Annotated in this window: 53 protein-coding genes and 1 pseudogene; 23 read left to right on the top strand and 31 right to left on the bottom strand. The window is 67.7% G+C overall.

Annotated elements, in window-relative coordinates; all coding sequences use genetic code 11:
- The 3 genes from QQK83_RS02190 to QQK83_RS19355 form a co-directional block, all read left to right on the top strand.
- The coding region (locus tag QQK83_RS02190) for an AsmA family protein (protein ID WP_284261260.1) at positions 1-1204 on the top strand (1204 nt) is incomplete at its 5' end.
- 188 nt (positions 1205-1392) lie between these two features.
- On the top strand, positions 1393-1668 hold the full coding sequence (locus tag QQK83_RS02195; RefSeq protein WP_284261261.1) for a hypothetical protein: 276 nt from the start codon (positions 1393-1395) through the stop codon (positions 1666-1668).
- Positions 1669-1981: 313 nt separating this feature from the next.
- Complete coding sequence (locus QQK83_RS19355; protein ID WP_349816211.1) at positions 1982-2215, top strand: BrnT family toxin; 234 nt, start codon at positions 1982-1984, stop codon at positions 2213-2215.
- Here QQK83_RS19355 and QQK83_RS02200 read toward each other — a convergent pair.
- The 4 genes from QQK83_RS02200 to QQK83_RS02215 all read right to left on the bottom strand — a co-directional run bounded on the left by QQK83_RS02200 (position 2124) and on the right by QQK83_RS02215 (position 4124).
- Entirely contained in the window at positions 2124-2495 is a 372-nt protein-coding gene (locus QQK83_RS02200; protein WP_284261263.1) for a Hint domain-containing protein, read from the bottom strand. The genes QQK83_RS19355 and QQK83_RS02200 overlap by 92 nt on opposite strands.
- 81 nt (positions 2496-2576) lie before the next feature.
- Positions 2577-3104: a hypothetical protein gene (locus QQK83_RS02205; protein ID WP_284261265.1), complete on the bottom strand. Its 528-nt coding sequence runs from the start codon at positions 3102-3104 to the stop codon at positions 2577-2579.
- A gap of 52 nt (positions 3105-3156) precedes the next feature.
- Positions 3157-3609 carry a hypothetical protein gene (locus QQK83_RS02210; protein WP_284261267.1) on the bottom strand — a complete coding sequence of 151 codons (453 nt, stop codon included), beginning with the start codon at positions 3607-3609 and terminating at the stop codon, positions 3157-3159.
- A 188-nt stretch (positions 3610-3797) separates the two neighbouring features.
- Positions 3798-4124, bottom strand: a complete 327-nt coding sequence (locus QQK83_RS02215; protein ID WP_284261269.1) for a hypothetical protein — start codon at positions 4122-4124, stop codon at positions 3798-3800.
- A gap of 559 nt (positions 4125-4683) precedes the next feature.
- Here QQK83_RS02215 and QQK83_RS02220 point away from each other — a divergent pair.
- A pseudogene (locus tag QQK83_RS02220) lies at positions 4684-4779 on the top strand (IS5/IS1182 family transposase); the annotation flags it as partial.
- Positions 4780-4969: 190 nt separating this feature from the next.
- Here the strand turns inward: QQK83_RS02220 and cysG are convergent.
- The 15 genes from cysG to QQK83_RS02295 form a co-directional block, all read right to left on the bottom strand.
- Positions 4970-6388: a siroheme synthase CysG gene (gene cysG / locus QQK83_RS02225; RefSeq protein ID WP_284261271.1), complete on the bottom strand. Its 1419-nt coding sequence runs from the start codon at positions 6386-6388 to the stop codon at positions 4970-4972.
- On the bottom strand, positions 6385-7344 hold the full coding sequence (locus QQK83_RS02230) for a glycosyl transferase family protein (RefSeq protein ID WP_284261272.1): 960 nt from the start codon (positions 7342-7344) through the stop codon (positions 6385-6387). The genes cysG and QQK83_RS02230 overlap by 4 nt, the downstream gene beginning before the upstream one ends.
- Complete coding sequence (locus QQK83_RS02235; RefSeq protein WP_284261274.1) at positions 7341-9968, bottom strand: nitrate reductase; 2628 nt, start codon at positions 9966-9968, stop codon at positions 7341-7343. The genes QQK83_RS02230 and QQK83_RS02235 overlap by 4 nt, the downstream gene beginning before the upstream one ends.
- Positions 9968-10297 carry a nitrite reductase small subunit NirD gene (nirD, locus tag QQK83_RS02240; protein ID WP_284261276.1) on the bottom strand — a complete coding sequence of 110 codons (330 nt, stop codon included), beginning with the start codon at positions 10295-10297 and terminating at the stop codon, positions 9968-9970. The genes QQK83_RS02235 and nirD overlap by 1 nt, the downstream gene beginning before the upstream one ends.
- A 96-nt stretch (positions 10298-10393) precedes the next feature.
- Positions 10394-12835: a nitrite reductase large subunit NirB gene (nirB, locus tag QQK83_RS02245; RefSeq protein ID WP_284261278.1), complete on the bottom strand. Its 2442-nt coding sequence runs from the start codon at positions 12833-12835 to the stop codon at positions 10394-10396.
- Positions 12836-12840: 5 nt separating this feature from the next.
- The gene (locus tag QQK83_RS02250) at positions 12841-14547 is read right to left on the bottom strand and encodes an ABC transporter ATP-binding protein (protein WP_284261280.1); all 1707 of its coding nucleotides are present in this window, start codon (positions 14545-14547) and stop codon (positions 12841-12843) included.
- An 11-nt stretch (positions 14548-14558) separates the two neighbouring features.
- A complete protein-coding gene (locus QQK83_RS02255; protein WP_284261282.1) occupies positions 14559-15629 on the bottom strand; it encodes an ABC transporter permease in 1071 nt (356 codons plus the stop codon).
- Between the two features lie 163 nt (positions 15630-15792).
- Positions 15793-17148: a CmpA/NrtA family ABC transporter substrate-binding protein gene (locus QQK83_RS02260; RefSeq protein ID WP_284261283.1), complete on the bottom strand. Its 1356-nt coding sequence runs from the start codon at positions 17146-17148 to the stop codon at positions 15793-15795.
- A 276-nt stretch (positions 17149-17424) separates the two neighbouring features.
- Positions 17425-18597: an ABC transporter substrate-binding protein gene (locus tag QQK83_RS02265; RefSeq protein WP_284261284.1), complete on the bottom strand. Its 1173-nt coding sequence runs from the start codon at positions 18595-18597 to the stop codon at positions 17425-17427.
- Positions 18594-19178: an ANTAR domain-containing response regulator gene (locus QQK83_RS02270; RefSeq protein ID WP_284261285.1), complete on the bottom strand. Its 585-nt coding sequence runs from the start codon at positions 19176-19178 to the stop codon at positions 18594-18596. Before QQK83_RS02270 ends, QQK83_RS02265 begins: the two co-directional genes overlap by 4 nt.
- 612 nt (positions 19179-19790) lie before the next feature.
- Complete coding sequence (locus tag QQK83_RS02275; protein ID WP_284261287.1) at positions 19791-21299, bottom strand: sugar ABC transporter ATP-binding protein; 1509 nt, start codon at positions 21297-21299, stop codon at positions 19791-19793.
- Positions 21296-22297, bottom strand: coding sequence for an ABC transporter permease (locus QQK83_RS02280; RefSeq protein WP_284261289.1), 1002 nt, complete (start codon positions 22295-22297; stop codon positions 21296-21298). Before QQK83_RS02280 ends, QQK83_RS02275 begins: the two co-directional genes overlap by 4 nt.
- A 12-nt stretch (positions 22298-22309) precedes the next feature.
- On the bottom strand, positions 22310-23290 hold the full coding sequence (locus QQK83_RS02285) for an ABC transporter permease (RefSeq protein WP_284261291.1): 981 nt from the start codon (positions 23288-23290) through the stop codon (positions 22310-22312).
- A gap of 75 nt (positions 23291-23365) precedes the next feature.
- Positions 23366-24172, bottom strand: coding sequence for an SDR family oxidoreductase (locus tag QQK83_RS02290; protein WP_284261293.1), 807 nt, complete (start codon positions 24170-24172; stop codon positions 23366-23368).
- Between the two features lie 83 nt (positions 24173-24255).
- Complete coding sequence (locus QQK83_RS02295; RefSeq protein WP_284261296.1) at positions 24256-25224, bottom strand: sugar ABC transporter substrate-binding protein; 969 nt, start codon at positions 25222-25224, stop codon at positions 24256-24258.
- Positions 25225-25488: 264 nt separating this feature from the next.
- On the opposite strand from QQK83_RS02295, the gene QQK83_RS02300 reads away from it, so the two are divergent.
- The 8 genes from QQK83_RS02300 (at position 25489) to QQK83_RS02335 (ending at position 35118) form a co-directional block, all read left to right on the top strand.
- Complete coding sequence (locus tag QQK83_RS02300) at positions 25489-27258, top strand: ABC transporter substrate-binding protein (protein ID WP_284261298.1); 1770 nt, start codon at positions 25489-25491, stop codon at positions 27256-27258.
- 10 nt (positions 27259-27268) lie between these two features.
- Positions 27269-28075 (top strand): SDR family NAD(P)-dependent oxidoreductase, encoded by an 807-nt coding sequence (locus QQK83_RS02305; RefSeq protein ID WP_284261301.1) that lies wholly within the window; start codon positions 27269-27271, stop codon positions 28073-28075.
- Positions 28076-28173: 98 nt separating this feature from the next.
- Positions 28174-29472, top strand: coding sequence for a M24 family metallopeptidase (locus tag QQK83_RS02310; RefSeq protein WP_284261304.1), 1299 nt, complete (start codon positions 28174-28176; stop codon positions 29470-29472).
- 51 nt (positions 29473-29523) lie between these two features.
- Positions 29524-30501 carry a thiamine pyrophosphate-dependent dehydrogenase E1 component subunit alpha gene (locus QQK83_RS02315; RefSeq protein WP_284261307.1) on the top strand — a complete coding sequence of 326 codons (978 nt, stop codon included), beginning with the start codon at positions 29524-29526 and terminating at the stop codon, positions 30499-30501.
- A gap of 12 nt (positions 30502-30513) precedes the next feature.
- The gene (locus tag QQK83_RS02320; protein WP_284261310.1) at positions 30514-31509 is read left to right on the top strand and encodes an alpha-ketoacid dehydrogenase subunit beta; all 996 of its coding nucleotides are present in this window, start codon (positions 30514-30516) and stop codon (positions 31507-31509) included.
- Positions 31499-32791, top strand: coding sequence for a biotin/lipoyl-containing protein (locus tag QQK83_RS02325; protein WP_284261313.1), 1293 nt, complete (start codon positions 31499-31501; stop codon positions 32789-32791). Before QQK83_RS02320 ends, QQK83_RS02325 begins: the two co-directional genes overlap by 11 nt.
- A gap of 16 nt (positions 32792-32807) precedes the next feature.
- Positions 32808-34232, top strand: coding sequence for an NAD-dependent succinate-semialdehyde dehydrogenase (locus tag QQK83_RS02330; RefSeq protein WP_284261314.1), 1425 nt, complete (start codon positions 32808-32810; stop codon positions 34230-34232).
- Positions 34233-34242: 10 nt separating this feature from the next.
- Positions 34243-35118, top strand: coding sequence for a 2-oxo acid dehydrogenase subunit E2 (locus tag QQK83_RS02335; protein ID WP_284261316.1), 876 nt, complete (start codon positions 34243-34245; stop codon positions 35116-35118).
- On the opposite strand, the gene QQK83_RS02340 is transcribed toward QQK83_RS02335, so the two are convergent.
- Positions 35066-35734, bottom strand: coding sequence for a TetR/AcrR family transcriptional regulator (locus QQK83_RS02340; RefSeq protein WP_284261318.1), 669 nt, complete (start codon positions 35732-35734; stop codon positions 35066-35068). The two genes, QQK83_RS02335 and QQK83_RS02340, sit on opposite strands and share 53 nt — an antisense overlap.
- Positions 35735-35837: 103 nt before the next feature.
- Here QQK83_RS02340 and QQK83_RS02345 point away from each other — a divergent pair, with 103 nt between their 5' ends.
- Both QQK83_RS02345 and QQK83_RS02350 read left to right on the top strand, forming a co-directional pair.
- Positions 35838-36311 carry an abscisic acid-deficient protein Aba4 family protein gene (locus QQK83_RS02345; protein ID WP_284261320.1) on the top strand — a complete coding sequence of 158 codons (474 nt, stop codon included), beginning with the start codon at positions 35838-35840 and terminating at the stop codon, positions 36309-36311.
- Positions 36298-37113, top strand: a complete 816-nt coding sequence (locus tag QQK83_RS02350; protein WP_284261322.1) for a hypothetical protein — start codon at positions 36298-36300, stop codon at positions 37111-37113. The genes QQK83_RS02345 and QQK83_RS02350 overlap by 14 nt, the downstream gene beginning before the upstream one ends.
- A gap of 68 nt (positions 37114-37181) precedes the next feature.
- Here the strand turns inward: QQK83_RS02350 and QQK83_RS02355 are convergent, their stop codons facing one another.
- Positions 37182-37784 carry a GcrA family cell cycle regulator gene (locus tag QQK83_RS02355; protein ID WP_284261324.1) on the bottom strand — a complete coding sequence of 201 codons (603 nt, stop codon included), beginning with the start codon at positions 37782-37784 and terminating at the stop codon, positions 37182-37184.
- 163 nt (positions 37785-37947) lie between these two features.
- Between QQK83_RS02355 and QQK83_RS02360 the strand changes: the two genes are divergently transcribed.
- Positions 37948-38109, top strand: coding sequence for a hypothetical protein (locus QQK83_RS02360; RefSeq protein ID WP_284261326.1), 162 nt, complete (start codon positions 37948-37950; stop codon positions 38107-38109).
- Here the strand turns inward: QQK83_RS02360 and QQK83_RS02365 are convergent.
- The 5 genes from QQK83_RS02365 to metF all read right to left on the bottom strand — a co-directional run bounded on the left by QQK83_RS02365 (position 38090) and on the right by metF (position 43154).
- Positions 38090-38932: a DMT family transporter gene (locus QQK83_RS02365; protein ID WP_284261461.1), complete on the bottom strand. Its 843-nt coding sequence runs from the start codon at positions 38930-38932 to the stop codon at positions 38090-38092. The two genes, QQK83_RS02360 and QQK83_RS02365, sit on opposite strands and share 20 nt — an antisense overlap.
- An 86-nt stretch (positions 38933-39018) precedes the next feature.
- Complete coding sequence (locus QQK83_RS02370; RefSeq protein ID WP_284261328.1) at positions 39019-39981, bottom strand: alpha/beta hydrolase; 963 nt, start codon at positions 39979-39981, stop codon at positions 39019-39021.
- Between the two features lie 10 nt (positions 39982-39991).
- A complete protein-coding gene (argF, locus tag QQK83_RS02375; protein ID WP_284261330.1) occupies positions 39992-40918 on the bottom strand; it encodes an ornithine carbamoyltransferase in 927 nt (308 codons plus the stop codon).
- An 82-nt stretch (positions 40919-41000) separates the two neighbouring features.
- Positions 41001-42191 carry an aspartate aminotransferase family protein gene (locus QQK83_RS02380; RefSeq protein WP_284261332.1) on the bottom strand — a complete coding sequence of 397 codons (1191 nt, stop codon included), beginning with the start codon at positions 42189-42191 and terminating at the stop codon, positions 41001-41003.
- Between the two features lie 96 nt (positions 42192-42287).
- Complete coding sequence (metF, locus tag QQK83_RS02385) at positions 42288-43154, bottom strand: methylenetetrahydrofolate reductase [NAD(P)H] (protein ID WP_284261334.1); 867 nt, start codon at positions 43152-43154, stop codon at positions 42288-42290.
- Between the two features lie 93 nt (positions 43155-43247).
- On the opposite strand from metF, the gene QQK83_RS02390 reads away from it, so the two are divergent.
- The 3 genes from QQK83_RS02390 (at position 43248) to QQK83_RS02400 (ending at position 45787) form a co-directional block, all read left to right on the top strand.
- Positions 43248-44153, top strand: a complete 906-nt coding sequence (locus tag QQK83_RS02390; protein WP_284261336.1) for a LysR family transcriptional regulator — start codon at positions 43248-43250, stop codon at positions 44151-44153.
- The gene (locus tag QQK83_RS02395; protein WP_284261338.1) at positions 44150-44917 is read left to right on the top strand and encodes a glycerophosphodiester phosphodiesterase family protein; all 768 of its coding nucleotides are present in this window, start codon (positions 44150-44152) and stop codon (positions 44915-44917) included. The genes QQK83_RS02390 and QQK83_RS02395 overlap by 4 nt, the downstream gene beginning before the upstream one ends.
- A 75-nt stretch (positions 44918-44992) precedes the next feature.
- Positions 44993-45787, top strand: a complete 795-nt coding sequence (locus tag QQK83_RS02400; RefSeq protein WP_284261341.1) for an inositol monophosphatase family protein — start codon at positions 44993-44995, stop codon at positions 45785-45787.
- An 85-nt stretch (positions 45788-45872) separates the two neighbouring features.
- Here the strand turns inward: QQK83_RS02400 and QQK83_RS02405 are convergent, their stop codons facing one another.
- From QQK83_RS02405 to fsa, 4 genes are read right to left on the bottom strand one after another with little or no spacing between them, the layout of a single operon-like run.
- Positions 45873-46559: a CDP-alcohol phosphatidyltransferase family protein gene (locus QQK83_RS02405; protein WP_284261343.1), complete on the bottom strand. Its 687-nt coding sequence runs from the start codon at positions 46557-46559 to the stop codon at positions 45873-45875.
- Positions 46560-46618: 59 nt separating this feature from the next.
- The gene (locus QQK83_RS02410) at positions 46619-47542 is read right to left on the bottom strand and encodes a tyrosine recombinase XerC (protein ID WP_284261345.1); all 924 of its coding nucleotides are present in this window, start codon (positions 47540-47542) and stop codon (positions 46619-46621) included.
- A gap of 4 nt (positions 47543-47546) precedes the next feature.
- Positions 47547-48284, bottom strand: coding sequence for a DUF484 family protein (locus tag QQK83_RS02415; protein ID WP_284261347.1), 738 nt, complete (start codon positions 48282-48284; stop codon positions 47547-47549).
- Between the two features lie 54 nt (positions 48285-48338).
- Positions 48339-48992, bottom strand: a complete 654-nt coding sequence (fsa, locus tag QQK83_RS02420) for a fructose-6-phosphate aldolase (protein ID WP_284261349.1) — start codon at positions 48990-48992, stop codon at positions 48339-48341.
- A gap of 90 nt (positions 48993-49082) precedes the next feature.
- Here fsa and QQK83_RS02425 point away from each other — a divergent pair, with 90 nt between their 5' ends.
- From QQK83_RS02425 to QQK83_RS02440, 4 genes are all read left to right on the top strand, one after another.
- On the top strand, positions 49083-51272 hold the full coding sequence (locus QQK83_RS02425; protein ID WP_284261350.1) for a primosomal protein N': 2190 nt from the start codon (positions 49083-49085) through the stop codon (positions 51270-51272).
- Positions 51273-51341: 69 nt separating this feature from the next.
- Entirely contained in the window at positions 51342-52427 is a 1086-nt protein-coding gene (hisC, locus tag QQK83_RS02430; RefSeq protein WP_284261352.1) for a histidinol-phosphate transaminase, read from the top strand.
- A complete protein-coding gene (locus QQK83_RS02435; RefSeq protein WP_284261354.1) occupies positions 52424-53359 on the top strand; it encodes a prephenate/arogenate dehydrogenase family protein in 936 nt (311 codons plus the stop codon). Before hisC ends, QQK83_RS02435 begins: the two co-directional genes overlap by 4 nt.
- Entirely contained in the window at positions 53356-54360 is a 1005-nt protein-coding gene (locus QQK83_RS02440) for an extensin-like domain-containing protein (RefSeq protein ID WP_284261356.1), read from the top strand. Before QQK83_RS02435 ends, QQK83_RS02440 begins: the two co-directional genes overlap by 4 nt.
- Here the strand turns inward: QQK83_RS02440 and QQK83_RS02445 are convergent.
- On the bottom strand, positions 54357-55358 hold the full coding sequence (locus QQK83_RS02445) for a DUF2125 domain-containing protein (protein ID WP_284261359.1): 1002 nt from the start codon (positions 55356-55358) through the stop codon (positions 54357-54359). The genes QQK83_RS02440 and QQK83_RS02445 overlap by 4 nt on opposite strands.
- An 82-nt stretch (positions 55359-55440) precedes the next feature.
- Here QQK83_RS02445 and QQK83_RS02450 point away from each other — a divergent pair, with 82 nt between their 5' ends.
- A complete protein-coding gene (locus tag QQK83_RS02450) occupies positions 55441-55977 on the top strand; it encodes a gamma-glutamylcyclotransferase (protein ID WP_284261361.1) in 537 nt (178 codons plus the stop codon).
- The last annotated feature ends 56 nt before the right edge of the window (positions 55978-56033 follow it).

Genomic DNA, 56033 nt, shown 5'->3' on the forward strand with positions numbered 1-56033 from the left:
CGCGGCGATGCCCGACCTGCCGCAGGGCTTCGGCCGCGACCGGCTGGCGCTGTCGGGCCGCGTGACCCTGACCGAGGAGGGCAGCGCGCATCTGCGCGAGGGGCGCGTGGCGCTCGATGACACCGCGCTTGCGGTGGCGCTCGACATCACGCCTGGGGCGGATCGCCCGATGATCCGCGGCACCGTCTCGGGGGCGCGGCTGGTGCTGCCCGAAGCGCAGGGCGGGGCCGCCGGGACCGATACGACCGCGGGCTGGTCGCGGGAAGGCATCGACGTGTCCGGCCTGTTCGCCGCCGATGCCGAGATTGCCCTTGCCGTCGAACGGTTGGAGGGCGCGGGCCTGTCCGTGGGGCCGGTCGACCTGCGCGCGACCCTCACGCGGGGGCGGCTGGTCCTCGATATCCGCGAGGTCGCAAGCTATGGCGGCAGCCTGACGGGGCAGTTCGTGGTCAACGGGCGCGGCGGTCTGTCGGTGGGCGGCGACCTGCTGCTTGCGGGGGTGCAGTTGCAGTCGGTGCTGCGGGATCTGGCCGGCTATGACCGCCTGCAGGGCACGGGTAGTGCGAGCCTGCAATTCCTGGGCGTGGGCAATGACATGGCCACGATCATGGCCGGACTGGAGGGCGAGGGCGACCTGTCCTTCGGGGCGGGCGCGATCGAGGGGCTGGACCTCGCGGGGATGATCCGCACGCTCGATCCCGGCTTCCGCGGCGAGGGCGCGCGGACGGTCTATGACCAGGTCTCGGGCAACTTCACCATCGCGGATGGCGTGCTGTCGAACGACGACCTGCGCCTCGATGCGCCCTGGGGAGAGGTGACCGGCGCGGGCCGTGTGAACCTCGGGGCGCAGACGCTGGATTATCGCCTGACCCCCGGTTTCATGGAGGGCGAGGCGGGCGCGCGCATCCGGGTTCCGATCCTTGTCTCCGGCCCTTGGGCCGGTCCCTCGATTCGCCCCGACCTCGAGTATCTCGCCCAGCAGGAGCTGGCCGCCGAGCGCGAGCGGCTCGAGGCCGAGGCCCGCGCCCGGCTGGAAGCGGAACGCGACCAGCTGGAGGCCGAGGCCATCGGCCGCGTGAACGAGGCGCTGGGCACACAATTCGACGGCGCAACGACCGAAGCCGAGGCCCGCGAGGCGATCGAGCAACGCCTGCGCGACGAGGCGGAGCAACAATTGCGGCGGCTTCTCGGGCAAGGGAACTGACCGCGGGGCAGGGCGTGGCGGCGGGGGATGGTGGAAATCCATCGTTGACCCAAGGGCATTGGTGCGAGACAGTTATTGTACTTGTCTGCAATTGGGGAAGAAAAATGTCTGCTACCAAGAAAATCATTAGCGCAGCGGTCATCGCCGCTGGTTTTGCATTCGGCACCCAGGCCGGCGCGCATGAGGTCGTGAGCGGCACGACGCCCGTGCCCGCGCTTGCGCCCGGAGCCTCGCAGGAGTTCGTGATCAATTGCCCCGGTCACCAGTTCGTTCTGTCCGGCGGCGTTGAAAACAATGACCAACTTCGCGGTGCGCTGGGTCCGCTGGTGGTGACGGCGAGCTATCCCAAGTCCACGCGCAGCTGGGCGGTTGAGGTCACCAACGACAGCGGTCGGCCGCTCTCGACGGTCGAGGCGCGGCTGACGCTCTACGCGCTCTGCGGCTATCACCACCACAGCCACTGAGGCCGCGCGGGGCCGATCCTTGCGCCCTCGTGAGACCGGGGCCGTCCCTTGGGGCGGCCCCTTTTTCGTGCCTGCGGGGCCGGGCGGAGCGCGGTCCGGGCGGGGATGTCGGGGGTCACAGGGCGTGCACAGGGCGTACACACCGCGTGCATACGGCGGGGGGGATCGCCTTCGGCGCTGAAGGTTCCGGTGGCAATGCAAGACGATCTGTATTGCGTTGATGAGTTACGGGTGGACTGCGGTTCGAGTGGGACGAGAGGAAATCGAACGACAACCGGACGCGACGCGACGCGGCTTCGCCTTCGATGACGTGATGCCGATCTTCCTCGACCCGGACAGGGTGACCCTGGCGGATACGCGCCGGGACTATGGCGAAGACCGGTGGGTCACATTCGGCGAGATCGAGGGCCGCCTGTTTGCCGTCCCCTTCACCGTGCGCGGCGAGGTCATCCGCATCATCGGCCAGGAAGGCCAACACGCGCGAAGGGAGGCGCTACGATGGGAACCGTTCGACGCACACTGGAGCCGGGCACGCCGCGGAAACTGAGCGCGGAGGCGAAGGCCTGACCCTGCGCGAGCATCTGCTCGATCGTGGGGAAGTTGCCGAACCGGTCCAGGAAATGGTGACCCGGCGTCGTCACCAACTCCTTCTCCTCACCCTCCTCGCGCCAGCTCAGCCTGATCCATTCCTCCGTCGTGTTCCGATACAGCCGCGTGACCTTGCGCGGCACCAACGCTCCCCGGCCAAGATCAGCGCTCGGGTCAAACGCAAGAACCGTGTCGCCGACCCGGATGTCGGAAATAGGGCAGGTGTCCGTCAGGGACATCGTAATGGGGGGGGCGGGGAAGCATTGAGGACCTATATTACCTTGAATTCTTGGATGATATCCGTAGCGTTCAGGGTGCTCTCATCCTGGCGCTGGCAAGCCAAAATTGTCATCGACGATGGGTGCAGTTTGACCATATCCATAAGCATTTGCACGCGCTACAACTTGATCATGCACAAGACGGGCGAATGCATTGCTATTGTGAATAAAGGGGTCATTTCGACCCGAAATATCATTGTAGTATTCTTGGTAAAACTCAGGGGGAAAAGGAACCCCTGAGCCCAGTGCTATTCCCATAGAAATACTTCTAGGATTGATGGCAACACTTGGCGGAAGTTCGTATTCTCCTCCTCTAGTCCAATCCTCGACAGCAGCGGAAAATGCTTCGTTTAAGAGTTGCTCTGCCTGCTCACGATCCAAACCACTAACAAAATACTGCGGATCCCCATTTACCACGCGGTCTGCTGCTGACTGAAATGTAACACTGAAGGAGCCATCAAGGGATATTCCATCAGTAACAAGCTCGACTGACGCGACACGTGCGCCACTAGGTTCATAGATGTCAATGGAAGTGTGGGTGAAACCTGGGCGAATACCCCCTACTTCCACTTCATCTTATTTCACTCGAATGGTCCATCCAGTCATCTGAAAGCCCTATCCATTATCTCATAAACGACCAATATCCGTTATTTCGGGAAACGCTCGCCAGTTCATGCTCGTGAAATATCCAGAGATATCGATAGGTATGATGGAATCTAAAAAACCCCAAGATATAAACATCTTCAATCCTTTTCGAGCTAATGACTGAGCAATCCACTTCATTGCAGACGGCAAGCTGCTCAGAGGGTGCGTTCGGAAACGTTAGAAGGGGTAAAATAGCGGGTTCGCCAGAGATAAAAATAAAACGGTCATTACTATATTCAAAAATCGTATTTTCGAAGCCTAAATTTTCAAGATCTGCCACTATGCGATCCTCAGATTCTCCAAAATCAAATTGATAATCCAGCGTCGACAAGAAGTCGTTAGGCCTGCTTCCACTCCACGAAATGAAGAATGCGCCGAATAAAAATACAGAAATCAAAAAAAATACTACGCCCCTGGGGAAATTCGCCATTACCCAGTGATCCCACTATTGGCATTCGCCAGCCTTGCTCCACTCATCAATTCATAAGATATCTTCATCCAGCATCGCCCTTTCCTCCCCTCCCCAAAGTATTCCTGACTCAAGGCAAGAGTGTTTCACATCAAGGTGCGCAGGGGGGTGACCCGTCAACTAGCCACGCATATGGTTTGAGGTCTTGCTTACCCGACACTCCCCAACAGGCGTGCCGTCTGCCCACCAAGGAACTCGCCGTAGCTCGTGTCATTCGCGTCCAGCACGCCGTCGCCGTTGGTGTCGAAGAGAAGGTTGCCATCCTCATCCGTCGCCTCCGCGAGCGCCTGCAGGTCCGTCGATCCCTCCGGGCCCCAGTCGCTCAGCACCAGCTCCGACCGCTGGTCGATCTGACCGTCGCCCGCGCCCCGCGTTCCGTCCGCGTTGAGGTCCAGCACAAGAAACCCGTCATCGGCCGCCGCCCAGGCCGTCCGCTCCCGGAACCCGTCGCAACCAAAGCTCGCAAGGGATAGCATACTCGTCACAACCCCATTCCACCTATACACACCGCCCTCACACCCAGCCCACGATGGCTTTCAACGTCAGCGAACTGTGAGCGATCGCGCTTCTTGCCTTCTTATCGTTCCTTGGCGATCCAGAGATTTCAAACGGTTTCTTGCCCATCAACCCTTCCAAATGCTGAAATCGGCAGCCTTGCGTTTGGATACGCGAAGGGGTGTGGCGTTCTGGCCATAGACATGTTGGCAAATCCCTCGAAGACAGCCGTCGGTGCCCGATTCCGATCAGAGCTGTCTACGATCACTTGCCCGCTTTCGCGGCATCCGTCCTGCCGCGGCCATGAGATCGGCAAGGTCAGCATTTGTCGCAGCCATTTCTGATCCGACCTTGGCGGAGGCCCCACTGGTGCGCCGAAACCGCTCCATGAGCGTCACATGCGTCCAGGCCGCCCGTCCAACAAAGCGGCACTGATCTACCAATGTAATTATTGAATTCACCCATTATGTTGGTTGAGGTGAGAGGATCATCATCTCCATTAATCCTCTCGTCGAGTGTCCCGGCTCGAGCATGTTGTGGGAATCTGACCGCCAGCTCGCCGAGCTTCGGATTCGTGTCGCCGTCCTGAACGGCTTCACCGCACTCGGCATACCCGTGACCGAGGCTGTAGGTTAAGTGTGTCCAGGGAAAGGGGCAGCTTGGCCATCAGCGGCTTTGTGCAACAGAGCCGGTTTTCGAGGATAGCTACAGCCTGTGGCGACTTCAGAAGCGCTCCGTGTGAGGTGTCCCTAGATTTGTAGAGGCTTGACCGCCTGACTGTGAGACGAGGAGGCCGATATGGGGACAAGCACTTGCAACGCGTGGGTTACGCGAGCAGGACGCGATCAAGACCTGCGACGGCCGTAACGTGGTCGGCCCGGTCCGCAACGGCCTCCATCGGCCAGGAGAAGAGCAGGATCGCGCAGCCTCGGATCTCGTCGGCCGCAAGTCGCGTCGGCAACTCCGACAGCGTCGTCGACATGAGCCGCTGCGAGGGTTTCGAGACATCGACACAGACCTCCACCGGCGATGTTCCCGGCAACCCCCGCGCACCGAGAGCCGTGCAGATCCGGTCGGCCTGACGCGCGCCCATGTAGATGGCCGTGGTCGTGCCCGGACCGGCAAAGCGCGTGCAATCGGGCAGCGGGTCCTCGGGCCTGCCTGTCCCCGTCGACAGGACCAGCGTGTCCGACACGCCGCGTTCGGTCAGGCTGTGGCCCAGCGCCGCCCCGGCCGCTGAGGCCGCGGTCACGCCCGGCACGATCTCCACGGGGATGTCTGCCGCGCGCGCCGCGTCGATTTCCTCGCCCGCGCGCCCGAAGATGCCCGGATCGCCAGACTTCAGGCGCACCACGCGGCGACCCTTGCGGGCCTCGGCCACGATCACCGCGTTGATCCGCGCCTGGGGCCAGGCATGTGCCCCCACATGCTTGCCGACGAACACCCGCTCGGCATCGCGCCGCGCCAGCTCCAGCACCTCCTCGTCGACCAGCCGGTCATAGAAGATCACGTCTGCCTCCTGCAGGCGCGCGACCGCGCGCAGCGTCAGCAGATCGCGCGCCCCCGGTCCCGCACCGACCAGCGCGATGGACCCGCCCGGGCGTGCATCCGGCGCGCCGCCCGCCGCGATCGCGTCCTTGATCGCCTGTGCCGCCTCGCGCTCTGCGCCCCGCACCCACATCTCGCGCGGCGCCTCCTTGAAGACCCAGGCCCAGAAGGCGCGTCGCCCTGCGCGCGGCACGCCCGCCGCCACGCTGGCCCGCAGCCGCCCAGCCAGTGCCGCCAACCCGCCAAGGTTCGACGGCAACAGCATTTCGATCCGGGTCTTGATCTCGCGGCCCAGCACCGGGGCCGTACCTTCCGTTCCGATCGCCACCACGACCGGGTCGCGGTCGACGATCGAGGGCGTGGTGATGTCGCACAGATCCGGGCGGTCGACCACATTCACCGGGCAGCGCGCTGCCTGCACAAGCGCATGCAGGCTTGCGTCCCAGCCGGGGCATCCCGTTGCGACAAAGGCCAGGGCGGCCCCCTCGAACAGCGCCGCGGTCACCACGCCTGCATGGTGCTCCGCCCGTCCCGCGGCGACCAGCGCCGCCAGCTCGTCGTCCAGCACCGGGGCCGCCAGCACGATCCGCGCATCGGTCTTGAGGATCAGCCGCGCCTTCTGCGCGGCCTGTTCGCCCCCGCCCGCGATGACCACGCGCCGCCCCGTCGTGCGGATGAACATCGGAAAGCTCTTCATGCCGCAACCCCCCGCCCGGTGCCGCGCGCCGCCCAGAGCGCCCGCGCCCTCCCGTCGGGTGCCGGCACGCCCAAGGTGTCGAGTGCGAGCGCCGCCGTCCCGATCACCACCGCCTCGGCGAAGGGATCGGGCGTCGTGCCATCCCACAACCCGCCGAGGGTCGTGCCCGCCGAGGGGCCTTCCGACAGGCGCACCACCTCGGCCAGGGCTGCGGGAAAGGCGCGCTCGAACCCCCGACCGTCGCGCAGGCCGAAGCCCGCGACCGCCTTGCCGGGGTGGCGCTCGAACTCGCCGCCGCCGCCCTTGATCACGGTCAGCGCTCCCCATCCCAGCAGCCCCGCCGCATCGGCCTGCACCAGCCGGTAGGAGGGGTGAAACACGCCTTGCACGCTGGCCGTCGCGCCTGCGGGGTTCAGCATCCGGCAGACGGTGTTGATGCAGGACCTCAGCCCCAGCACCGACCTGAGCGACAGAAGCGAAAACAGCGCCGGGTGCAGCTGTTCCAGCGGCAGGTAGACGATGCCGCCCCGCGCAAGCGCGACCTGCACACCCGCGGGATCGGCCACTGGAATGCCCGCCGCCGCCAGATGCGCGCGCACCGCCGCTTCCGATCCGTTCCAGCCGTGCAGGATCACCGGATACCCGGCTTCCGCCACCAGCCGAGCCGACAGCAGGAACCACGGCAGGCCGCGCGTGCGCCCGGCGGCATAACTTGGCCAGTCCAGCGCGGCAAAGGGCAGGACGGGGCATGCGGCCTGCGCCGCCTCGGCAAGCCCTGCGATCTCGTCGGCCGTCTCGCCCTTCATCCTGAGCAGCATCAGAAGCGCGCCGATGGCCTCGGGCGCGGCCTCGCCCGACAGCATCGCGGCCATGGCGTCCGCCGCCTCCGCGCGCGACAGCGACCGCGACCTGCCCGGCCCGCGCCCCAGAGTGGCGACATGCGGCGCAAGGCTCATTCCGCCGCCTCCCGCTGCGTCGCGCGCGCCAGCAATGCCGCGATCTCGGGCCGGCAGGAGCCACAATTCGTGCCCGCGTCCAGCGCCGCGCCCACGGCCTCGACGCTCATCAGGCCGCGCGTCTCGATCCCCGTGACGATGGTGTTGATCCCGATCCCGAAACAGGCGCAAAGAACCGGCCCGGGGTCGGGCATATCCGCCGGCGGGCGGCCCGTCAGCGCGCCCTGCGCCGCCGTTCCGGGCAGGGTGGCAAGGTAGTCGCGCATCACCGCCACGGGTCGGGGGGCCACGAAAAGCGCTGCCATCAGCCGTCCGCCCTGCATCATGGCGATCCGCGCCGTGCCGCGCGCCGCGTCCTCCAGCATGGTCACATCCGCCTGCGGCAGGTCGAACAGGCGCCGCGCCTCGGCCTCCCAGTCTTGGGGCACCGCGTATCCGGCCAATTCGGCGCGGAACCCTCCTCGGGTGGTGGCCAGTGCCCAATAGGCGCTGGCGGCCCGGATCGGCCCGGCCGAGACCGCAAAGCCGTACCACGCGGCCTGCATCCGGCGCACCGCCACGACGGACGCCTTGCTTTCCGGCTGCCCCGACACCGGATCCGTTGCCGCCGCGACCAGCGCATCGATGCGGCCCGACGGCGCGGTTTCGCCTGTCCAGTGGATCGGTGCGAAGAGCTGCCCCCTTTGCACCGCATCGGTGACCCTGACCCGCAGGATCGCCCGGCCATGGGCGCTCTCCACCTCGGCCAGATCCGCCGCCGCCAGCCCCAGCCGCGCCGCGTCGGTGGGGTGGATGTCGAGAAACGGCTCGGCCAGATGCGCCGACAGCTTCGCACTCAGCCCCGTGCGCGTCATCGTGTGCCACTGGTCGCGCACCCGGCCCGTGTTCAGCCGGAAGGGATAGGTGGCCGAGGGCGCTGCCGCCGGCGCGCGCGTGGCGACCGGCATCAGCCGCGCCTTGCCGTCGCCATGAAAGAACGCCCCGTCACCGAAGAACCGCCCGCCCTCGCGGGTCGCCGTGACCGGCCAGCGCGTGGGCGACAGCGCGTCGTATTCCGCATCATCCAGCCCCGAGAGGCCCGAAATGTCGAAATCCCGCCCGAACCGCCCCGCGATCCCCGACAGCGCCGCATATTCACGAAAGATCTCGGCCGGGCCCGCATAGTCGAAGGCCGCAGGCCACCCCATCCGGCGACCCACCTCGGCCAGCATCGCCCAATCGGGCCGCGCAACGCCCGGCGCGGGCAACACCGCCCGCTGTCGGCTGATCGTCCGGTCCGAGTTCGTGACCGTCCCGTCCTTCTCGGCCCAGGCCGTGGCGGGCAACAGCACATGCGCCAGCCGCGCGGTATCCGTCGCGCCCGTCACGTCGCTGACCACCACGAAATCGCACCCGGCGATGGCCGCGCGCACGGTATCGGCCTCGGGCATCGAGACGGCGGGGTTGGTGTGGATGACCCACAGCGCCTTGATGCGGCCATCGCCCACCGCGCGGAACATGTCGACCGCCTTCAGCCCCGGCGCATCCGGCATCGCGGGCGCCTGCCAGAACCCGCGCACGGCGGCCCGGTGATCGGCGTTCTCGAGGTCGAGGTGACAGGCCAGCATGTTCGCCAGCCCCCCAACCTCGCGCCCGCCCATCGCGTTGGGCTGCCCCGTGACCGAGAAGGGCCCCATTCCCGGCCGCCCGATCCGCCCGGTCGCCAGATGGCAGTTCAGGATCGCATTCACCTTGTCGGTGCCGCTCGTCGACTGGTTCACCCCCTGGCTGTAGATCGTGACGACCCGCTCCGTCCCGATCCAGAGCCGGCAAAAGGCCGCGATCTCGGCCTCGCTCAGGCCCGTCTCTCCCCCATCGTTCATCGCCGCGCGCAGCGCATCTTCAAAGCCGGTGGTGTTGTGCAAGAAACGCTTGTCGACGGCGCCGCCCTCGTGGATCGCCCCCAAAAGCCTGTTGAACAGCGCCACGTCGCCGCCCGGCGCAATGGCCAGATGCATCTCGGCCCCGTCGCAGCTGGCGGTGCGCCGCGGGTCGATCACCACGACCTTCGTGCCGCGCGCCACCTTCGTCGCCATCACCCGCTGGTGCAGCACCGGGTGGCACCACGCCAGGTTCGATCCCACCAGCACCACGAGATCCGCTTCGTCGAGATCCTCGTAGGTGCCCGGAACCGTGTCCGTGCCGAAGGCCCGCCTGTGCCCCGCCACGCTTGACGCCATGCAAAGCCGGGAATTCGTGTCGATATTCGCCGATCCGATGAACCCCTTCATCAGCTTGTTGGCGACATAGTAATCCTCGGTCAGCAACTGGCCCGAGACGTAGAAGGCCACGCTGTCCGGCCCATGTTCCGCGATACTTGCCGCGAACCTGTCCGCCACCAGCTGCAGCGCCGCGTCCCAGCCGGTCTCGACCCCGCCCACCATCGGCGCGCGCAACCTGTGGCCCAGTCCCACGGTCTCGCCCAGAGCAGAGCCTTTGGAACAGAGCCGCCCGAAATTCGCCGGATGCTCCGGGTCGCCCCGCACGATCACGCCGCCCGCCCCGTCGGGCCGCAGCAGCACCCCGCAGCCCACTCCGCAATAGGGGCAGGTGGATCGTGCCTCGGGCAGGGCGGTCCTGTCCATCAGGCGGCACTCCTCTGACTCAGGGCGGTCCCGTCGATCAGGATGCGGCCCGCTTCGAGCCGCACGGGGTAGGTGGCGATGCGCGCATCCTCGCCCACCGCCGCCCCGGTCTCGAGGTCGAAGACCCAGTTGTGCAGCGGGCAGGTCACGCGCGTACCATGCACGATCCCCTCGGACAGCGGCCCGCCCTTGTGCGGGCAGGTGTTCGAGGCGGCAAAGACCTCCGCCTCGGCGGTGCGGAACACCGCGATGCAGCCCGCCCGCGTCCTGACCAGCCGCGCCCCTCGCAGGGGCACATCCTCGAGCGCGCCGATATCAAGCCAGGCCATCGCCCATCCCCTTCTTCGTTTCAAAAATATCCCGGCGGAGCGCGCGGGGGCCGGCCCCCTCGCACGGGTCGGCGCCGAAAGCGGCGAAACCCCCGCTCATTCGGCGGCCTCCAGCGTCAGATCTGCCAGCGGCGCATAGCCTGCAGCCTTCGTGGCCGCATGCTCGGCCCAGGGGTCCTTGCGGTAGATGCCTTGGCTCACCTCGAAGGCCGCGATCAGCCGCGCGCGTTCCTCCAGATCGTCGACCACTCGCGCCTTGACCCAGTCGAGGCCCACCTTGGCGACCCATTTGTAGGGCCGGTCGAGGTACTTGGCGTTCTCCCGATAGAGCTGGATGAAGGCCACCGTCAGGTCGATCGCCTCCTGTTCGGTCGGCACATCGGCCAGCCGCTCGGTCTCCTTCACATCCATGCCCGCGGCCCCCGCGACGCCCACCTGGTAGCCGCTGTCGACGCAGACGATGCCCACATCCTTGCAGGTCGCCTCGGCGCAGTTGCGCGGGCAGCCCGAGACCGCCAGTTTCACCTTGTGCGGCGTCCACGACCCCCAGAGCAGCTTTTCCAGCTTGATGCCGAGGCCGGTGGAATCCTGCGTTCCGAACCGGCAATGGTCGGTACCGACGCAAGTCTTCACCGTCCTCAGCCCCTTGGAATAGGCATGGCCGGAAACAAGCCCCGCGCGGTTCAGATCGGCCCAGATCGCGGGCAGGTCCTCGCCCCGAACACCCAGCAGGTCGATGCGCTGGCCGCCCGTGACCTTGACCGTCGGCACCTTGTACTTGTCGGCGGCATCCGCGATGGCGCGCAGCTCGTCGGGCGTCGTGATCCCGCCCCACATGCGCGGCACGACCGAGAATGTTCCGTCTTTCTGGATGTTTGCGTGGCGACGTTCATTCACGAACCGGCTTTGCGGGTCGTCCTGGTAGTCCAGCGGCCAATCGGCCAGCAGGTAGAAATTGATGGCCGGGCGGCAGACATGGCAGCCGTTGCGCGTTGCCCAGCCCAGTTCCTGCCACACCGCCTCCTGGCTCTTCAGGGGCATGGTCTTGATCAGCCGCCTGACATCCTCGTGCGTGTGATCGGTGCAGCCGCAGATGGGCTGCGCCGCGGGCTTCCGGAACGCATCGCCGAGCGTCACCTGCAGCAATTGCTCCACCAGCCCCGTGCAGGTGCCGCAGGACGCGCTGGCCTTGGTCGTGGCGCGCACTGCACCCAGATCGACCGCCCCGCCCTCGATGGCGGCCACGATCCTGCCCTTGCAAATGCCGTTGCAGCCGCAAATCTCCGCCTCAGGCGGCAAGGCTGCAACGGCCGACAGAGGGTCCGCCGGGTTGCCCCCCTGGTAGGCGGGCCCGAAGATCAGCGTCTCGCGCATCTCCTCGATGTCGGTTCCGTCCTTGATCAGCCCGAAGAACCAGTTGCCGTCAGCGGTGTCGCCATACATCACCGCACCGACCAGCCGGTCTTCCTCGATAACCAGCCGCTTGTAGATGCCGCGGGCGGGATCGCGGAAGACGATATCCTCGCGCCCCGGTCCGTCCCGGAAATCGCCCGCGCTGAACAGGTCGCATCCGGTGACCTTGAGCTTGGTCGCCACATCTCTGACAACGAACGCATTTTCGCGCTCGATCAGACCGTCTGCCACGACCTTCGCCTGGTCATAGAGCGGTGCCACCAGCCCGAAGAGATGCCCGTCGAATTCCACGCACTCCCCAACCGCGTAGATATCGGGGTCGCTCACGCTCTGCATCTGGGCGTTCACCACGATGCCTCGCCCGACACTCAGCCCCGCATCATTGGCAAGCCGCGTCTCGGGCCGGATGCCGACCGCCATGACCACCAGATCGGCGGGCAGGGTCGTGCCGTCCTCCAGCAGCACCGCCTCGGCCCGATCCTCGCCCAGGATCGCCTTGGTCGAGGCGCGGGTCAGCACCTTGATGCCCTTGGCCTCCAGATCCTTCTTCAGCAGGTAGCCGGCCGCCTCGTCCAGCTGGCGTTCCATCAGGTGACCCATCAGGTGAACGACGCTCACCCGCATCCCCCTCAGCGCCAGCCCCGCGGCGGCTTCCAGCCCCAGCAGGCCGCCGCCGATGACAACGGCCGTGCCGCCGCGCTCGGCTGCCGCCACCATCGCGTTTGTGTCGTCAAGATCGCGGTAGGTGATGACACCCGGCAGGTCGCGGCCCGGCACGGGGATGATGAAGGGCGCCGATCCCGTCGCGATCAGGAGCTTGTCATAGGCCACCGTGCCCTGTTGCCCGGTGACCGTCTTGGTCGCCCGGTCGATGGCGACGACATGTTCGCCGAACCGGCAGGTGATGCCGCGCTCGGCATACCAGGCGTCGTCATGGGTGACGATCTCGGCATAGCTCTTCTCGCCCGACAGCACGGGCGACAGCATGATCCGGTTGTAATTTCCCCGCGGCTCCGCGTTGAAGAGCGTGATGTCCCACGCGTCGGGCGCTCCGTCGGTCAGGTGTTCCAGCACCCGGCCACTGGCCATGCCCGCGCCGATGACGACGAGTTTCCGCTTGCCCATCCCGATCACTCCGCCGCGATGGCCTTGGGGTCTTTCGCCCCCTCGGCCGCCTCACCGTTTCCCGCCGCCGCCTTGGGCTTCGGGGTCGCGCCATGTTCGTATTCCTCAAGGAAATCGAGCACCTCCTGCCGGTAGGCGTAGTAGTCGGGGTGCTCCAGCAGCGCCTTGCGCGTGCGCGGCCGAGGCAGGTCGACCTGCGTGATCTTGCCGATCGTGGCGCGCGGACCGTTCGTCATCATCACCACCCTGTCGGCAAGCAGGATCGCCTCGTCCACGTCATGCGTCACGCAGATCGCCGTCACCTTGGTGCGGCTCCATACCTCCATCAGCACTTCCTGCAATTCCCAGCGCGTCAGGCTGTCCAGCATCCCGAAGGGCTCATCCAGAAGCAGCAACTTTGGGCTGAGCGCAAAGGCCCGCGCGATCCCCACCCGCTGCTTCATCCCGTTCGACAGATCGCTGGCGAGCTTGTCCATCGCATCGGCCAGACCCACCCGTTCCAGGTAGTATTCGACCACGTCCTGCCGCTCGGCCCGCGAGGCGCCGGGATAGACCTTGTCGACACCGACCGCGACATTCTCCTTGGCGGTCAGCCACGGGAACAGCGAAGGCGACTGGAACACCACCGCGCGTTCGGGGTCGGCACCCCTGACCTCCATCCCGTCGAGCTTGATTGCCCCTTTCGACACCTCGTTCAGACCCGCCACCATGGTCAGCGCGGTGGATTTCCCGCAGCCCGAATGCCCGATCAGGCTGATGAACTCGCCCTTCCTGAGCTTCAGGTCGAACTCCTCGACCACCGTCAGCGGCCCCTTGGGGGTGGGGTAGATCTTGTGAACGCGCGAGAATTCCAGGTATTTCTCGTCCAGTGCCGATTGCGCCGCCGTGGCGACCGCCCGCGGCACGCCATGGATCGGTGTCACATCGGGCAAGTGCCGCGTGCCTTCCACCTTCGCCTCGATCCCCACATCCATCAGATAGGTCGTCACCTGCGCCCTGAGCCGCTTGAAGGTCGCGTCGTGGTTCATCGCGATCCTGTCGCGGGGGCGGGGGATCTCCACCTTGATCGGCTCGGCCAGCGTCCCGTCGGGGTTCAGCGGAATGATCCGGTCGGCCAGCAGGATCGCCTCGTCCACGTCATTGGTGATCAGGACACAGGTCTTCTTGTCGGCCTCCCAGATCTTCTCGATCTCTTCGGCAAGGTTCCCGCGCGTCAGCGCATCGAGCGCGCTCAGCGGCTCGTCCAGCAGCAGCATCTCGGGGTCCATCGCCAGCGCGCGCGCCACGTTCACCCGCTGACGCATCCCGCCCGACAGCTCGGCCGGGCGCCGTCCGGCCGCATGGCTCAATCCCACCATGCCCACGTAATGCGCGACCTTCGCCGCCCGCTCGGCCTTGGACAGCCCGGGGAACATCGTGTCGACCGCAAGGCCCACATTCCCGGTCACCGTCAGCCAGGGCATCAGCGAGTAGTTCTGAAAGATCACGCCGCGTTCGGGCCCCGGTTCGGTCACAGGCTTTCCCTTGAACAGGACCTCGCCCTTGGTGGGCATCTCGAGGCCCGCCATCAGGTTGATCAGCGTCGTCTTGCCGGTGCCCGAAAAGCCGAGCAGCACCAGGAACTCGCCTTCCTCGACGGCAAGGTCGATGTCCTTCAGCACCGGCGTCTCGCCGTAGCTCTTGAACACGGATTTCAGGTTTAGAAATGCCATGGTCCCGGCCCTCAACGGTTGTTGGTGAAGGTGAAGAGCGACTGGATCGTGTACATCAGCCGGTCCAGCAGGAAGCCGATGATGCCGATGGTGAAGACCGCCACCATGATCCGGCCCAGGCTGTCGGAAGACCCGTTCTGGAATTCGTCCCAGACGAATTTGCCAAGGCCGGGGTTCTGCGCCAGCATCTCGGCGGCGATCAGCACCATCCAGCCCACGCCCAGCGACAGGCGCAGACCCGTGAAGATCAACGGCAGGGCCGAGGGCAGGACCAGCTTCCGGATCTTGGTCCAGGTGCCCATCTTCAGCACCTTCGACACGTTCACCAGGTCCTTGTCGATGCTCGCCACACCCAGTGCCGTGTTGATCAGCGTGGGCCAGAGCGAACAGAGCGTCACGGTGATCGCCGAAACGAGAAAGCTTTTCTCGAACCAGCCGTCATCGGTGACATAGACAGCCGAGACCACGATCGAAACGATGGGCAGCCAGGCCAGCGGGCTGACCGGCTTGAACACCTGGACCAGCGGGTTCAGCGCGGCATTGGCCGTCTGGCTGAGGCCCGCCATGATGCCCAGTGGCACCGCCACGATGGTGGCCAGCAGGAACCCGAAGAAAACCGTCCCGATCGAGGTCCAGATCTGCTGGTAAAAGGTCGGCGCGCCGGTGAACTCGCGGTAGCGCGGCTCTTCCCCCGCGGCGATGCGCTCGGCATTGCGCTCATCCTGTCGGGCGTAGAAATCGGCGGCGCGCTCGCGGTTTCGGATCGCGTCCTCGTTGAGGCCCACAGCCTGTTCCCAGACCTGCGCCGGCCCGGGAATGGCACCGAGCGAGGTCTGCACCTGAGGGGCAAGCGTGCCCCACAGCACCAGAAAGCCCAGGATCGCCAGTACGGGCACACCCAGCAGGCGCCAGATCTCGCCCATCTGGGCCTTGGGATTGTCGCCCGCCCCGATCCGCAAGACGGGCGTGATCCAGGCAAGGCCCAGAACCCGGAACCAGGTGTCGGCCTTGGTGATGACGGCAAAGCGGCGCTCACGGCGCGCTTCGCGCTCGGCATCGAAATTCGGGTCTACGGTGGTCATTTCTCGCGTCCTTTTCTGCGGCGCAGCATGGGTGGCGCAAAGGGGCGGGGCAGACGCGTGTATGTACAGGGTGTGTACGGCTTGTGTACGCAGTGTGCTCCGCCCATTTTTTGGGCAGATCTGCGGGCACGTGTCGTCGCACCCGCAGCATGTTCGGTAGCGGTCAGCCTTGCACCTCGCCGTCGATCACCAGCTGTTCGCCGGATAGGCCGATCGGGAAGCTGTCGATGTACGCGTTGGGCGTGCGACCGTCATAGGGGATGCCGTCGATCAGATCGGTCGCCACCGCGCGGAACCCGTCGCTGTTCCATGGGAAGTCTTCTTCGCTGGCCAGCCCGTCCTCGACCAGGCTGCGCGCGGCCTCCAGGTAGATGTCGGGGCGATAGACCGAGCGCGCGACCTCGTGATACCACTCGTCGCTCTGCGGTTCCGAGATCTGGCCCCAGCGGCGCATCTGGGTCAGGTACCAGACCGCGTCCGAGTAGTAGGGATAGGTCGCGTAGTAGCGGAAAAAGACGTTGAAATCGGGAACGTCACGGACATCGCCAGGCTCGTATTCGAACGTGCCGGTCATCGAGGCAGCGATGGTTTCCACATCCGCGCCCACATATTCGGGGTAGGACAGGATCTCGACCGCTTCCATCCGGTTGGCGTTGTCGTCTGCATCCAGCCACATGGCAGCCCGGATCAGGGCGCGCACGATGGCCTGCGTTGTGTTGGGATTTTCTTCGACGAATTCAGCGGTCAGGCCAAAGACCTTTTCGGGGTTGTTCGGCCAGATCTCGTAATCCGTGATAACCGCCACGCCGATGCCGCGCTGCACGGCGGCCTGGTTCCACGGTTCGCCCACGCAATAGCCGAAGATCGTGCCCGCTTCGAGCGTTGCGGGCATCTGCGGCGGCGGCGTGACGCTCAGGAACACGTCCGCATCGATCTGTCCGCTGATGTCGTCTGGGCTATAAAAGCCGGGGTGCAGACCGCCTGCGGCCAGCCAGTAGCGCAGCTCGTAATTGTGGGTCGAGACCGGGAAGACCATGCCCATGTCGAAGCGGATGCCGTCGTCGCGGAACTGCTCGACCACGGGCGCCAAGGCTTCGGCGCTGATCGGGTGTTGCGGGCGGCCGTCGGGCATCGACGGGATGTGCGGGCGCATCAGCTCCCACACCTCGTTCGACACGGTGATGCCGTTGCCGTTCAGGTCCATCGAAAAAGGGGTGACGATATGCGCCTCGGTGCCGTAGCCGATGGTCGCCGCGATAGGCTGCCCGGCCAACATGTGCGCTCCGTCGAGCGTGCCGTCGATGACGCCATCGAGCAGGACGCGCCAGTTGGCCTGCGCCTCGAGCGTGACGAAAAGGCCTTCGTCCTCGAAATAGCCGCGTTCGTAGGCGATGGCGAGCGGCGCCATGTCGGTCAGCTTGATGAAGCCGAACGTCAGTTCATCGACCTCGAGATCCTGCGCCGCAAGCGGTCCGGCGAGGGCCGTCGTGGCGACGAGCGTTACGATGAGGTGTTTCATTGTCGCATGTCTCCTGTTTGGTGTCCGGCGGGGAGAAGGGGGGAGTGCCGGACCAATGACAAAAAGCCGCTGACCATGCCGCCTGCTGGCAACACGATCGAGCGGCTTTGCTCGGCATCCCGTACGTTGAGAGAATTCCGTGCGAAGACGCCATTGCCTTCGCGCCCCTATTGCGTGCCAGCCTCGGGCGTGTCGTTCAAGCGCGCACTGCGCCCTCGGCCCGATCGCATGCTGCAGTGCCGCATTTGCCGCCCGCATCTGCCGCAAAATTGTGCATCATCCCTGCGTCGGATCAAAAATCCGCCCATCAAAAAACCCATCCCCCTCCAGAATCACCCGCCCCGCCCCCGACGCGACGGGGGTCGGATGGGGGAGGGAGCCTTCGAGTTTCTCGGACGCGCCGGGCAGGTCGGCGCCGGTGCCGCGCATGGCGGCGCGGTAGAGATCGCTGCGGAACACGCGGGCTGCGCGGTCCATCGCCTCAACCGGGTCCTGTCCGGTTCGGCGGGCGACCTGACAAGCGATCCATTTCGCCTGACTGCGCCACGGAAAGTTCGCGGCGCCGAGATGGAATTCGAGGAAGCCCGGCGTCTCGCGGGTTTCGCCCGACGGGGAAATCGTCAGTTGGCCGGACAGGGCACGGTCGATGACCTCGGAAGGCACGTCGAGCCACTTGCCCCGCGACAGAAGTTCGGCGGCGGCGGTCCGGCTGTCTGGCTGCGACAGCCAGCGCCCGGCTCGCCACACCGCCCGCATGAGACGACCCAGCAGATGCGGCTCGGTTTCGGCCCAGTCGGTTCGCGTGGCCAGCACCTTTTCCGGGGCGAAGCGCCAGATCGCGTGCCCCGGCAGCAACAGCGCACCCGATCCGCCCTCGACCGAGACCGAGCCCCAGGGCTCGCCCACGCAGAACGCGTCGATATCCCCGGCGGCAAGCGCCTGTGCCATCAGCGGCGGCGGCACGGTGCGGATCTCGATATCGACCGCCGACAAGGGAGTGGCCGAGAACCAGACATGCAGCAACTCGACATGCATCGAGAAGGGAAAGGGCACGCCGACAGTCAGCCGACCCCCCGCCACGGCAGCCAGAGCCGCCCCTGCGGCTGCGGCATCGGCGAAGTCGAATGGGTGGCCGATCCGGCGCAGCTGTGCCTCGAGCGCACGACTGACGCCGATGACGTTGCCGTTGACCGAAAGGACCGACACCGCCGACATGGCCGTGGTCACCCCACCCAGACCCAGCGCCATGGTGACTGGAATCGGCGAGAGCAGATGCGCCGCATCGACACGACCAAAGGCCAGCATGTCGCGCACCGATGACCAGGACGGCGCCGCGACCAAATCAAGCGACAGCCCCTCCGCCTCGGCAAAGCCCATTTCCTGCGCCGCGATCAGCGGGGCCGCATCCACCAGCGGCATGTAGGCGATGGGCAAGGAAACGGTCTTCATCGCAGCAACCCCGCGACCGTCACCAGTGCCTCGGCGACCTCGGCGACCTTGCGGCCCTGATCCATCGCCGCCTTGCGCAGGATGGCATAGGCTTCGTCCTCGCCGATCCCCTTGGCTTTCATCAACAGGCCCTTGGCGCGGTCGATGACCTTGCGCTCCTCGAGCGCGCGGCGCGTCTCGTCCAATTCGGTTCGCATCTGGCGCATGATCTGGAACCGGGCGATTGCTGCGTCCATCACGGGTTTCAACCGCTCGGGTTGCAGGCCGTCCACGACATAGGCCGACACGCCCGCCTCGACGGCCGCGCGCGCAAGCCCGCCTGCCGCGCCGGACACGAACATCGCGACCGGGCGGTCCAGCGGGCCCGAGGCGAGGGTCAGTTCCTCCACCATGTCGCGGGTCGGGTTGTCGATGTCGATCAGCACCACATCCGGCAGGAAGGCCGCGATCTTGCGGGCCAGGCCCGAGACATTCCCGATCACATGGACATCGTAGTCGCCTGAATCCTTCAGCGCATCCACGATCGCGATGGCGCGGTCGCGATCTTCCTCGACGACGACGATGGACAGCGGGGCGGTCATGACTTGCGAATGAGCCTTGGCGGCCTGCGTGGCAAGGGGCGTGTCGTCCCTGCGCAACGCGGATCCAAAATGTGCCCAGAATTCGAGCGGGCTGCATCAATCGTGACCATTCCTTGCCGCAGTTGGATATCCGATCCGCGCTGGTTGTCGAAGGCAACGTTAACGCGAGGCTCCTCTGCCGCTTTGTGTCGCCCTGACCAACACAACGCCTGCTCTCTGCCTTTGCTCGGGGCAGGGTAGCGGCAAATCGGTCTTGTCCATATGGCGTGAGGTGAGTGTCCGTCCAAAGCGCTGGCGGCTGCAAAGGAGACCGCTGAGCGCCCTTGAACGCAGCAATCGACGCGGCGTGGGCATCTCCTGCGCCTCTGGAGGATGGGAGCAAGCCAGCCGCGGTGTCATCGGACTAGCGGCAATGAGTATGCAAACCATGTGCAGCCGGAATTGGACGCCACGCATGGTGTTGGCCAGGACCGTCGGTACGGCGATCTACCACCGTGACGAGCCTGCCACCATCGTCAGCAATACGCATGACATAAGTCCGCTTCCCCTCGGGCGTCGGGTTTCCATGCTGCGGTGCCCACAGTCCGCTCCCCGTCCCAAGCGCCCCCCCCCTCACGCCGCACTCCCCTCGATCCCCGAGATCGCCTGGATCAGGCTGTCTTCCGTTACCTCCTCGGCGGTGAACTCGCGCATCACGCGGCCATGATACATGGCGACGATGCGGTCGGAGACGTGCAGCACCTCGGGCATCTCGGATGAGATGACGATCACCGCGTAGCCCTGTTTGGCCAGCTCGCGCAGGAGGTTGTGGATCTCGGACTTGGAGCCGACGTCGATCCCCCGCGTGGGCTCGTCCACGATCAGCACCTCGGGGCGCATCGAGAGCCACTTGCCGATCACGATCTTCTGCTGGTTGCCGCCCGAGAGGTTGCCGACCGTCGTGCGCCAGCTGGGGGACTTGATCTGCAGCCGGTCGCGGTACTGGTCGTAGATCGAGATCTCGGCCCCGTCCGAGACGAAGGGACCGGCGGTCAGGTCGCCGACCTGGGGCAGGGTCATGTTGTCCCGGCAGTTCATGCCGAGCACCAGCCCCTGTTCCTTGCGGCTTTCGGGGACGAGCGAGATGCCCTTTTGAATGGCGTCGATGGGGGAGGTGATGGTCACCTCCTCGCCCTTGAGGAAGATGCGGCCCGCGGTGGGTTTGCGCAGGCCGAAGAGGGTTTCGGCGATCTCGGTCCGGCCCGCGCCGACGAGGCCGTAGAAGCCCAGCACCTCGCCCTCGCGCACCTCGAAGCTGGCGTCCTGGAAGAGGTCGCCGCAGCTGAGGCCCTCGACGCGCAGGGCGACGGGGCCGAGGTCGACGGGCGCGTGGGTGCGGGTGAGGTCGAGGGAGCGGCCGATCATCATGCGGGTGATCTCGTCCTCGTCGGTCTTGGCCGTCTCGAGCGTGCCGCGGTAGGCGCCGTCGCGCAGGACCGAGATGCGGTCGGTGATCTTGAAGATCTCCTCCATCCGGTGAGAGATGTAGATGATGCCGACGCCCTGCGCCCGCAGGTCGGCGATGACGTCGAAGAGGACGGATTTCTCGGCGTCGGTGAGGGAGGCGGTGGGTTCGTCGAAGATGACGGCCTTGGCGTCGACGGTCAGGGCGCGGGCGATCTCGACCATCTGCTGATTGGCGATGGAGAGGTCGCCGACGCGGGTGCGGGCGTTGAAGGAGACCTTGAGCTTTTGCAGGATGGCGTCGGTGCGGGCGTAGAGCGTGGCCCAGTCGACGCGGCCGAAGGATTTGCGGGGCAGCTCGCCGAGGTAGATGTTCTCGGCCACCGAGATTTCCTCGGCGAGGGACAGCTCCTGGTGGATGAACATGACGCCGTTGGCCTTGGCCTCGAGCGGGCCGCGCATGACGGTTTCGCGTTCGTCGATGAAGATGCGGCCTTCCTCGGGCTGGTAGATGCCGCCCAAGACCTTCATCAGGGTGGATTTGCCGGCGCCGTTCTCGCCCATGAGGGCGTGGACCTCGCCGGGCTGGACCGCGAAGCTGACGCCGTCGAGCGCGCGGACGCCGGGGAAGGTCTTGACGATGCCTTCGAGGCGGAGGGCGGGTTTTTGGTCGGTCATACCTTCAACTCCTCTGCGCCCTTGCGGTTCAGCTGCCGGTCGAGGAACAGGACCGCGATCAGGATGATGCCGATGACGAGGTTCACGGTTTCGGTCTGCGCGCCGATGTGGTTGAGGCCGCGGCGCAAAAGCTGGATGGCGATGACGCCGCCGAGCGTGCCGATGATCGAGCCGCGCCCGCCCGCGAGCTTGGTGCCGCCGAGGACCACGGCGGTGATCGCCCAGAGCTCGAAGAGCATGCCGTCATTGGGGTTCACCGAGCCGCTGCCGGAGTAGAAGGCGACGGCGGAGAGCGCGGCGAGAAAGCCGATCAGGACGAAGTTCCAGACCATGTGGGGGCCGACGCGGATGCCGGCGTTGACGGCGGCCTCGCGGTTGTCGCCGATGGCATAGGCGTTGCGGCCGTGGACGGTGCGGGTCATCACCAGCCAGACGATCAGGACGACGGCGAGGAAGACGATGGCGGGGGTCTGAAGGCCGAGGATGTCGGCCTCGGCGAAGTCGACCATGGTCCAGTTGAGGTGATAGGTCGGGTTCTCGCCGTTGTACATGAAGACGAGGCCGCGGTAGCCGAGCATCGCGCCCAGCGTCACGATGAAAGCGTCGACGCCGGTTTTCCAGACGATCATCCCGTTTATCAGGCCCAGAAGGCAGCCGGTGAAGAGGGCGAAGAGCCAGGCGAGCGGGATCGCGCTGTCGCCCATCGCCTCCATGAAGGGCCAGTTCATCGAGTCGAGCATGACGATGCCCGCCAGCGCGTAGGTCGCGCCGACCGAGAGGTCGATGTTGCCGTTGATCATGACGACGGTCATGCCGATGGCGATGATGCCGATGGGGGCCGACTGCTTGAGCAGCAGGAGCATGCTGTCGAGGTCCATGAAGGCGCTGTCCGACAGCGACCACCAGCGGCCGGCCACCTCGAAGAAGACGAGCTGGAACAGGATGAAGGCCCAGATCGCGCCGTTGTTGACCAGTTTCTTGAGCGTGTCGTTCTGCATGGGTCCCACTCCTCAGGCGATCGGCGACCAGAGCTTTCCGCGCTTGGTGGCGATGTCGAGCCAGACGGCGAGGATGATGATGATCCAGGTCACGACGAACTGGACGTAGAATTCGAGACCGGCCAGAAGCAGGCCGTTCTGGATGAAGCCGAGGATCAGCACGCCGATCACGGTCTTGAAGATCGTGCCCGATCCGCCCAGCAGCGAGGCACCGCCGAGGATGACGGCGGCGAGAACCTCCAGCTCGAGGCCCTGACCGACGGTGTTCTGCGCGCCCATGGTGCGGCTGGCCTGGATCAGCCCCGCGGTGGCGACGCAGAAGGCCGAGATGAGGTAGGTGATGAACACCACCCGCGCCCGCGGGATGCCCGAGAAGGTGGCCGCGGTGCCGTTTCCGCCGACGGCATAGACCTTGCGCCCGAAGGGCGTCTTGGCCAGCAGGATGCCGAGCAGGGCGGCGAGGCCGATGAAGATCAGCACCGGGATCGGGATGCCGAGCGCCGAGCCTCGGCCGAAGACGCCGAACCATGTCTCGGACTGGTTGGCGATATCCATGTTCTGACCGCCGGACCATGTCAGCGTCAGGCCGTGGATGGCCGAGAGCATGCCAAGGGTCACGATCAGGGAATTGAGCCTGAGATAGCCGATCAGGAAGCCGTTGATCGCGCCGAGACAGAGGGTGAGGGCGAACATGGCGGGAATGGCGAGCGCCGGGCCGAAGGCCGGGTTCTCGTGCAGGTCCAGCACCACGATGGCCGAGAAGGAGAGCATCGAGCCGACCGAGAGGTCGAGGTTGCCGCCGATCACGACAAAGGTGACACCCAGCGCCATGACGCCGAGGATCGCCGAAGAGCGGATCACCCCGAAGATGTTGTCGGGGTCGATGAAGCGCGGGTTCCAGAGGGCGAAGCCCACCATGAACAGGATGAAGGCGACAAGGATGCCTTGCCGCGCAAGAATGCCGCCGATGGATTTCATGGCAGTATCGGCCATGCCGGTTCCCTCCCCCTCTTGGCGCAGGTCTTGCGCCCCTCCTGTCTTCTCGCGCCGCCTCCTCCGGGGCGCGTGTCAGACCAATGTCATGCCGCCGTCGATCATCACGATCTGCCCCGTCATGTAGTCGCTGGCGCGCGAGGCGAGGAAGGTCGTCGTGCCGGTGATGTCCTCGGGGCGCGCGACGCGGCCCTTGAGGATCTCGGACGAGAATTCCTCCATCGCCTGACCGGGCCGCTCGGCGGCGCCGATGTCCATGAGGTCGCGGTCGACCTGTTCCCACATCTCGGTGGCCACGACCCCCGGCGCGAAGCCGGTGACGGTGATGTCATGCTTGGCGAGATCCCTCGCCCCGGACTGGGTCAGGCTGACCACGGCCCATTTCGAAGCGCAATAGGGCGCGACATTGTCGAAACCCTGCCGCGAGGCGATGGAGGCGGTGTTGACGATCTTGCCGCCGCCGCCCTGCGCGATCATCTGGCGGGCGGCCTCCTGCATGCCGATGAGGCAGCCGAGGCCGTTGATATCCATGATGAAGGACCAGTTTTCCTCGGTCACGTCCATGAAATTCATCGGCTTGTTGACGCCCGCGTTGTTGAACATCACGTCAAGCCTGCCGAAGGCGGCGACGGTCTGTTCGATCATCGCGCGGGTCTGGGCGCGGTCGCGGACATCGACGCCCGCGGAGATCACGTTGTCGGGGTTCACACCGGGGCGGGTGCGGTTCGCCGCGGCGACCTGTTCCGCCTGGTCGGCGTTCAGGTCGGCGATGCAGACCCTTGCGCCTTCGTCGAGCAGCGCCTCGGCGATGGCGCGTCCAATTCCGCGTGCGGCACCGGTGACGATGCAGACGCGCCCCTCAACTCCACGAGGTTCGGCCACGGTATCCCCCTGTCCGTCTTCTTGTTGTGCTGGATGGAACGGGGGCCGACCGCCAAGGGCCGGCCCCCATCCGGGGAGGGAGATCAGAACACCGGGCGGGTGAACTCGCCCATGTTCTCCTGCGTGATCTTCGGCGTGTCGAAGTAGTTCAGGAAGGGAACCTCTTCGCCTGCGAGCACGTCGAGGGCGGTCTGCAGCGCGGCCTCGGCGTCATCGACGGGCGACTGGTAGATCGAGCCCCAGTATTCGCCACGCTCCATCGCGTCGTAGCCGACGGCGAAGTTGGTGGCGCCGACGAAAGTGATGCCTTCGGCGCGGCCTGCGGCCAGCGCCGCGTTCAGCGCGCCGACGCCCATGTTGTCGTCGCCGGAATAGACGCCGTCGATGTCGTCATACTGGACAAGGAAGGCCTCCATCACGCGCTGGCTGTCTTCGCGGTTCCAGTTGCCGGGCTGGCTGTCGACGAGGGTAACGTTCGGGCAGACCTCCGGCAGGCGCTGCTGGAAGCCCTCGCTGCGCTCGATGGCGGTGGTGTAGCCGGGCTGGCCAGTGATCTCGACCACACGGGCCTCGTTCTCGATGCCGAGCTCGGTGAAGCGGTCGCACATGATCTCGGCCGAGCGGGCACCCTGCGTGACGTTGTCGGGGCCCGAGAAGGAGGTGACGAAGTCGAAGCCGTCCTCGGCAATGTTCGAGTTGGTGATGACGACCGGGATCTCGGCCTGGAAGGCCTCGCGCACGGCGGGGATCACGGCCTGACCGTTGGTCGGCCAGATGATCATCGCGTCGACCTCCTGCTGGATGAGGTCCTGGATCTGCGCGATCTGGCGGGCGACGTCGCCGCCGGCGTCAAGGACGACGACCTCGACATCGGGGTTGGCTTCGGCGGCCGCGATGAAGGCCTGTTCGTAGGTCGTCTGGTAGCTGTCGACGCCCACGTTGTTCTGCGTGATGCCGATGGTGACGGAGCCGTGCGCATCGGCGAAGGCCATGCCGCCCGAGGCGATCAGGGCCGTGGTGCAGGCAAGCGTCAGCTTCTTGGAGTTGGTCATGTCTTTCCTCCCGGTGTGTGTCTCGTGATTGCAGCTGTCCTCTCAGCCCGGGAATCGCCCCGGTGCAATCTGCATCCATCCAGCGCGGAAACGGCGCGGATCGGATGGCCCTAATCCATCCATAATGGACATAATGATATCCGTAATGGATATTTTGGCACATGCCAGATCGGCTCCAATTTGAACATTTCGAGAGGGTCACAGATGACACACCGCCCGAACCGCCGCCCGAACCGGGCAAACGGGCCCAGCATACCCGGACCCATGAATAGCCAGCCTGCCGAAAACATCCGATATGGACAAGCCGCGCCCCCCGCCGGGCGGCTGTCCTCGGGCGTGGCCGAGGCCGAGCTGGAACGGGTGGTGGATTTCCTCGGCGACCTGTCGGTCGAGCTGGACAGCTCGCTCGAGCCGACGACGCCGAACCCGCATCTCAACATGATCCTTCACCTTCTGCGCGGGCACATCGAGGGGCGGCTGGTCTCGGCCTCGTCGATGGCGGCGGCCTCGGGGGTGCCCTATGCGACGGCGATGCGCAAGCTCGCCGAGGTGCAGGGGGCGGGCCTGGTGGAGCAGCGGCCGCGGACGAAATCGGGGCGGAGTTTCTCGCTTCACCCGAGTGCGGCGCTGCTGGACCGGTTCAGCCAGCTGGCCAGCCGGATCGGTCGCATCGCGCGGACCAGCTTCGATCCGGCCGCCGAGGGCGCGACCGAGGATTATTTCTACGGCGGCTCCTACGTGCCGGGGCAGGCGGTCATCGCGCCGCCGCGGGCGCTGCTGTCGCCGCTGAAGCTGGCGGGGGGCTTGCGCATCCTGGTGCATGGCGACCCGACCTTCATGGTGATGGAGACGCTGAAGCGCCAGTTCGAGACGATGGTGGGCACGGATATCCACCAACGGGCCTTTTCCATCGACCGGCTGCGGCAGGAAGCCCTGCGCAACGCCGAGCGCAAGCGCAGCGCCTATGACCTGATCGCGGTGGACCTGCCGTGGATCGGCGAGTTCGTGGAAAAGGGCGTGATTCGCCCTCTGACCGAGGTGATGGACACCGAGCGGCTGGACCCCGGCGATTTCCACACCGCGGGCTGGCGCGCGACCCATTGGGAGGGCGTGCCCTACGGCGTGCCGAGCCAGACCACGCCCGAGCTGATGTTCTACCGCCGCGACTGGTTCGCGCGGGAGGGGCTGGAGCCGCCCGCGACCCATGCGCAGGTGATCGCCGCCGCGCGCCATTTCCACGACCCGCGCAGCGGGCGCTACGGGGTGGCGTGGAACGCGGCGCGGGGCACGGCGCTGGGCCATACCTTCATGATGACCTGCGCGGCCTTCGGCCAGCCGATCATCGAGCTACCCGAGGTGGCGGGCGGCTACGACGCAGATCACCTGGGCGGACGGCAGGTGCCCACGCTGGACACGCCGCGCGCGCTGGAGGCGGCGGAATACCTGATGGAGCTTCTGGAGTATTCGCCGCCCGACATCCTGTCGATGTCCTGGTACGAGCGGGTGCGCCCCTATGCGGCGGGCAAGGTGGCGATGGCCTATGGCTACACTCTGCTGGCGCCGTATTTCGAGCTGGACGCGAGTTGCCCCGCCCATGGCAACACCGGCTACCTGCCGCATCCGCACGGACCCGAGGGCGTGCCGATCGCGCCCGTGGGGGGCTATGCGCTGTGCATTCCGGCGAACCTTGCGCCCGAGCGGGTGGCGGATGCCGCCGAGGCGCTGATCGCCTTCACCTCGCCCGCGGCGCAGAAGCTCTACGTGCAGAACGGCAGCCGCACCGCGCCGCGCTATTCGGTCGGGGCCGACCCCGAGGTGCGCCGCCTGTCGCCGATCTTCGAGACGGTGGACCAGATGTCCTGGCGCGACGAGCTGCAATTCTGGCCGCGCCCGCCGATCCCGCAGATCTCGGACGTGATCGAGCTGTGCGGAACCGAGCTGCACGACATGCTGCGCGGCCTTGTCACCCCGCGCGCCGCACTCGCCCGCGTGCAGGCCGGTGCCGAGAAAATCCTGTCAGATCCAGTTCATTAGGGAGGAACACATGGACCCCGAACGCCTCAAAGGGAAAAACATCCTGATCACCGGTGCCGCCCGCGGCATGGGGGCCGCCAATGCCGAGGCCTTTGCAGCCCAGGGCGCGAACGTGACGCTCGGCGACCTCGACGAGGGCGCGGCGCAGGAGGTGGCCGACCGCATCAACGCCGCCGGCAACGGCCGCGCGATTGCCGTTCGGATGGATGTGACCAAGCGCGCCGACAATGCCGCCGCCGTCGCCGCCACGGTCGAGGCGTTCGGGTCGATCAACGTGGGTCTGTTCAACGCGGGCCTGAACAAGCCCCGGTTCTTCATGGATATCGATGAAGACAACTGGGACATGATCATGAACGTCAACACCAAGGCCATGTGGCTGGGCATGCAGGAGACCGCGCGCCAGATGATCGCGCAGGGCCCGCAGGAACGGCCCTACAAGCTGATCAACGTGGGGTCCATCGCCAGCCGCAAGCCGTTGGTGGACGTGACGGTTTATTGCACCTCGAAATACGGCTGTCTTGCGCTGACCGAATGCGGCGCGCTGGGGCTGGCCGAGCACAACATCACCGTCAACGGCTATGCGCCGGGCGTCGTGGTCACGCCCTTGTGGGAGCAGCTGGACAAGGACCTTGTCGAGATCGGCTTCAAGGAGCGCGAGGGGCAGGCGTATGACGACATCGTCGAGAACAACCTTGTCATCAAGCGCGTCTCCTATCCCGAGGACATCACCGGGACGGCGTCCTTCCTCGCGTCGAACGACAGCGACTACATGACCGGGCAGATGATCTCGATCGACGGTGGCTGGGTCACGAAGTGACCGGCGCACGCCCGTAGGGTGGGCAATCCTGCCCACCGCTCCCCCCTTTTCGTCAACGCAAGGCGGCCGCAGGTGCCGCCCTACCGGAGGTTTTCCCGATGACCCGTGCCCTGATGCCCAACATGCTGACCCCGCAGGACCTCGAGCCCAACTGGGAGTGGCGCGACCGCCTTCCGGCCTGGGGGCACAGTTCCGTCGATTTCGAGCGCCGCGTCGACCATGACCGGCTGCGCCGCTACCGCCTTGCCCGCACGCGGCAGGCGCTACAGGCGTCGAACGCGGGGTCGCTGCTGCTGTTCGACGTGAACAACATCCGCTACGTCTCGGCCACGAAGATCGGCGAATGGGAGCGGGACAAGATGTGCCGCTTCTGCCTACTGACGGGCGACGACTCTCCCTACGTCTGGGATTTCGGCTCGGCCGCGGTGCATCACCAGCGCTATTCCGACTGGCTGGAGCCGGATCATTGCCTTGCCGGCGTCGTCGGCATGCGCGGCACCATCCCGCCCGAGTTCGGGCTGATGAAGAAATACGCCAAGATGATCGCGCAGCTGATCAAGGACGCGGGCATGGCCGACATGCCGGTGGGCGTGGATTACGCGGAAACCGCGATGTTCCACGCGCTGCAGGAGGAAGGGATCAAGGTCGTGGATGGCCAGCAGATCATGCTGGGCGCGCGCGAGATCAAGAACTGGGACGAGATCCAGCTGCTGACGCAGGCGGCCTCCATGGTCGATGGCGTCTACCACATGATCTACGAGGAGCTGAAGCCGGGCGTGCGCGAGAACGACATCGTGGCGCTCTCGAACAAGCTGCTCTACGAGATGGGGTCGGATGACGTCGAGGCGATCAACGCCATTTCCGGCGAGCGCTGCAACCCGCATCCGCACAACTTCACCGACCGGCTGATCCGGCCCGGCGACCAGTGCTTCTTCGACATCCTGCAGTCCTATCAGGGCTATCGCACCTGTTACTACCGCACGTTCAACGTGGGCCGCGCGACGCCCGCGCAGAATGACGCTTACGTCAAGGCGCGGGAGTGGATCGACGCCTCGATCGCCATGATCAAGCCCGGTGTCACCACCGACAAGGTGGCCGAGGTCTGGCCGACGGCTGAGTCGCTCGGCTTTCCGAACGAGGACGCGGCATTCGGGTTGCAGTTCGGGCACGGGCTGGGGCTGGCGCTGCATGAGCGGCCGATCATCTCTCGGGCGGTCAGCCTCGATCACCCGATGGAGATCCAGACGGGGATGGTCTTCGCCTTGGAGACCTACTGCCCGGCGGCCGACGGCTATTCGGCGGCGCGGATCGAGGAAGAGGTGGTCGTGACCGAGACCGGCTGCGAGGTCATCAGCCTTTTCCCGGCGGAAGAGCTGCCCATCGCCAACCGTTATTGACGCGACGCGGGCCGGGCTTCGGCCCGGCATCGCCGCACAAGGGACACCGACATGGCCAAAGCCAAGACCAACACCGAAGACTACCTGCGGATGTATCGCCAGATGGTGCGCATCCGCACCTTCGAGGACAACGCCAATCAGCTCTACCTTTCGGCCAAGATGCCGGGGCTGACGCATATGTATTCCGGCGAGGAAGCCGTCGCCGTCGGCATCTGCGAGGCGCTGACGGATGACGACCGCATCACCTCGACCCACCGCGGGCACGGGCATTGCGTGGCCAAGGGCGCCGAGTTCAAGGAGATGTTCTGCGAGCTTCTGGGCAAGGCCGAGGGCTATTGCCGGGGCAAGGGCGGGTCGATGCATATCGCCGACCAGAGCCACGGGAACCTTGGGGCGAACGCCATCGTCGGCGGCTCGATGGGGATCGCCACGGGGTCTGCCTTGCGCGCGAAGCTGCAGGGCAAGGATGACGTCACCGTCTGTTTCTTCGGCGACGGGGCGACGGCGCAGGGGCTGTGGTACGAGGTCATGAACATGGCAGCGCTGTGGAACCTGCCGGTGATCTACGCCTGCGAGAACAATGGCTATTCGGAATACACCAAGACCGAAGAGATCGCGGCGGGCTCGATCATGGCGCGGGCCGAGGCCTTCGGCATCGAGGCCCACCAGGTCGACGGGCAGGACGTGCTGGCCGTGAACGAGCTGACGCAAAAGCTGGTGGCGCGGGCGCGGAAGGGTGAGGGCCCGTTCTTCATGGAGCTGATGACCTACCGCTACCACGGGCACCACGTGGGCGACATCAACCGCGCCTATTACCGCTCGAAGGAGGAAGAGACCGACTGGAAAGACAACCGCGACCCGATCATCCGGTTCCGGGCCTTCCTCGTCGAGCAGGGGATCGCGACCGAGGAGGAGATCGAGGCGATGAACGCCGAGATCGAGAAGGATGCGACCGAGGCCGTGGCCTATGCCGAGAAGGCCCCATACCCGCCGGCCCACGAGGTCGACATGCATGTCTTCGCGGACTGAGGAGGAGCGACGATGAGAGAGATCACCCTGTCCCAGGCCGTGAACGAGGCGCTTGCCGAGGAAATGCGGCGCGACCCCACGGTCTTCATCCTGGGCGAGGACGTGGCCGAGGCGGGCACGCCGTTCAAGGTGCTGTCCGGTCTTGTAGAAGAATTCGGCACCGATCGCGTGATCGACACGCCGATTTCCGAGCCGGGGTTCGTCGGTCTTGCCGTGGGTGCCGCGATGACCGGAGCGCGGCCCGTCGTCGACCTGATGTTCGGCGATTTCATCTACCTGGTGATGGACCAGCTCTGCAACCAGGCGGCCAAGCAGCATTACATGTCGGGCGGCAAACTGACCGTGCCGATGGTGCTGCGCACCAACCTTGGCGCGACGCGGCGCTCGGCGGCGCAGCACTCGCAATCGCTGCAGGCGCTGGTGGCGCATATTCCGGGGCTGAAGGTGGCGCTGCCCTCCTCGGCCTACGAGGCGAAGGGGCTGATGAAGACGGCGATCCGGGACAACAACCCGGTCGTGATCTTCGAAGACAAGCTGATGTACCAGGACAAGGCCCCGGTCCCGGAAGAGGAATACCTGATCCCCTTCGGCGAGGCCAACGTGAAGCGCGAGGGGCGCGATATCACGCTGATCGCCACCTCCTCGATGGTGCAGGTGGCCGAAAAGGCGGCGGAGCTTCTTGCACAAGAAGGCATCGAGGCCGAGGTGATCGACCCGCGGACGATCGTGCCGCTGGACGAGAAGACGCTTCTGGACAGCGTGAAAAAGACGAGCCGCGCCATCGTCATCGACGAGGGGCACCAAAGCTACGGGGTGACCGCCGAGATCGCCTCGCGTCTCAATGAAAAGGCGTTCTATCACCTCGATGCACCCGTCTTGCGGATGGGAGCGATGGACGTGCCGGTGCCGTTCAGCCCGGCGCTCGAGGACCTGACCGTGCCGACGCCCGAGGGCGTGGTCGAGAACGCCCGCAAGCTCTGCGCGGGGGAGCTTATCCATGCCGCATGACGTGACCATGCCCCAGCTCGGCATGGCGCAGGACGCAGGCAAGATCGTGTCCTGGCTCAAATCGCCCGGCGATGCCGTGTCGAAGGGCGATGCGCTGTTCGAGGTGGAGACTGACAAGGCCACGATGGAGGTCGAGGCGCAGGCCGACGGTTTCCTGACCGGCGTGAGTGCCGCCGAGGGCGATGACGTGCCGGTGGGGCAGGTGATCGCGCGGATATCCGACAGTGCCGAGGATGACGACGCGCCCGAGGCGGCGGAACCTGCGCCTGCGCCTGCCGCGAGCGGCGCGGGCGACCTGCCCGAGGGGCATCGTGTGACCATGCCGCAGCTGGGCATGGCACAGGACAGCGGGCTGCTGGTCACCTGGCTGAAAGCGCCGGGCGACGAGGTGGCGGTCGAGGATGTGCTCTTCGAGGTCGAGACCGACAAGAGCACGATGGAGGTGGAGGCCGGCCGCAAGGGCTGGCTGGCCGCGACGCTTGCCGAGGCGGGCGAAGAGGTGCCGGTGGGCCAGCCGGTCGCTATCATCTCGGACGCCAAGCCGGATGCGCCGGTCGCGCGGTCGGTGAAGGACGGTGCGGCGAAGCCCGCAGCGGCCGAGGCTCAGGGACAGGCGGAGCCTGCGCCCGCGCAGCCCACTGCGCCGAAGCCAGCCGCGCCGGTGGCGGCGGGCGGGCGTATCCTTGCCTCGCCCAAGGCGCGGCGGCTGGCGCTGGAGCAGGGGCTGGACCTTGGCCGATTGGCCGAGGCGGGGCATCCGCAGCCGTTCCATGTCGCGGACCTCGAGGTTCTGCGCGCGATGCCGGAGCGCGGCGCATCGGTCGCCCCGGCCGTGGCTGCCGCCGCGCGGCGGTTGACGGCACGGGCCGCCGAGGACGGCGTCGCGGGCTTCGCCGACTGGGCCGAGGCGCAGGGGCTGACCCGCGACGCGGTGCTGGCCGGGCTTGCGGGGGCAAGCCTTGGGCGGGACGGCGCGGTCGTGGTTGCCGTGGAACGGTTCGGTGCCGTGACTGTCTTTGACGTGCCGCAGGGCCGCGCACTGTCGGGGGTGACACCCAGCGAAGACGCGCCCGATCTGCTGGTCCGCGACCTGCGCGGCACTCGGCTGGCCAGTGTCGAGATGGGTGCCGAGGACGTGCCGGTGCTGACCGTCACCGCCGAGGGGGACGGCCTGTCGATCACGCTGGAATGCGCCGCGGGCCAGTTGGACGGCCCAGAGGCGATCCGGCTTCTTTCCGAATTCGCGGGACGGGTGGAGCAGCCGCTCCGCCACCTGCTCTGACAAGGGGGTCCGAGGGATGGACTACACCGATCTTTATATCGACGGCGACTGGGTGACGACCGAGGAGCGGTTCGACGTCATCAACCCGGCGACGGAAGAGGTCTTGGCCTCGGTCGCCTCGGCGGAGATTGCGCATGCCGATGCGGCGCTGGACGCGGCGGAACGCGCGATGGCCGACTGGGCCGCGCGCACGCCGCGGGACCGGTCCGAGGTGCTGCGGAAGGCCTGGGAGCTGATGACCGCGCGGCTCGATCATTTCGCGCATCTGATCACGCTGGAGAACGGCAAGGCGGGCACGGATGCCAAGGGCGAGGCGACCTATGCCGCCGAGTTCTTCCGCTGGTTCGCGGAAGAAGCCGTGCGCGCCGACGGGCTGATCACGCGAGCGCCCGCAAGCGGCGCGCGGATCGTCGTGCAGCACAAGCCCGCGGGGCTGGCCGTGCTGGTCACACCGTGGAATTACCCCGCGGCCATGGGCACGCGGAAGATCGCGCCGGCGCTGGCGGCGGGCTGTGGCGTCATCATCAAGCCGGCGTCGGAGACGCCCTTGACCATGCTGGCGCTGATGCCGCTTCTGGAAGAGGCGGGGGTGCCGAAGGGGTTGGTCAACGTGCTGCCGTCGAAGCGGACGGGGGCGCTGGTCGATCACATGCTGCATGACCCGCGGGTGCGGGTGGTGAGTTTCACCGGCTCCACCGGGGTGGGGCGCAAGCTGCTGAAATCCGCCGCCGACCAGGTGCTGAAACCGGCGATGGAGCTGGGCGGGAACGCGCCCGTGCTGGTGCTGAAGGATGCCGACATGGACACGGCCATCGACGGCACCATGCTGGCCAAGATGCGCAACCTTGGCGAGGCCTGCACGGCGGCGAACCGGATCTACGTGCATGAGAGCATCGCGGAGAAATTTACCGCGCGGCTGTCGGAACGGATGAGCGCGCTGAAGGTCGGCGATGGGACCGACCCGTCGGTCGATGTCGGCCCGCTGGTGAACGCGCAGACGCGCGACAAGGTGGCCGAGTTCGTCGCGGACGCGCTGGCCAAGGGGGCCAAGCTGGAATGTGGCGGCGTGGTGCCGAACGGCAAGGGGTTCTTCTACCCGCCCACCGTCATCTCGAACGTGCCGGAAACGGCGGAGTGCGTGCATGACGAGATCTTCGGCCCGGTGGCCGCGATCCAGACCTTTTCCGATGAAGAGGATGCCATCCGGCGGGCGAACGACACGGAATACGGGCTGGTGGCCTATGTCTTCAGCGCCGATTTCAAGCGCGCGATGCAGGTCTGCGAGCGGCTGGATTACGGGATGGTGGGCCTGAACCGCGGTTTGGTCAGCGACCCCGCCGCGCCGTTCGGCGGGACCAAGCAATCGGGCCTTGGCCGCGAAGGCGGGCACGAGGGGATGCTGGAGTTCATGGAAACGCAATACATCTCGGCGGATTGGTGAGGGCAGGGCGATGAGCGAGATCACGGCAAGCCCCTCGACCCGGAAGCTGGCGCTGGAAAAGGGCGTGGACCTGGAGGCGCAAGCGAAGAAGCTGGGCCGCCGGACGATCGGGCCCGAGGACCTGGAGAGCGGCGGGGCGGCGGCCCCGACCGGCGACACCTCCTATTGGGCGGTGGATCACGCCGCCCATGGCCCGGTGACCGAGGAACCGATGAGCCGCTTCGCGCAGGTGGCCGCGCGCAACCTTGCCGCGGCGCAGGCGCTGATCCCGGCGGTGACGCATCACGACCGCGCCGATGTCTCGGGCATCGAGGCGTTGCGCAAGGCGTGGAAGGACGAGGCCGCCGCGCGCGGCGTGAAGCTGACGGCGCTGGCCTTTCACGTCGCCGCATTGGCGCGCTGTTTGCGCGCCTTTCCGCGTTTCAACGCCTCGCTTTCGGCGGATGGGACGCGGCTGATCCTGAAGGAGTACGTGCATGTCGGCATCGCGGTGGACACCGCGCATGGGCTGATGGTGCCGGTGATCCGCAACGCGGACCGCAAGGGGCTATGGGCCATCGCGGCGGAGATCGCGGACCTTGCCGCGCGGGCGCAGGCGCGCAAGATCGGACCGGACGAGATGGGCGGCGCCTCGATGACGATCACCAACCTGGGCGGCATCGGCGGCACGGCCTTCACCCCCATCGTGAACCCGCCCGAGGTGGCGATCCTCGGCATCACGCGGACCGAGACCGTGACGGTCTGGGAGGGCGACGTGGCCCGCCCCGTGCCGATGGTGCCGCTGGACCTGTCCTATGACCACCGGGTCATCAACGGCGCGGATGCGGCGCGGTTCATGACGGCCTACGCGGGGCTGATCGCGGACCCGCGTCGGATGATGATCTGAGCGGGTCCGTCGCGGTCCCGCCCTCGCGGTAGCCGAACCCCGGCATGAGGTTGGAGGCCGCGAAGGGCGGCCCGCCGTCCTCGGCGCGGGCGATCTGCCCCTCGATCAGCAACATGGCGTAGCCATGCACCATGCTCCAGAGCATCCACTCGGTGCGCCACGGCGCGCCGGGGGCGTCGGCCTTGTCCCAGTCGAGACCGGAGGCGATGCCGCGCAGAACCTCGTAGCTGGCCCATGACGCGGCCTGAAGCTCGGGGTCGTCGTGGTTGCAGAGCGCCTTGGAGAACATCAGGCGGAACAGCTCGGGATGGGCCAGCGCGAAGCGCAGGTAGCCGTCGCAGGCCGCGTGCAGGCGCGCGGTGCCGGGCGGTTCGCCCTCGACCCCGCGGCGCATCTCGGCGGCGTGGCGGCGAAAGCCTTCGGCGGCGATTGCGGTCAGAAGGCCGCGCAGCCCGTCGAAGTGATTCTTCGGCGCGGTGTGGCTGACGCCCACGCGGGCCGCGATGGCGCGGAGCGACAGCGCCTCGAGCCCGGTTTCCTCGAGCAGCTCCAGCCCGGCCGCGATAAGCGCCGGTTTCAGATCACCGTGATGGTAGGTTTTCCGCTTTTTGGTCAATGGCTTCGGCCTTTCATATTTCCAATGTAAATTTTTCTGCTGGACTTTGCAAGGGAACTGCGCACATGAATTACCAGTGGAAATTTACAGTGGAGATATAACGATGACTCCCGAAGACATCTTCTCGCTGGCCGGGGCGGCGGCGGGGCTGGGTTGGGCGCTGCTTGTGCTTGGCCCGCGCCGCTTCGGCTGGCTGAACGCGGTGCCGCTCTGGATTGTCCCGGCGGGGCTGTCGCTGGTCTATGCGCTGCTGGTCCTGAGCCGGTTCTCCGGCACCGGCGGCGGCTTCGACAGCCTCGCCTCGGTCGCGGTGCTGTTGTCGGATGACTGGGCGCTTCTGGCGGGCTGGGTGCATTACCTGGCCTTTGACCTCTTCGTGGGCGCGGTGATGGCGGCGCGGATGGACCGGGCGGGCGTGGGGCGCGTGGTGCAGGCCCCGATCCTGATCTCGATCTTCATGCTGGGGCCGCTGGGCTTCCTGATCGCCGCCCTGACCGAGGGGGGGCTGCGGGCCCGCCTGATCCCGACGCAGACGCAGACCCTTGCCCTGAAAGGAGCCACCCATGTCGCTGCTTGATGCAAACCCGCCCGCGCAGGGTGCCGGGGCGCCGTCGCCCTTTCATGTCCTGACCGTGGTCTCGGCGGTTCTGCTGGCCCTGACGGTCGGCTGGGCCATGGTCGATGCGCGGCTGATCGCGGGTGTGCCGGTCTGGCTGAAGCCGCTGAAATTCGCGCTGAGTTTCGTGGTCCTGTTCTGGACCATGGCGCTGGTCGAGGCGCGGCTGTCGCCGGGCTGGCGCGAGGGCTGGACGCTGCGCGTCACGGGATGGGCGATGGCGGCGGCCTTCCTGTCGGAAATGGCCTACATGATCCACCAGGCGGCGCGGGCCGAGGCGTCGCATTTCAACCTGTCGACCCCGTTTCACGAGGCGATGTATCTGCTGATGGGCGCAGGCGCGGTGACCCTGATCGCGGGCGTGGCCGTGATGGGCGTGGTCGTGCGGCGCGACGCTGCCGCGGCGATGGGGCCGGGCCTGCGGGAAGGGGTCTGGCTGGGCTTCATGGCCAGTTTCGTGCTGACCTTCATCGTCGCGGGCTACCTGAGCGGCACGGGCGGGCCTTTCGTGGGCGTCCATCCCGAAGGCGCGCCAGTGCTGCCCTTGATGGGCTGGTCGGGGGTGACGGGCGATCTGCGCCCGGCGCATTTCGCGGCGCTCCATGCGATGCAGGCGCTGCCGCTGCTGGGGCTTTGGCTGGACCGGCGCGGCGCGGCCTCGGCGGTGCGGTTCGTGCGGATCGGGGCGGCGGCCCATGCCGCGCTGACGCTGGGGCTGTTCGTGCAGGCGTTGATGGGGGTGCCGCTCATTCCGTTGGGGTGAGCGGGGCCCGGACAAGCAAAAGCCCCGGTCCATCCGGCCGGGGCTTTTCCCGTGGCGGGGTGCGGGCCTCAGCGACGACGGTCGCGGCGGCTGCTCATGGGCTGGAAGGCGACGCCGACATGCGCCTCGCAATAGGGTTTGCCCTGCTGCACGGGCAGCCCACAGAAGTAGAAATCATCCGTGGCCGGATCGCCGATCGGCCATTTGCAGGTGCGCTCGGTCAGCTCCATCAGGCTGATGCGCTTGGCGGTCTTCTCGACCTCCTGCACCTTGGCGAGCGCCTCGGGGCTGATCTCGTTGGCGGAAGGCTGCGGCGGAAGGGGCTGGCCCGCGGGCACGATGGGGCGGCGGAGCGGCGTGACATTGGTCGGACGCGGTGCAGGCTCGGGCTCGGAGACGGCGGCGGGCTGCTCGGGCTCGGCGGGGGCGGCCTTGGCCTCTTCCTTGCGGGGCTTCTCGGCAGGCTTGGCCTCGGCCTCCTTGGCGGCGGGGGCGGGCTTGGCCGCGGCGGTCGGGGCGCTGCCCGCACGGTTCGACAGGCCGAGGCGATGCACCTTGCCGATCACCGCGTTGCGGGTGACGCCGCCAAGCTCCTTGGCGATCTGGCTGGCCGATTGGCCCTCGCCCCACATCTTCTTCAACAGCTCGACGCGTTCGTCGGTCCAGGACATGCCCGTCTCCTGAATTTGGGGCCGCATGGCGCACGACCCGTTCCAAGCCCACTCATATGGCCGGTCCGGGCCGGAATTTGAAGCCCCATTCTATGCGCTGGGCAGGCAGTGGCAAGTCGCGCACGGGGTGTTGCACCCCGGGGCGGTCTGCGAGCCTCGGGGCATGAGATGGCCGTCGCTTCTGCTTGCGCGTGTCGCGGGCCTCGCCCCGATCCCGGCCTCGGCCGATCCGCCCGAGGTCGCCGCGCGGCTGGCCGCGCATCCCACGGTGCCGGGCGCGGCGGCGGATGCCGTCTTCGCCGTGGCTACGGGCGGCGGCGGTTGACCCGTTCGCGCCACGCCAGCAGCGCGGCCCCGGCGATGATGGTGGCTGCCCCGATCCCGCTGAGGGGGGTGGGCAGCACGCCGAAGAGCGCCGCGTCGTAGAGGGCCGCGAAGACCAGCGTGAGATAGGAGAAGGGGGTGACGAAACTCGCCTCGGCCCGCGCCATGGCCGAGACGAAGCAGAATTGCGCGGCGGCCATGACGGTGCCGATGGCGGCCATGCCCGCCCATTGCTGGGGCGTGGGCGGCTGCCAGACCCAGAGCACGGCGAAGGCGGCGATGCAAAGGCCGATGGTGTTGTTGACGAGCAGGATCTGAAGCGGGCGCTCGCGGCCCGAGAGGCGCTTGATGAAGATCAGCTCGAGCCCGAGGGCCAGCGCCGCGCCAAGCGCCAGCAGCGCGCCGGTGTGGATGCCTTCGCGGCCCGGACGGATCAGGATGAGCGCGCCGCCAAAGGCGATGGCTGCGGCCAGCCAGCGCCATTTGCCCACCCGTTCGCCCAGCAGCGGGATGGCGAGGATCATGCCGAAGATCGGGTTGAGGAAGCTGATGGCGGTGGCATCGGCCAGCGGGATCGCGGCGGCGGCGGCGAACATCAGCGTGACGCCGGACCAGCCGCAGAGCGTGCGGGCGGTGTGGGTCTTGAGGTCGGGGCGGGTGAGGCGGGGCCTCAGCGCCGCGGTGGTGGCGGCGATGACGAGCCACGCGAAAAGGAACCGGCCGAAGCTGACCTGGAGCGGGTGCAGGGCGGGCCCCAGCGTCTCGGTGCCGAGCGCCTTGGCCAGGAGCGTCGTGCCAGCGATCAGCGCGGTGGCGGCGATCATGAAACCGATGGCCGCGCCGGGTGTGTCCCTCGGCCCGTCGGGAAGGGCCGCGGGCGGCAGCGCGCCTTGTGGTGTCACGGGGCCGGTCATGGCGGGGCTGCGAGGAAGGCCGCGATTGCGGGGATCAGCCCGTCATGGAGCGGCAGGGCGGGGTCGGCATAGGTGGCAAGGCTGGCGTTGACATAGGTCTCTAGGCTTGCGGCCTCGTCCAACGGGATCGCCCGTTTCAGCATGTGGGTCATGCCCGAGAGCGTCACCAGCGTCGCGTCGGGGCGGGCCGTGGCAAGCGGGGCGGCCTCGGACGGGGGGACCTGCAGGTCGGCGTCGCCATGGATCATCAGGACCGGCAGGTCGGTCGCGGCCAGCTGTGCGGCGGGGTCGGTCGTCACCAGTTCGCGCAGGTAGGCGCGCGTGGCCGGGCCGAAGATCGCGGCAAGGCCCGGCGGCAGCGCAGCGGTTTCGGCGGTGCCCGTCTCGATCAGCTGGGCCAGGGCCGTGTCGAAGGCGGGAAGGTATGGGCGAAGCGCCGGTTGGGCGGCGATCTGGTCGCGCATGAGCGCGCCGAGCGGACGGCCCGGCCCGGCCAGCAGCACGAGGCCGCAGATGTCGGGCAGGGCGGCGGCGTCGGCGGCGAGGATCGCGCCCTCGGAATGGCCGATGAGCCAGACGCAGGGTGTGCCCGTCTCGGCCCGCAGCAGCGCGACCCAGGCGGCGGTGTCCTCGCGGTAGGCCGCGAGGCTGACGGCGTTCGGATCGCCCTCGCTTGCGCCGATGCCGCGTTTGTCGATGCGCAGCGCGGCGATGCCTTGGGCCGCCAGCCCCTCGGCCAGCAGGCGGTAGGCGTCGCTGGCGAGGCCGAGGTGGGAATTGCCGTTGCGGTCGGTCGGGCCCGAGCCGGGCAGGATCAGCGCCGCCGCCCGCACCGGACCCTCGGGCCGCTCGAGCGTGCCGTGAAGCGTGCCGAAGGGGCGCTGGACCTCAAGCGCCAGCGGATCGGCGGCGGCAGGCAGGGCCGACAGAAGCGCAAGGATCAGCGCAAGGCACCGCATCGGGACGGCATCACACCCCGAGGCAGTGGCGCAGGATCGCCTTTTGCGCGTGCAGCCGGTTCTCGGCCTCGTCGAAGATCACCGATTGCGGGCCGTCCATGACGGCATCCGTCACCTCTTCGTTCCGGTGCGCGGGCAGGCAATGCATGAAGAGCGCGTCGGGCTTGGCGTGTGTCATCAGCGCCTCGTTCACCTGGTAGGGGCGCAGCTGGTTGTGGCGGCGTTCGCGCGTCGATTGGCTGTCATGCATCGAGACCCAGGTGTCGGTGACGACGAGGTCGGCGCCCTCGACCGCCTTTGCGGGGTCGCGTTCGATGGTGACGGTGGAACCCTTGGCGCGGGCCTCTTCGAGGAAGACGCGCTCGGGGTCGAGCGTCGGCGGGCCGGAGAAGGTGAGGTCGAAGCCGAACTGCCCGGCGGCATGGGCGAAGCTGGCGAAGACGTTGTTGCCGTCGCCGCACCAGGTCACCTTCTTGCCCGCGATGGGGCCGCGGTGTTCCTCGAAGGTGAGGATATCGGCCATGATCTGACAGGGGTGGGTGCGGTTGGTCAGACCGTTGATCACGGGGACGGAGGCATGCTCGGCCATTTCGAGCAGCACGTCCTCCTCGAAGGTGCGCAGCATGATGAGGTCGACGTAGCGCGAGAGCACGCGGGCGGTGTCGGCGATGGTCTCGCCATGGCCGAGCTGCATTTCGGAGCCGGACAGGACCATGGTCTGCCCGCCCATCTGGCGCACGCCCATGTCGAAGCTGACGCGGGTGCGGGTGGACGGCTTCTCGAAGATCAGCGCGACCATGCGGCCTGCGAGCGGCTGCTCGTCATCGGGGGTGCCCTTGGGGCGACCTGCGCGGGCGGCCTTCATCGCGGCGGCCTGGTCGATCATGGACCTCAGGGCGGCGGGGTCTGTCTTGTTGATGTCGAGGAAATGGGTCATGGCGTGTCGCCCTTGGCTGGCGGAGGAGCGCGGGGGGCCAGCCCCCCGGACCCCCCGCCGTATTTGGGGGAAGATGAAGGGATCAGGCGGCGGCGATCTTTCGGCCGAGCGCCGTGGCGGCGGCGTCGAGACGCGACACGCCCTCGGCGATCTCCTCCTCGGTGATGGTGAGGGCGGGCAGGACGCGGACCACGTTGTCGCCCGCGGGGACGGTCAGGATATGGGCGTCATAGCCCGCGGCCACCACGTCGGTGTTGGTCGGCTTGCACTTGAGGCCCAGCATCAGGCCCGCGCCGCGGACGCCCTCGAAGATGTCGGGGTGGGCTGCGACCAGCCCCTCGAGACGCTGGCGCAGGAAGCCCGCCTTGGCGTTCACATCGTCGAGGAAGCCGGGCTTCGTGATCTCGTCCATCACCGCGGCCCCCACGGCGCAGCCCAGCGGGTTGCCGCCATAGGTGGAGCCGTGGGTTCCCGCCGTCATGCCGCGCGCGGCGTTCTCCGTCGCCAGCAGCGCGCCGATGGGATAGCCGCCGCCGATGCCCTTGGCGACCATCATGATGTCGGGCGCGATGCCCGCCCATTCATGCGCGAAAAGGCGGCCCGTGCGGCCGACGCCGCACTGGATCTCGTCGAGGATCAGCAGGAGCCCGTGCTCGTCGCAGAGGTCGCGCAGGCCCTTGAGGCATTGGTCGGGCAGCGGGCGGATGCCGCTTTCGCCCTGGATCGGCTCGACCATGATCGCGCCCACGTCAGGCTCGGCGGCCGCCGCGCGCAGCGCGTCATGGTCGCCGAAGGGCAGTTGCCTGAACCCCGGTAGAAGCGGGCCGAAGCCCTTGGTCAGTTTCTCGGAGCCCGCCGCCGAGATCGCGGCGATGGAGCGCCCGTGAAAGGCCCCCTCGAAGGTGAGGATCGTGGTCCGCTCGGGCGTGTCGCTGTCGGCCCAGTATTTGCGCGCCATCTTGACGGCGAGTTCCGTCGCCTCGGTCCCCGAATTGCAGAAGAAGACGGTGTCGGCGAAGCTGTGCTCGACCAGCCGTTCGGCCAGCGCCTCCTGCTGGGGAACGGTGTAGAGGTTGGAGGTGTGCCAGAGCGTGTTCGCCTGGTCGGTCAGGGCCTTCACCAGCGCGGGGTGGCCGTGGCCGAGCGACATCACCGCGATGCCGGAGGCGAAGTCGAGAAAGCGTCGCCCGTCAGCCTCGATCATCCACGCGCCTTCGCCTTTGACGAAGGACAGTTTCGACCGGTTGTAGCTGGGCAGGACAGGCGAGATCATCTCGGACTCCCATGAAAAGAAGGAAGGCCCTGCATTGCCGCAGGGCCACCCATTAGTCAATTGAAGGACGCTGATGGGGTCAAGTGCCTGATGTGATCAGGCGACTTCGCTGAGTTCCACCTTGGGCGTCACGCCGAGCGCGGCGCAGACGTCGCGGGTGAGGTCGGGGGAGTTCAGCGTGTAGAAATGCAGGTCCTCGACCCCGCCCTCGATCAGGTCGGTGCAAAGCTCGGTCGCAAGGGCGGTCGAGAGAAGCTTCTCGCGCCCGTCGCGGGCGGCCTTGTCATAGGCCTCGTCCAGCCAGGCGGGGATGATCGTGCCGCAGGCCTCGGCGAACTTGCGCACGCCCTTCCACGAATTGATCGGCAGGATGCCGGGAATGATCGGCGCGGTGATGCCGGATGCGGCGCAGGCGTCGCGGAAGCGGAAGAAGGTGTCTGCCTCGAAGAAGAACTGGGTGATGGCTGAGTTGGCGCCCGCGTCGATCTTGCGCTTCAGGAAGTCGACGCAGTCCTGCATCGACTGCGCCTCGGGGTGCGGGTCGGGGTAGGCGCCGACGCGCAGGTGGAACTTGCCGGTTTGCGCCAGCGCCTCGATCAGCTCGATGGAATTGGCGAAGCCCTCGGGGTGGGGCGTGAAGTGTCCCTGACCCTTGGGCGGGTCGCCGCGCAGCGCGACGATCTGGGTCACGCCGGCCTCGGCGTAGCTGTGGGCGATCTCCAGCGTCTCGGCGCGGGTGGCGTCGACGCAGGTCAGGTGGGCCGCGACCTCGACGCCGTAATTGGCGTGGATCGTCTTGACCGCGTCATGGGTCAGCGCCCGCGTGGTGCCGCCCGCGCCATAGGTGACCGAGACGAATTCGGGCGCGAGGGGCGCGAGCACGCCGAGCGTTTCCCAGAGCTTGAAAGAGGCCTCGAGCGACTTGGGCGGGAAGAACTCGAAGGAGATGCGCGGCGCGGTCATGGCGATTCTGATCCTTGATCTGTCGCATCAGGGTGTCGCATAGAGTGGTGCTTGCGACAAATTCATAATCCTCAAGATCAATATGAGTTTCACATGCATCTCGAGTTTCGCCACCTGCGCACGATCAAGGCCATCCACGAGGAGGGCGGGCTGGCGCGCGCGGCTGACCGGCTGCACATCACGCAATCGGCCTTGTCCCACCAGATCAAGGGGTTGGAGGACCAGGCGGGGCTGGAGCTGTTCGTGCGGCGCTCCAAGCCGATGAAGCTGTCGCCCGCGGGGATGAAGCTGTTGCGCCTTGCCGAGGAGGTTCTGCCGCGCATCGCGGCGCTGGAGGACGAGTTCGACTCGCTCAGGAAGGGGCGCACGGGGCGGCTGCATATCGCCATCGAGTGCCATGCCTGTTTCGACTGGCTGCTGCCGGTGCTGGAGGCCTTCCGGGTGTCATGGCCGGATATCGACGTCGACATCCGCCCCGGCCTGCAGTTCGAGGCGCTGCCCGCGCTTCTGCGCGAGGAGGTGGATTTCGTGGTGTCCTCGGACCCGGAAAACCTGTCGGGCGTGGATTTCACGCCGCTTTTCGATTACGAGCCGGTCTTCGTCTGCGCGGCGGATCATCCGCTGGCCGCCAAACCCTTCATCGAGGCCGAGGATTTCGCCGACCAGGCGCTGATCACCTACCCGGTAGATCGGTCGCGGCTGGATGTGTTCTCGCAACTGCTGTTTGCGGCGGGGGTCGAGCCGAAGTCGATCCGGCAGGTGGAGCTGTCCGCCGTCATCCTGCTGCTGGTCGCCTCGGGGCGCGGGGTGGCCGTGCTGCCCGACTGGGTGGTGCGGGACACGGGCAAGCATCCGTCGCTGGTGACGCGGCGCTTGACCGAAACCGGCATCACGCGGCGGCTGTACGGGGCGACGCGGGCCGATGACACGGGCAAGCCCTTCATGGCGCAGATGCTGCGGCTGTGCCGCACCGAGCCGCCGAAGCTGCAGCGCGCATGACCGGGCGACATCCGTTCCTCGACCATCCCTTGCCCACGGCGGTGGCGCATCGCGGCGGGTCGCTGGAGGCCGAGGAGAACACGATGGAGGCCTTCGCGCGGGCCGTCGGCCTTGGGTATACGCATGTCGAAACGGATGTGCATGCGACGCGCGACGGGGTGGCGGTGATCCATCACGATCCGACGCTGGAGCGGATGACGGGGCAGACGGCGCGGATCGCCGATCTGGACTGGGCCGATGTCGCGCGCATCCGCACCCATGGCGGCGCGGCGATCCCGCGGGCGGAGGAGCTGCTGGCGGCCTTTCCGCGGCTCAACATCACCTTCGAGCTGAAATGCGACCGCGTGGCAGGGCCGCTGGCCGAGGTCATCACCCGCGCGGATGCGCTGGGGCGGGTCTGCGTCGGGTCCTTCGCGGCGGCGCGGACGGCGGCGATGCGGGGCCTGCTGGGGCCGGGCCTGAGCTGGTCGCCCGCGCAATCGGGGGTGTTGGCGCTGTGGCTGGCGGGCCATGGCCTGCCGATGCGGCGGCCGGGGTTCGCGGTGGTGCAGGTGCCCCGGGTCTACAAGGGCCTCGCGGTCGTCACCCCGCGGTTCATCCGGGCGGCCGCGCGGCGGGGGATCGACGTGCAGGTCTGGACGGTCGATGACGCGCCCGCGATGGCGCGGCTTCTTGACATGGGGGTGAGTGCCATCCTGACCGACCGTCCGTCGGTCCTGCGGCGGGTGCTGGAGGAGCGGGGGCAGTGGCACGGGGGGGCGTGACGACGCCGGATCAAGCCGCTTGGCATTCGCGGGTGCTGCCACTATACGCGCGGCTTGACCGGACGGAGTGACGACATGCAGGGCAGCGCGAACCTCAACATCATGCTCAAGGCCGCGCGCAAGGCGGGCCGGAGCCTCGTGAAGGATTTCCGCGAGGTCGAGAACCTTCAGGTCTCGTCCAAGGGGCCGGGCGATTTCGTCAGCCGCGCCGACCGCGCCGCCGAGGAGATCCTGCGCGACGCGCTGATGGAGGCGCGGCCGAATTACGGCTTCCTCGGCGAGGAAGGCACCGTGATCGAGGGCAAGGACCCGACGCGGCGCTGGATCGTCGATCCGCTCGACGGGACCACGAACTTCCTGCACGGGATGCCGCATTGGGCGGTGTCCATCGCGCTCGAGCACAAGGGCGAGATCGTGTCGGGCGTGGTCTATGACCCCGCCAAGGACGAGATGTTCTATGCCGAGAAGGGCGCGGGCTGCTGGCTGAACGACAGCAAGCGGCTTCGGGTGTCGGGGCGCAACCGGATGATCGAGAGCGTCTTTGCCACCGGCGTGCCCTTTGCAGGCGGCAAGTATCTGCCGGCGACGCTGCAGGATCTCGCGCGGCTGATGCCGGCCTGTGCCGGCGTGCGGCGCTGGGGGGCGGCGTCGCTTGACCTGGCTTACGTGGCGGCGGGCCGCTACGAGGGCTATTGGGAGCGCGGGCTGAATTCCTGGGATATCGCGGCGGGCATCCTGCTGGTGCGCGAGGCGGGCGGGCTGGTGGCGCCGATCCGCGACGGGCAGGACGTGCTGTATGACGGGCAGGTCGTGGCCGCGGCCGAGCCGATCTTCGACCAGTTCGCCAAGGTGATCCGCGACCGCGACTGAGCCGGGCCGCGCAGGCGGCTGTCGGGCCATGCGAATTTTCGTACGAAAATTCGCACCCGCGCCACGCGCGCGGCGCGCCGCTGATCTAACCGCGCGCCGGAAGCAGTTGCTGTGCGATCCCCGCCACCAGCAGGTAGACCGAGGTCGCCGTCACCACTGCCGTCAGGGCCGGGAAATGGGCGAAGTCGATCCAGGCCGCCCAGGCGATGGCCCCCGTCCAGACCAGCGCAACCGGCAGGGTGATCCAGCGCCAGCGTGCGGTGCGCACGGGATGGACGAATTTCAGGTTCAGGAACTGCGCGACGCAGAGCGCGATGACCAGGCCCAGGATCACCTCCCAGGGCGGCACGATGACAAGCAGCGCCAGCACGACCATGTTCCAGCAGCCGGGAAAGCCGCGGAACGACTTGTCGGCGGTCTTCATCCGCGTATCGGCGAAGTAGAGCGCCGAGGCGAAAGGGATCAACAGGACGACGATCCAGCCCGACCAGCCGGGCAGCAGCCCCGAGCCATAGAGCGCATAGGCCGGGATCATCACGTAGGTGAGGAAGTCGATGATCAGGTCGAGCAGCACACCGTCGATGTTCGGCGCATTCTCGGTCACGGCGTAGCGGCGGGCCAACGGTCCGTCGATGCCGTCGACCACGAAGGCCACGGTGAGCCAGATCGTCATCATCGCCCAGTTCTGCTGCGCCGCCTCAAGGAGCGCCAGCATGGCCAGCGATGCGCCGATCGCGGTGAAGAGATGGACGGAATAGGCCCGTTTGGTCATCTGTCCCAGATGCCGGGTTGCGCGGTCAAAGGCAACAGGGACGTGACGGTTTCGTGACCTTATGCCTTGGGGTGTGCCGCGGCATAGACCTCGAGCAGCCTTGCGGCATCGACCGCCGTGTAGGCCTGCGTGGTCGAGAGCGAGGCATGTCCGAGCAGTTCCTGGATCGCGCGCAGGTCACCGCCCGCGTTCAGCAGGTGGGTGGCGAAGCTGTGGCGCAGCGCGTGCGGCGTGGCGGTGGCGGGCAGGCCGAGCTGCATCCGGGCCTGTTCCATGACCTTGGCCACGAGCCGCCCGTTCAGCGGCCCGCCGCGGATGCCGCGAAAGAGCGGCGTGCCCGGCGCGAGGTCATGGGGGCAGAGCGCCGCGTAGCGCGCCACCGCGTCGCGGGCGGCGGGCAGGACGGGCACCTCGCGCTCCTTGCCGCCCTTGCCGCGGATGCGCAGCGTGTCGCCGAGCGGCAGCGCGCCCGCGTCGAGCGACAGCGCCTCGGCCCGCCTGAGGCCGCACCCGTAAAGCAGCGTCACGACCGCCACGTCGCGCGCCGAGACCCAGTCGCGCGCATCCTGCGCGCCCACGGTCTCGAGCATCCGGGCGGCGTCCTCGACGCCGAGGGGGCGGGGCAGGCGGCGGGTGTGCTTCGGCGCGCGCATCGACAGGACGGGGGTGGCGTCGAACCCCTCGCGCTCGGCCCACCAGCGGTAGAACGCCTTGACCGCCGACAGGCGGCGGGCAAGCGAGCGGGGGCCGACGCCGCGGCCGCGCTGTGCCGCCATCCAGGCCCGCATGTCCGTGGTGCCGAGGGTCCGCAGGGCGGCGGGGCCGGGCGCGTCGCCGAGGTGCCCGGCCTGGAAGGCCAGGAAATCGGCCAGGTCACGGGCGTAGGCGTCGAGCGTCGCCTCCGACGCGTCGCGGAGGCTGCCGAGGTCGGTCAGCCAGCGTTGCATCAGGTCGCGCGCTGCGGGGCTGAGCGCGAGGCTCATGGCGTCAGCCCAGCCAGCGTTTCATCTGCCGTTCGAACACGCCCGCGAAGAAGGTCAGCAGATCGGTTCCCTGGCTCGGGCGGAACTGGTGCGGGTCGTCCGAGCCCATCACCAGGAGCGCGGGCAGGCGACCCTCTCCAAGGTCGAGCTGCATCAGCGCCTCGGATTTGATCCAGGCGGCATCGGCGCCGAAGATCGCCTCGCTGCCGTCGCCGACCTGCCGGAGCGTCACCTGCCGATGCGGCACGGCGCGGCCGCCGGTGACGTAGTCGGAGACGAAACCGGGCGCGACCACGGTCAGCACGTCCTCGAGCTTCTGGACATGGGGCGCGCTGGTGCTGGTGGCATCCGCGCTTTCCAGCACGAGCCGCACCCGGTCGACGCGCAGCGTCGCTGCGACATCTGTGGCCAGCGTCTTGAGAAAGCCGGTGAACTCGGCCTGGTCGAGAAGCGCGAGGATCGCGCGGTGGATCTGGTTGGTGCCCGCGAGGTTCTCGTAGGCGGCCGCGATCACGGCGCGATGGGTGTCCTCGAGCCGGTCGAGCCGGTTCTCGAGGCGCTCCATGGCGATGCCGCGCATGTCGACGATGTTGCCGCCCATCTGCCGGTCGTTGGCCGCGATGAGCGCCCGCATCAGGTCGCGGTCGTCGAGGATCAGGTCGGGATCGCTGAGAACGCGGTCCCGCCAGTCGTCGTTGTGATTGGCAAGGTCTGCCAGGTCGTCGGCTTCAACGCTGCTCACCGGTCGTGCCTCTTCGATGGTCTTTTTCGGTTTTCCGGTGACCCTACACGAAAGTTACAGGATTTTCTGCCCCGTTTTTTCCCAATCCTTGAGGAAGGCGTCGAGCCCCTTGTCGGTCAGGACGTGGCTGGCCATCGCCTTGATCACGGCGGGCGGCGCGGTCGCCACGTCGGCGCCGATCAGGGCGGCCTGTTTCATGTGGTTGGCCGTGCGGATCGAGGCGGCGAGTATCTCTGTGGAGAAGTCGTAATTGTCGTAGATCTCGCGGATCTCGGCGATGAGTTCCATCCCGTCGAGGTTGAGATCGTCCAACCGCCCGATGAAGGGCGAGATGAAGGTCGCGCCGGCCTTGGCGGCCAGAAGCGCCTGGTTGGCCGAGAAGCAGAGCGTCACGTTGACCATGCGGCCTTCGCCCGAGAGCACCTTGCAGGCCTTGAGCCCGTCCCAGGTGAGCGGCACCTTGATGGTGATGTTCTCGGCGATCTTGGCGAGTTCCCGGCCCTCGGCGATCATGCCCTCGGCGTCGAGCGCCACGGTCTCGGCCGAGACGGGGCCAGCGACCATCTCGCAGATCTCGGCGGTCACCTCCTTGATGTCGCGGCCCGACTTGGCGATCAGCGAGGGGTTCGTCGTGACCCCGTCGACCATGCCCAGATCGTTCAGCTCGCGGATGGCGTCCACATCGGCGGTATCCACAAAGAATTTCATCTGGTCGGTTCCTTTCCATCGGAATACGTGCTGGTTTGGCGGCCTTCTACCGCAGGTTATCGCTAACGGAAAGGCATGTATCGGGGCGGCATGGGCGAGCATTTCCACGAGGGCGAGCTGATCGGCGTGTTGACGCCGGAGCCGATCGACCGGGTGCTCGATTACCGCGCGCCCGAGGGGGGCTGCTGGCTGGGCGCCTTCGTCGAGGTGCCGCTCGGGCCGCGCAAGGTGCTGGGCGTGGTCTGGGGGCCGGGGCGCGGCGATTTCGAAGCGTCGAAGATCCGGGCGGTGTCGCGCGTTCTGGACGCCGCGGCGATGCGGGAGGAGTTGCGGGTCTTCCTCGAAAAGGCCGGGGCCTACACGCTGACGCCCCTGTCCCAGATGCTGCGGCTGGCCAGCCGGGTGCCGGGGCTGAGCGATCCGCCCTCGATGCGCAAGATCTACCGGCTGGGGCAGGGAGAGCCCGACCGGATGACCGACGCGCGGCGTCGGGTGATCGAGACGCTGGTGGAGTATGGCGGGCTGGGCTTCACGCTCAAGGAGCTGTCGGACCTGGCCGGCGTGACCTCCTCGGTGGTGAAGGGGCTGGTGGCGCAGGGCGTGGTGGAGGAGGCCGACACGCCGCGCGATGCGCCCTACCTGCCGCTCGATCCCGACCGCGCCGGAAAGGCGTTGACGGGTGACCAGGCGGCGGCGGCCGAGGCCCTGCGCGCGGGCATCCGAAGCGGGCGCTATGGGACGACGCTTCTGAAGGGCGTGACAGGGTCGGGCAAGACCGAGGTCTATCTCGAGGCGGTGGCCGAGACGCTGAAGCAAGGGCGGCAGGCGCTGGTGTTGTTGCCGGAGATCGCGCTGACATCCGAGTTCCTGACCCGCGTGGAGGCGCGCTTCGGCGCGAAGCCCGCGGAATGGCATTCGGGCGTGACGATGACCGAACGCCGCCGGGCGTGGAAGATGATCGGGCAGGGCGAGGCGCAGCTGGTCGTCGGCGCGCGCTCGGCGCTGTTCCTGCCGTTCCGCGATCTGGGCCTGATCGTGGTCGATGAGGAACACGACAGTTCCTACAAGCAGGAGGAGGGCGCGCTGTATAATGCGCGGGACATGGCGGTGCTGCGGGCCTCGCTCAATGAGGCGCAGGTGGTGCTGGCCTCGGCCACGCCGTCGCTGGAGACATGGGCGAATGCGGCGGCGGGTAAATACGCGCGGCTCGACCTGACCGCGCGCTTCGGCGAGGCGGTCTTGCCCGCGATGCGGGCGATCGACATGCGGTCCGAGGACCTGCCGGGGCAGGCGTGGATTTCGCCCGCGCTGCAATCGGAGGTCGCGGCGCGGTTGCGCAAGGGCGAGCAGTCGCTGTTGTTCCTCAATCGCCGCGGCTATGCGCCGGTGACGCTGTGCCGGGCCTGCGGGGCGCAGGTGGGGTGCGATCATTGCGACGCGCGGATGGTGGAACACCGGTTCCAGAAGCGGCTGGTCTGCCACCAATGCGGCGAGACCAAGCCCCTGCCCGAGACCTGCCCCGCCTGCGGGGTCGAGGGCAAGATGGCCGCCGTGGGGCCGGGGGTGGAGCGCATCGCCGAGGAAGCCGCGCGGGTGTTCCCGGACGCGAAGCTGGCCATTCTCAGTTCCGATCTGTTCGGCTCGGCCCGCGCGCTCAAGGCCCAGATCGAGGAGATCGCGGGCGGCGAGACCGACATCATCATCGGCACGCAGCTGGTGGCGAAAGGGCACAATTTCCCGCGGCTGACGCTGGTGGGCGTGATCGACGCGGACCTCGGGCTTCAGGGCTCGGACCTGCGCGCCGCCGAACGGACCTTCCAGCTGATGCGGCAGGTCTCGGGGCGTGCGGGGCGGGCGGATGTGCCGGGGGTGGCGCTGTTGCAGACGTTTCAGCCCGAACACCCGGTGATCCGCGCGATCCTGTCGGGCGACGAAGAAGGCTTCTGGCGGGCCGAGGCCGCCGAGCGCGAGGCGGCGGGGATGCCGCCCTACGGGCGTCTGGCGGGGATCATCATCTCGGCGGACGAGGCCGCGGCGGCCTTTGACCTCGGCACGCGGCTGGCGCGCAACGACGGGCCGATCCGGGACGCGGGCGGCATCGTCTACGGCCCCGCACCCGCGCCCATCGCGCGGGTCCGCGGGCGGCACCGGGTGCGGCTTCTGGTCAAGGCGCCCAAGGGCGCGGCCCTGCAAGGGGCCATCGCGCGCTGGATCGCGCCGGTGAAGACCTCGGCAAAACTGCGCCTGTCGGTCGATATCGACCCGCAAAGCTTCTACTGATAGCGGTTTTCTTGGGGGGCGAACCCCGCTAGAGACTGCGCCAATCCCTCGCCAGACAGGTGTTCCGACATGTCCGCCCCGATCCGTCCGCAGCCCGGCATCCTCGACATCGCGCTCTACCAGGGCGGCCAGTCGGCGCTGGAGGGCGTGGCCGAGCCGCTGAAGCTGAGTTCGAACGAGAATCCCTTCGGCCCCTCGCCCGCCGCCGTGGCGGCGATGGGCCGCGCGCTGGGCGAAAGCCACCGCTATCCCTCCACCGATCACGCGGGCCTGCGCGCCGCGATCGCCGAGGTTCACGGGCTGGACCCCGACCGGATCGTCTGCGGCGTGGGGTCGGACGAGATCATCCATTTCCTCTGCCAAGCCTATGTCGGGCCGGGGCTGGAGGTGATGCACACCGAGCATGGCTTTGCCATGTATCGCATCAGTGCGCTGGCCGCGGGGGCTGTGCCCGTCGAGGTGCCCGAGCGGGACCGCCTGGTCGATGTCGACGCGATCCTCGAGCGCGCCGGGCCGCAGACGCGGCTGGTCTTCATCGCCAACCCTGCCAACCCCACGGCGACCTTCTTGCCGATGGAGGAGCTGACCCGGCTGGCCGAAGGGTTGCCGGAGGAATGCCTGCTGGTGCTGGACGGCGCCTATGCCGAGTTCGTCGAGGGCTACGACGGCGGCCGCGCGCTGGTCGAGGCGCGGGAGGACGTGGTGATGACGCGCACCTTCTCCAAGGCCTACGGGCTGGGCGGGCTGCGCGTGGGCTACGGCTATGCGCCGCGGCATGTCGTGGATACGCTCAACCGCATCCGCGGGCCCTTCAACCTGTCGGGCGTGGCGCTGGCCGGGGCCGAGGCGGCGATGCGGGACCTGGACTGGGTGGCCGAGTGCCTGCGCGTGAACGCCGAGGAACGTGCGCGGCTGGTGGGCGGGTTGCGGCAGCTCGGCATCGCCTGCGACGAGAGCTTCGCCAATTTCGTGCTGGCCCGCTTCGCGGACGAGGGCGAGGCCACGGCGGCGGATGCGCATCTGAAGGCGGCGGGGATCATCGTGCGGCATCCCAAGGGTTACGGCTTTCCGCAGGCCTTGCGGATCACCGTGGGCCGGCCCGAGGACAATTCCCGCGTTCTGGACGCGCTGGCGACATTCAAGGGGGCGGCATGAGCGTGATCTACACCCGCGTTGCGCTGATCGGTCTGGGCCTGATCGCGGGGTCGATGGCGCATGCGATGCGCCGCGCGGGGCTTGCGGGCGAGATCGTGGGCACCGCGCGCTCGGCGGAAACGCGGGCCATCGCGCAGGAAATCGGCCTCTGCGACCGCATCACCGAGACGGCGGCCGAGGCGGTCGAGGGCGCGGACCTTGTCGTACTCTGCGTGCCGGTGGGCGCGATGGGCGCGGTCGCGGCCGAGATCGCGCCGCATCTGGCCCCGGGGGCGACGGTGACCGATGTAGGCTCGGTCAAGCGCGACGTGATCGAACAGGTCGGCCCGCATCTGCCCGACGGCGTGCATTTCATCCCCGGCCACCCGCTTGCGGGGACGGAACACAGCGGCCCGCGCTCGGGCTTCGCCGAGCTCTTCGACAACCGCTACACGCTGCTGACGCCCGTCGAGGGGACGGACCCCGCGGCCACGGCGCGGCTGCGCGCGCTCTGGGAGGGCTGCGGCGCGAATGTCGAGGAGATGGACGCCGATCACCATGACCTCGTGCTGGCGGTGACCAGCCACACGCCGCACCTGATCGCCTACACGATGGTGGGCGTCGCCGACGACCTGCGGCGCGTGACCGACAGCGAGGTCATCAAGTATTCCGCCGCCGGTTTCCGCGATTTCACGCGGATCGCGGCCTCGGACCCGACGATGTGGCGCGACGTGTTCCTGACCAACAAGGATGCGACGCTGGAAATCCTCGGGCGCTTCACAGAGGAGCTTTTCGCCCTGCAACGCGCGATCCGGCGCGGCGACGGCGACCACCTGCACGCCTATTTCACCCGCACCCGCGCGATCCGACGGGGGATCATCGAGGCGGGGCAGGATACCGATGCCCCCAACTTCGGACGCACGCCGTCGAAGCGCGAGGTGCCCGGCGGGTGAGGCGCGGCGCGGCATATCCGGCCGCGGTTCTCGGGGCGGTGCTGGGGGCGGTGCTGGGTCTGGCGTCGCTCGCGTTGCCCGCGACGGCCGAGGCGCCGGACCGGTCTCTTCGTCCCGATCCAAGACCCGGCGGCGCGCCCGCCGCGGTGGCCGACCCCGGTGCCCCGGTTCGCGTGGTCGTCACGGCCACGGCACTTGCGCCCGGCGGCTCGCTCCGTCCTGTGCCACGGGGCGGCGGGGCAGCCGTGCAAGCCGCCACGTCGCCCGTGGCGCAGCCCCGGACACCAGCGCCAACGCCTGCGCCCGCCGCCGACATGCCGCAAGCGGTGGGTGCGTTGGTCTTTACCGGCGGCACGGGCACGCGGCTTGCGGTGGCGCAATCGTTGCGCCCCGGCCAGCGGCCAAGCGGGCTTGTGCAGGCCACGCGCGCCACGGCGGCGCGCAACATTCCCGCCCGCGTGGCCCAAAGCGGGCGGAGCGGGTCGCTCTGCGGTGTTGCCGGTCTCTTGGGCGAGGAGCTCGACCCGATCCCCGGCCGCATCCGCGGCTGCGGCGTCGACGAGCCGGTGCGCCTGCGCGAGGTCGACGGCATCGCGTTGAGCACGCCCGCGACGGTGAACTGCACCACGGCGCGCGCGCTGCAAAGCTGGGTTCAGCGCAGTGTCGTGCCGACGGTGGGCCGGACGGGGGGCGGGGTGCGCTCGCTCAGGGTCGTGGCCTCCTACGCCTGCCGGACCCGCAACAACCAGCCGGGCGCGCGCATCTCGGAGCATGGGCGCGGCAACGCGATCGACATCGCGGGGATCGGGCTGGCCGATGGCAGCGAACTGACGGTTCTGGGCGGCTGGCGCGACCGGCGCGCCGGGCCGATCCTGCAGCAGCTGCACCGCGGGGCCTGCGGACCTTTCGGCACGGTGCTGGGGCCGAACTCGGACCGGTTCCACCAGGACCATTTCCACTTCGACACGGCGTCCTACCGCTCCGGCCCCTACTGCCGTTAACGAAGCCTGAACCGTGGCCCTTCGCCCACCGGAAGCGGGCCGAGGAAGACGAAGCCCTCGTTGAAGCGCAGCGTGACGTCGAGGTCTTCGCGCCGCCCGGAGAGACCCGCGAGGAACCCCAGCGCCCCCTCGGCGGTTCGGCGCGCGCCCTCGGTGATCAGGCCCGCGCGCTCGGCCATGGCCAGCATCTCGGGCCAGTTCTCGGCCCGGATGGCGATCTCTCCGGTGCCGCGTCCCTCGGCGTCCACGTCCAGCGCGCCCGACATGCGCAGCAGGAGGGTGCCCCATTCCGCGCGCGCCTCGGCCAGGTCGATCCGCAGGGGCTGGGGGCGGGCCTCCTCGATCGCCGAGAGGTCCCAGGGGCGGTCGAAGGTGACGGTGGACTGTGTCCGCACCACCGGGATCGCGCCGGGCAAGAGGCCCGCGGGGTCGAGCAGGCGGGCGATCTCTTCGGGCGGGGTGACCTCGGTCGCCTCGAAGAGAAGGGCATAGCCCGCCTCGGTGCCGTCCAGCCGGATCATGTCGAGATGGCCCGCCGCAAGCCCCGCCTGCCACCCGAGGCTGCTGTCGATGCGGATGCCTTCCATCCGGGTTTCGGAGGCGTCGAGGGCGAAATTCGCCGTCGGCCGCAGATCGAGCGCGGAGGTGAGCGTGGCGGCGGTGATCTCGAGCCGTTCGAAGGGCGAGGCGAGTGTCTGGGTCTCGGGCCAGACGGCTTCCACCCTTCCGGGGGCGAGCGCAGCCTGCCGGAGCGTCAGGCCCGGCGCGGACCAGACCAGCCCCGTGGCCGGATCGGCCAGCGACAGCGCGCCGAAGCCGGTCACGAACTCGGCGGGGAAGCCCGAGACCGACAGGTCTTCGCGGGTCACGACCCAGCCCTCGGCCTCGCGCGCATCAAGCCACGCGGAGACCGCGCGTTCCGTCACGATGGCCCAGCCGAACCAGCCGACCGAGGCCAGCGCACAGGCAAGGGCGAGGCCCAGCAGCAGGCGTTTCATCGCGGCCTCCCCTATCGTTTCGGCGCGTGCCCCGCTATAGCCCGCCCCGCGGCGACTGACCATGCAGGAGGCGACGGGCGGCATGAGTGATCTTTGGGTCTTCGGATACGGCTCCCTTCTGTGGAACCCCGGTTTCCCGGTGGCCGAGACGCGGGTGGCGCGGCTGCAGGACTGGCACCGCAGCTTCTGCATGTCCTCGATCCATCACCGCGGCACGCCCGAGCGGCCCGGCCTCGTGCTGGCGCTGGATCATGCGCCGGGGGCGGTCTGCCACGGGATCGCGTTCCGGGTGGAGGCGGGCCACGCCGAGGCGACGCTGGCCTATCTGCGCGAGCGGGAGCTGATCTCCTCGGCCTATCTCGAGACCCGGCAGGAGGTGACATTGGCCGAGGGTGGCGTTCTGGGCGATGTGCTGACCTATGTCATCGACCCCGGCCACGAGCAGTATTGCACCCTGACGCTCGAGGAGCAGGCGCAGATCATCGCCGGTGCCACGGGCGGGCGCGGGCCGAACGACGAATATCTCGAGAACACGGCGCGGCACCTGCACGAGCTGGGCCTGCCGGATGCGGACCTCGACTGGCTCGTGACCCGCGTGCGCCAGGTGAAGGCGGGCTGAGGGCGCGAGGGCCAAAGCGCATTGGCTTTGCGCCGCACCGCCTGTAGGTTGCGGCC

The organism is Roseicyclus amphidinii (genome assembly GCF_030163755.1).
GTDB lineage: Bacteria > Pseudomonadota > Alphaproteobacteria > Rhodobacterales > Rhodobacteraceae > Roseicyclus > Roseicyclus amphidinii.

Coding starts and splice junctions, on each gene's coding strand:
- hisC (WP_284261352.1), top strand. CDS start 51,342: ATGTCCGCCCCGATCCGTCCGCAGCCCGGCATCCTCGACATCGCGCTC.
- cysG (WP_284261271.1), bottom strand. CDS start 6,388: ATGAAGAGCTTTCCGATGTTCATCCGCACGACGGGGCGGCGCGTGGTC.
- QQK83_RS02395 (WP_284261338.1), top strand. CDS start 44,150: ATGACCGGGCGACATCCGTTCCTCGACCATCCCTTGCCCACGGCGGTG.
- QQK83_RS02445 (WP_284261359.1), bottom strand. CDS start 55,358: ATGAAACGCCTGCTGCTGGGCCTCGCCCTTGCCTGTGCGCTGGCCTCG.
- QQK83_RS02315 (WP_284261307.1), top strand. CDS start 29,524: ATGGCCAAAGCCAAGACCAACACCGAAGACTACCTGCGGATGTATCGC.
- nirD (WP_284261276.1), bottom strand. CDS start 10,297: ATGGCCTGGCTTGATATCGGCGCGCTCGAGGATGTGCCCCTGCGAGGG.
- QQK83_RS02230 (WP_284261272.1), bottom strand. CDS start 7,344: ATGAGCCTTGCGCCGCATGTCGCCACTCTGGGGCGCGGGCCGGGCAGG.
- QQK83_RS02310 (WP_284261304.1), top strand. CDS start 28,174: ATGACCCGTGCCCTGATGCCCAACATGCTGACCCCGCAGGACCTCGAG.
- nirB (WP_284261278.1), bottom strand. CDS start 12,835: ATGGGCAAGCGGAAACTCGTCGTCATCGGCGCGGGCATGGCCAGTGGC.
- QQK83_RS02325 (WP_284261313.1), top strand. CDS start 31,499: ATGCCGCATGACGTGACCATGCCCCAGCTCGGCATGGCGCAGGACGCA.
- QQK83_RS02435 (WP_284261354.1), top strand. CDS start 52,424: ATGAGCGTGATCTACACCCGCGTTGCGCTGATCGGTCTGGGCCTGATC.
- QQK83_RS02355 (WP_284261324.1), bottom strand. CDS start 37,784: ATGTCCTGGACCGACGAACGCGTCGAGCTGTTGAAGAAGATGTGGGGC.
- QQK83_RS19355 (WP_349816211.1), top strand. CDS start 1,982: ATGCCGATCTTCCTCGACCCGGACAGGGTGACCCTGGCGGATACGCGC.
- QQK83_RS02380 (WP_284261332.1), bottom strand. CDS start 42,191: ATGATCTCGCCTGTCCTGCCCAGCTACAACCGGTCGAAACTGTCCTTC.
- QQK83_RS02275 (WP_284261287.1), bottom strand. CDS start 21,299: ATGACCGACCAAAAACCCGCCCTCCGCCTCGAAGGCATCGTCAAGACC.
- QQK83_RS02305 (WP_284261301.1), top strand. CDS start 27,269: ATGGACCCCGAACGCCTCAAAGGGAAAAACATCCTGATCACCGGTGCC.
- QQK83_RS02285 (WP_284261291.1), bottom strand. CDS start 23,290: ATGGCCGATACTGCCATGAAATCCATCGGCGGCATTCTTGCGCGGCAA.
- QQK83_RS02265 (WP_284261284.1), bottom strand. CDS start 18,597: ATGAAGACCGTTTCCTTGCCCATCGCCTACATGCCGCTGGTGGATGCG.
- QQK83_RS02400 (WP_284261341.1), top strand. CDS start 44,993: ATGCAGGGCAGCGCGAACCTCAACATCATGCTCAAGGCCGCGCGCAAG.
- QQK83_RS02370 (WP_284261328.1), bottom strand. CDS start 39,981: ATGCGGTGCCTTGCGCTGATCCTTGCGCTTCTGTCGGCCCTGCCTGCC.
- QQK83_RS02405 (WP_284261343.1), bottom strand. CDS start 46,559: ATGACCAAACGGGCCTATTCCGTCCATCTCTTCACCGCGATCGGCGCA.
- QQK83_RS02450 (WP_284261361.1), top strand. CDS start 55,441: ATGAGTGATCTTTGGGTCTTCGGATACGGCTCCCTTCTGTGGAACCCC.
- QQK83_RS02210 (WP_284261267.1), bottom strand. CDS start 3,609: ATGGCGAATTTCCCCAGGGGCGTAGTATTTTTTTTGATTTCTGTATTT.
- QQK83_RS02255 (WP_284261282.1), bottom strand. CDS start 15,629: ATGACCACCGTAGACCCGAATTTCGATGCCGAGCGCGAAGCGCGCCGT.
- QQK83_RS02200 (WP_284261263.1), bottom strand. CDS start 2,495: ATGTCCCTGACGGACACCTGCCCTATTTCCGACATCCGGGTCGGCGAC.
- QQK83_RS02320 (WP_284261310.1), top strand. CDS start 30,514: ATGAGAGAGATCACCCTGTCCCAGGCCGTGAACGAGGCGCTTGCCGAG.
- QQK83_RS02270 (WP_284261285.1), bottom strand. CDS start 19,178: ATGACCGCCCCGCTGTCCATCGTCGTCGTCGAGGAAGATCGCGACCGC.
- argF (WP_284261330.1), bottom strand. CDS start 40,918: ATGACCCATTTCCTCGACATCAACAAGACAGACCCCGCCGCCCTGAGG.
- QQK83_RS02345 (WP_284261320.1), top strand. CDS start 35,838: ATGACTCCCGAAGACATCTTCTCGCTGGCCGGGGCGGCGGCGGGGCTG.
- QQK83_RS02250 (WP_284261280.1), bottom strand. CDS start 14,547: ATGGCATTTCTAAACCTGAAATCCGTGTTCAAGAGCTACGGCGAGACG.
- metF (WP_284261334.1), bottom strand. CDS start 43,154: ATGACCGCGCCGCGCATCTCCTTCGAGTTCTTCCCGCCCAAGTCGCTC.
- QQK83_RS02335 (WP_284261316.1), top strand. CDS start 34,243: ATGAGCGAGATCACGGCAAGCCCCTCGACCCGGAAGCTGGCGCTGGAA.
- QQK83_RS02330 (WP_284261314.1), top strand. CDS start 32,808: ATGGACTACACCGATCTTTATATCGACGGCGACTGGGTGACGACCGAG.
- QQK83_RS02280 (WP_284261289.1), bottom strand. CDS start 22,297: ATGCAGAACGACACGCTCAAGAAACTGGTCAACAACGGCGCGATCTGG.
- QQK83_RS02425 (WP_284261350.1), top strand. CDS start 49,083: ATGGGCGAGCATTTCCACGAGGGCGAGCTGATCGGCGTGTTGACGCCG.
- QQK83_RS02360 (WP_284261326.1), top strand. CDS start 37,948: ATGAGATGGCCGTCGCTTCTGCTTGCGCGTGTCGCGGGCCTCGCCCCG.
- fsa (WP_284261349.1), bottom strand. CDS start 48,992: ATGAAATTCTTTGTGGATACCGCCGATGTGGACGCCATCCGCGAGCTG.
- QQK83_RS02300 (WP_284261298.1), top strand. CDS start 25,489: ATGAATAGCCAGCCTGCCGAAAACATCCGATATGGACAAGCCGCGCCC.
- QQK83_RS02390 (WP_284261336.1), top strand. CDS start 43,248: ATGCATCTCGAGTTTCGCCACCTGCGCACGATCAAGGCCATCCACGAG.
- QQK83_RS02295 (WP_284261296.1), bottom strand. CDS start 25,224: ATGACCAACTCCAAGAAGCTGACGCTTGCCTGCACCACGGCCCTGATC.
- QQK83_RS02350 (WP_284261322.1), top strand. CDS start 36,298: ATGTCGCTGCTTGATGCAAACCCGCCCGCGCAGGGTGCCGGGGCGCCG.
- QQK83_RS02410 (WP_284261345.1), bottom strand. CDS start 47,542: ATGAGCCTCGCGCTCAGCCCCGCAGCGCGCGACCTGATGCAACGCTGG.
- QQK83_RS02365 (WP_284261461.1), bottom strand. CDS start 38,932: ATGATCGCCGCCACCGCGCTGATCGCTGGCACGACGCTCCTGGCCAAG.
- QQK83_RS02235 (WP_284261274.1), bottom strand. CDS start 9,968: ATGGACAGGACCGCCCTGCCCGAGGCACGATCCACCTGCCCCTATTGC.
- QQK83_RS02260 (WP_284261283.1), bottom strand. CDS start 17,148: ATGAAACACCTCATCGTAACGCTCGTCGCCACGACGGCCCTCGCCGGA.
- QQK83_RS02215 (WP_284261269.1), bottom strand. CDS start 4,124: ATGCTATCCCTTGCGAGCTTTGGTTGCGACGGGTTCCGGGAGCGGACG.